The organism is Arthrobacter sp. FX8 (assembly GCF_026723805.1).
Taxonomy (GTDB): Bacteria; Actinomycetota; Actinomycetes; order Actinomycetales; family Micrococcaceae; genus Arthrobacter.
In genome coordinates this window covers 1,032,646-1,090,316 of the sequence record NZ_CP113505.1, presented here as the reverse complement: position 1 = coordinate 1,090,316, position 57,671 = coordinate 1,032,646, and the positions used below count along the sequence as shown (strand labels likewise).

The following is a 57,671-nucleotide window of genomic DNA, read 5'->3' as shown; positions in this document are numbered from 1 at the left end:
GCCGTCTCATCTGCCAGCACTATCGCGTGCTGCCACGACAGGGTCCCGGACTGCAACGCCTCCAAAGTCCGCGGCAAGCTGCTGGTCAGGGCATGTGAGGTAGCCAGGAACGACCCGGCGGCCCGCGGACCCAACGCCAGCACGCACCCAATCTCCGCCGCGACCGCCATCTCCTGCGCCACCACCGGCACCCCCGGGCCCGCCACAGCATGCGCAGCCTCCGCGTACCCCACCGCAGCCTTCGCCTTCACCCCCGCAACCCGCGCCTCCACCTCCCGGGCCCCGGCAAGAATATCCAGGCAGCCATCCGCCAGACCGGCCAGCGGATCAGGAACCGAGAAAGGCTCAGCATCCAAAACCGCATCAGCATCCGCGAACGCCTCCAGACCCGCCCCGTCCACCTCAGCCTGAAGCACAGCAAGGGCAGCACGGATCTCCTCGAACGCCCTCACCACCGCCGCCTTCCCCATAAACCCATCATGGCAAGGGGGTCCGACAAACAGAGCTGGCCACCTCAGTTTCAAGGGCAGCCCCGCTTCAGGGGTTTCTTTGACGAAGAGGGTGGGGCTAAGCCCCTCGGCTCCCGCCGGGTCCGCCGGAACCGCGCCAGAGGCAGGCGTCGACGTCGAACGGCAGCAACTGGTCCTGCTGGGCCATCAGGTTGGCGCCGTGGGCCGTCACCCGCCGCATGAAGTGGCGCCGGCACAGCGTTTCGTAGCCCACTACGGGTACATGCCCGGCGTCCGGGGCGGCGGCAGCCTCAACCACCATGTCCACGTCACCCACCACCACCTGCGCGCCCTCGGTGACCATGACGCCGTCGACCGTCCTGGCGTTGTGCGTTGCACGCCGCCCGCACCAGCAGAGCGCCTCCACCTGCAGCACCTGAACCCGATCGGCAAGCTCGATGAGCCGCTGCGAACCCGGGAACAGCCTGGTGCGGAAGTCGGCCGTGATGCCGAAGGCAAAGACGTCGACGTCGATTTCGTCCACCACCTTGGCCAGCTGCTCCACCTGCTCCGGGGAGTAGAACTGGGCCTCGTCGCAGATCAGGTAATCCACACGCTGGCCCTGGGTGCGGCGAAGCATGACTTCTTCCCAGAAGTCGGTGCTGTCCAGCACCTCCACGGCGTCCGTCTCCAGGCCCAGGCGGCTGGAGATCCGGGACTCTCCGGCGCGGTCGTTGCGGCTGAAGCGGACGCCGCCGCGGCCGCGGGCCCGGTGGTTGTAGTCCATCTGCAGCGCCAGCGTCGATTTGCCGCAGTCCATGGTGCCGGAGAAGAAGATGAGTTCAGCCACGCCGGCGGTTCCTTCCTTCGGCGGTGAAGCAGAGCAGCGGGACCTCCCGCTCCGCCTTCGTCAGCGAGCCGTGCTGGCCCACCACTTCCATGGCGGTGGGCCGCATCCGCCGGCCGTCATAAAGTGCGACGGCGTCACGCGCCGCGATCATCACGTCACCGATCCTGCCCGCAACAGCGGGACGGACGTCACCAAATAGTCCCCCGGCAACGGCTTCCTGGCGCGTAAAGGCCCATACCCGGTCGCCGAACCGCGCCTTCCAGGCGGCAAGCAGCCGTTCCGCTGCTCCAGCACCGGCTTCCAGGTCCGCCTCCTCCAGGTACAGGTGCACCATCCGCGGTTCACCGGCCGTATGGCGCACCCCGTCCACCAACCCGGGGTCGGTGGAGAAATCAATCCGCTGGGATTCCGGGACGTCCAACATGCCGTGGTCTGCGGTGAGCACAATGGTGGTGCCGGCGGGAAGGTTGGAGTTGAGCCGTTTGACGGTGGAATCGAGCTCCTCCAGCTGGTGTTCCCACTGCTCGGAACGGCAGCCGTGGCGGTGGCCCGCCTTGTCCAGTTCGTTGACGTAGAAGTACATGAGGGACGGGCCGGAGGCCGCCATGGCCTCGGCCGCGGCCGCGGTCCGCGCATGCGCGGTTATCCCGGAGATGAACCTGCCGCCCCGCAGCGCGGCGCGGGTCATGGGCGAGCCGTCGAACTGGGAGAGGCTGACGGTGCTGACGTCCACCTGTTCGGCGATCTGTTCAAACACCGTGGGGAAAGGCTGCCAGGTGGACGGGTCAACGCCCGGATCCCAGTTCCCCAGCAGATTGACCACCTTGTCCTGGTCAGGGTCCAGGACGTCGTAGCCCACCATGCCGTGCTGGCCCGGGGGAAGTCCGGTTCCAAAGCTGGACAGCGCTGCCGCCGTGGTGGAAGGGAAGGCGGAATCCAGCCACACGGGGACCTCGCCCTGCCCCGCCTGCATCACGGACCGCAGGAAGGGCGTGTGGGCCGCTTTTTGCTTCAGCAGGTTCCTGCCCAGGCCATCAGCCAGTACAACGCAGACCCGGGACGCGTCCGGTAGCCCAAGGGTATTGGTAAAGCCCACCACGCCGAGGCTTGCCGCGGCGCTGGTGAGGACTTCAGCCACGGAACGCTGTCCGTAGGCGGGAGGGGCTGGAAGGTCGGGCGTGCGGCCGATGGTTGGGGTTTCCTGGATGGCGCGGTGGCGGTCTTCCGGCATCTCAGCGCTGCTGGTGCCCGCGGCTGAGCCGGTTGCCGAACACCCCGGACCGCGTCCGCGGACCCATGGACTGGGCGTGGGTTACGGGAGCCGCGGAACCGGTGTTGACCGCCCGCAGGGCCCTGGCGAAGAGCTTGGCGTCCTGCACTGCCTGCAGCCCGTCTGCCTCCGCGCTGATGCGGAGCACGATGTCTTCCTGGGCGATGGTTCCGGTGTAGCCGTGGTCAGCTTCGCACTGCGGATCGCCGCAGCTGGCCGGACCCATGTCCAGTCGCTGGCCACCGGACCATGCAATGGACAACGTGAGTTCCCGGACGGGGTCGGAGGGCTTGTAGTTCTGCGGTTGGGCGTACATGTAGCTCAGGACCACGGACCGGATCTGGGCCACGGGAACGGACTCGGTGGAGATCTGGGCGACGATCTGCTCCCCCGCCTCGTCCAGTTGCTGGTCGTCCACGTGGGTGATCACCAGCATGTCCGCGGTGAGGACCAGCACGGTGATGTGGCGGCGCACCTCTGCCCGGTCGAAGTGGGTTTCGAGGTGCACCAGGTGGGCCACGCAGTCCCGGCCGTCCAGTGCGTCGTCGACGACGTCGGAGACCAGGCGGGGGTAGAAGCCTGCCTTCTGCAGCGCGTCTTCCAGGCTCTGGCCCTGTGTTCCGTGGTTGTGTGAGCTGTGCTGGCGGAGTGCCTGGTTTTCATTGCCGGGCGTTTCGGGCGCCGAAGCGGGAGGCTGGAAGCTCATGCCCCCATTTTCACAGATCGTCCGGTCACTTGCTAACCGCGTCAGCCCAGCATGGCGCGGCGGGCACTGTCCGTGCGCTGCGCGGCGTTGCCGATGCGTACATCAGCGGCGAGGATGGTGGCCCCGGCGGTGCCGCACAAAACCGGGTTGAATTCCACCAGCGCGATCTCCGGGTGGTTGTCCTTCATCCAGGCCAGCCTGGCGGCCAGGTCCTCCAGCGCAGGGACGTCGACAGCCGGCAGGCCCTGGTAGCCGAAGAGCTTCCGGGACGCCCGCGGAGCTCGGATGAAGTCGTGCACGTCCGCCGCGGAGAGCGGCGGAACCCGGTGTGACCAGTCGTCCAGGAGGTTGACGGCGTCGCCGGCGAGGCCGAAGGAAATGACCGGGCCCAGCAACGGATCCTCGATGGCACGGAAGGTGCAGGCCTGTCCCACCGGCGCCATCGCCTGTACTTCCAGGGCGGGATCACCGTAGGCCGCGAGCGCGCGCCGCATCTGCACCACGTTTTGGCGCAGTGATTCGGCGTCCTCAATGCCAAGCCTGACCCCGCCAAGGTCAAGCCGGTGCCGCAGCGCGGGGTCGGTGGTTTTCAGCACCACCGGCCAGCCCAGCGCATCTGCCGCTGCCACGGCCTCGTCCGGTGTGGTGAATCCTGCAGAGGGCAGGACTGAGATGCCGTAATGCTTCAGCAGCGAAGCAGCCGCGGCCGGGTCCAGCTGCTTGAGCTGGTCGCCCGTGACGTCCCCGAGCAGGGCGTCCAGCTCGGCCTCCGCCTTGCGGGGGTCGCAGCCGGCGGGTTCGACGAAATGCCCTTGGTCGCGGCCGGCCCACTCCGCATAACGGACCACGGCAGCGAGCGCGGCCACGGCAGCCCCGGGGTTGGAAAAGCAGGGGACGGTACAGCCCTCCGCTCCCACCAGGCCCTCCACGTTGATGGCGGGGTCCAGGATGCCGGTGAAGGCGGCCACCACCGGCTTCCCGGCAGTGGCTGAACATTCGGCCAGGACCTGCGCCACCGCGTCGGCAGTCAGCCCGCGGGCAGGCAGCAGCGCGGCGACGGCGGCGTGCACGGCATCGGAGGCCAGGGCGTCAAGGAGGGCGGTCCGCAGTGCGGGCAGGGCCACCGACTGGCCGGCATCAAGGTCCAGTCCCGAAACCACCCGGGCAACGCCCAGCCCGTGCGCGGCGGCACTGTCCGCCACCACGTTGCCCAGCGCCTGGGAATTGCTGAAGATGGCGACGTCGGCTCCGGCGGGCAGTGGCTGCCCGGACACCACCTGCGCCACATCCACCAGCTGTTCCACGGTTTCCACGCGGATCACGCCCGACTGGCGCAGCATGGCATCCAGCGCCCCGGCCGGCGCCTGGGTGGTCCGGACGGCATGTCCGGGCGGCAGACGGAGCCCCATGGTGTCCGACTTGGCCACGATGACCGGCTTGGTGCGGGCCAGGCGCCGTGCGATCCGGGAGAACTTGCGCGGGTTGCCGATTGACTCCAGGTAGAGGCCTACGGCGGAGGTGTCGGCATCGTCTTCCCAGTACTGCATCATGTCGTTGCCGGAGACATCCGCCCTGTTGCCTGCCGAGAGCAGGCTGGACAGTCCCAGCCGGCGCCGGGCCGAGGCGGCGTAGAGCGAGACGCCGATGGCGGCCGACTGGCTGAACAGGCCCAGGCCGCCGCGCAGCGGCATGGTGGGCGCCATCGACGCGTTCAGCGACACGTCCGGGTGAGTGTTGGCGATGCCCAGCGACGCCGGGCCGATCACCCGCATCCCGCTGGCCCGGGCCTGGCGCACCAGGGCGCGCTGCCGCAGCAGGCCCCGCTCGCCGTCGTCGGCAAAACCTGCCGAGGCGATCACAACGCCCTTGACGCCCGCTGCCGCGCACTCCGCCACGACGCCGGCCACTTCCTCGTAGGGAACGGCGATGATTGCCAGCTGGACGGGCTCGGGGACTTCGGAGAGCTTGCCGTAGGACATCATCCCGGCCAGTTCCAGCGCCTCCGGGTTGATGGCGTACACGGACCCGTGGAAGCCGCCCTCGATGATGTGCTCCAGCAGTTGGTACCCCACGGTGCCCCATTTGCGGCTGGCACCGATGACGGCAACGGACGACGGCGCCAGCAGGTCCCGGACGCTCCTCGCCTCGGCGCGGTGCTCGCGGGATTCCATGACGGCGCGCGATTTTTCGGTGGGGTCGATGTTGAACTCGAGGCTGACGACGCCGTCGTCGAAATGGCGCTTGACGTCGTAGCCGGCGTCGGAGAAGACCATCAGCATCTTGCGGTTTGCCGGCAGCACCTCGGCGGTGAACTTCCGGATCCCGTTTTCATGCGCGGCGGCGGCAAGGTGCTCCAGCAGGATGGAGCCGATTCCCCGGCCCTGGTGGGCGTCGGAGATGTTGAAAGCAACTTCGGCCTCCGTGGGATCGGCAAGCCGGTCGTAGCGGCCGATGCCGACGATTTCGCCGCGGATGGTGATGACGAACGCCACCCGGTCCTTGTAGTCCACTTCGGTGAAGCGCTTGAGCTCCTTGGCCGACAACCTGGCCTTGAACGCAAAGAAGCGCATGTAGATTGAATTCTGCGACTGTCCGGTGTGGAAGGCCTGCACGGCGTCCGCGTCCGACGGATGGATGGGCCGGAGATGCGCTGTCCCGCCGTCACGCAGGACGACATCGGCTTCCCAATGTTCCGGATATTCGCCGTCCCCGGGCTGATCCACCATAGGCTTAGCCTAGCCAAAAACTAACGCAGCACACCCCCAAGGCTGCACAGTAACCCCAGAAGGATTCACCAAACCCCATGGCCCGCCGCCAAAGTTCCAAGCCCATCGTGGAGAGCGACTACACGGAAAACATCGTCGATATCGATGTCACGTCCGAAATGCAGGGCTCCTTCCTGGAGTACGCGTACTCGGTGATCTACTCCCGGGCCCTCCCGGATGCCCGCGACGGGCTGAAGCCGGTACAGCGCCGCATCCTGTACATGATGAGCGACATGGGGCTGCGCCCGGACCGGGGCCACGTCAAGAGCGCCCGCGTGGTGGGCGAAGTCATGGGAAAGCTGCACCCCCACGGCGACGCCGCCATCTACGACGCCATGGTGCGCATGGCGCAGGATTTCTCGCTGCGACTGCCGCTGATCGACGGGCACGGCAACTTCGGATCGCTCGACGACGGCCCGGCAGCACCCCGCTATACGGAAGCCCGGCTGGCTGCGGCCGCCCTCACCCTCACCAACCACCTCGACGAAGACGTGGTGGACTTCGTCCCCAACTATGACAACCAGCTGACCCAGCCGGACGTCCTTCCCGCCGCCTTCCCCAACCTGCTGGTCAACGGCGCCACCGGCATCGCCGTCGGCATGGCCACCAACATGGCCCCGCACAACCTGGTCGAGGTCATCTCCGCCGCCCGGCACCTCATCGCGCACCCTGACGCAACCCTGGATGACCTCATGCGGTTCGTCCCGGGCCCGGACCTGCCCAGCGGCGGCCGGATCGTCGGCCTGGACGGCATCCGTGACGCCTATGCCACCGGCCGCGGCTCGTTCAAGACCCGGGCCAAGGTGGAGGTGGAACAGCTCTCCGCGCGCCGCACCGGCCTGGTGGTCACCGAACTGCCGTACATGGTGGGCCCGGAAAAGGTGATCGAGAAGATCAAGGATGCCGTCAACGCCAAGAAGCTGACCGGCATCAGCGACATCGTGGACCTGACGGACCGCAAGCACGGCCTGCGGCTGGTCATCGAGCTCAAGAACGGCTTCAACCCGAACGCGGTGCTGCAGCAGCTGTACCGCTACACGCCGATGGAGGACTCCTTCGGCATCAACAACGTCACCCTGGTGGACGGCCAGCCGCAGACGCTGGGCCTGGTGGACCTATTGCGTGTCTACGTCGACCACCGCATCAACGTCGTCCGGCGCCGGACCGCCTTCCGGCTCGGGAAGAAGAAGGACCGCCTGCACCTGGTGGAGGGCCTCCTCATCGCCATCGTGGACATTGACGAGGTCATCCAGATCATCCGGTCCTCGGACGAGGCCGCCGCGGCCCGCGAGCGGCTGATGTCCATCTACGACCTCACCGAAATCCAGGCCAACTACATCCTGGAACTGCGCCTCCGGCAGCTGACCAAGTATTCCCGGATCGAGCTGGAGAAGGAGCAGGACGAGCTTCGCCGTGAGATCGCGGAGCTGGAGGCGATCCTGGGCTCGGAGGAACGGCTGCGCACCGTGGTTTCCGACGAACTGGGTGCCATTGCCGAAGACCACGGCACCCCGCGCCGCACCGTGCTGCTGGAGTCCGAGGCCGTGTCCCCCACCGTTGCGTCCGCCGAACTTGCCGGGGCCAACGGGAAGAAGGGCAAGGCCGTGCCGCTGGCACTGGAGATCGCGGACGACCCCTGCTGGGCCATCCTCACCGCGTCCGGCCAGATAGCCCGCACCGGCAACCAGGAGCCACTGGCCGAGGCAGGGCCACGGAGCAAGCATGATGTGTACACCTCAGTGGTTAAGACGTCGGCCCGCGGCGAAATCGCCGCCGTCACGTCGCTGGGCCGCATGCTCCGGCTGCAGGTCATGGACATGCCGGTCCTGGCGCCGGTGGCCGGACTGCCCAACCTGGCGGGCGGCGTCCCCGCAAAGGATTTCCTCACGCTGGTGAAGGGCGAAACCCTGGTGGCGTTCGTGCGCCTGGATGAGGTCCTGGCCATCGGCACCGCCCAAGGCGTGGTGAAACGCGTCCAGCCGGACTACCCGCTGAACCGGGAAGACTGGGAAGTCATCACCCTCAAGGACAAGGACACCGTGGTGGGCGTGGCTCCTGCCGGTGACGATGCCACCGAACTGGTGTTCCTCACCAGGGAGGCCCAGCTGCTGAAGTTCCCCGCCGCCGCCGTCCGCCCGCAGGGGCGTACCGCCGGCGGGATGGCGGGCATCAAGCTCGCCGCAGGTGACCAGGTGATCTTCTTCGGCGCCGTCCAGCCCAAGGACGAGGCCGCCGTCGTGGTCACCATCGCCGGGACCAACGGCGCCCTGCCGGGCACGGCCCCTGGCACCGCCAAGGTCACAGCCTTCTCCGAGTATCCGGCCAAGGGCCGTGCCACCGCCGGAGTCCGGTCGCACCGGTTCCTGAAGGGTGAGGACATGCTGCTGCTGGCCTGGGCAGGGCACGGCCCGGCCAAGGCTTCATCCGCTGCCGGGGTGGCCCGGTCGCTGCCGCAGGAGCATGGCCGCCGCGACGGCTCCGGCGTCCCGCTCTCACAGGCCGTCGAAGCAGTGGGCCCGGCGATGGCATGGACGGACGGACCGGCAGCCGGGGAATAGCCGGGCGCCACGGGCGATGCCGCGCGTCCGGCGCTCAGCCCGCTATGTCCCTGCGCCGGAAGCCGGCGACGGCAAGCCCCAGCAGCACGGCAACGGTGGCAGCGGACACCAGCACGCTGTCCCAAGCCACGCCCTGCCGCAGGGGGTCGTGGGCAACGTACTGGAAGAACGGCGACACCTTCTGGATGCGGTCGAAGGCATCCACCAGCGGCGCGAGGGCGTTGACGATGTAGGCGAGGACGGCCAGCACGGCCGGAACACCGCGGCTGAGGCCGGTCCGTCCGGTCCCTGCTGAAAGGGCAAGGGCAAGGGTACCGAAAACGACGCCCAGCAGCGCTAAATGCAGCATGGCGGCAGCCACCTTGCCGGCCGGAAGCACCAGGTCCACCATGCTGCCCTCCAGCACCAGCGATATTCCCAGCACGGCGGCCAGCAGGAAGGTGCCCAGCACCATGGCCAGGAACTTGTCCACCACCACCCGGCCCCGCCCCACGGGGTTGGAAAGCAGCAGGTCCATCGTGTGCCGGTCCTCTTCCCCGCCGATGGCGCCCGCGCCGGAACTGATGGCATAGATCAGCACCGCAATCGGCCCCATGAAGGACAGCAGCTCCACCTGGATGTATCCGGTGGGAGTGGACATGTCGGCGCTGGAGGTGGCGAAAAGCGAGCGGAACGCCTCCGGCATCTGCTCGATGAAGCTGCTGATGGAGGGCTGTGACTTCACCGCGGGCCAAACTGCCGCGTACGTTGCCACGATGAGTGCCAGGGAGACGGCCCACGCCACCAGCAGCCTGCCCTGGTCCCGGAGCGTCTTCAGCAGGACGTTAGCCAGCATGGCGCGCCGCCGTTCCCGCGCCGGCGAGGCTGGCGCTGTCGGGTCCGTCCATTCCGTAGTAGCTCAGGAACGTCTCTTCCAGCGGCGCTTCAGAGCATTCGAAGTCCACCACCTCCCGGGCGCTGACCAGCTTCAGCAGCGCATCCAGGGCCGCCTGCGGCGCATTGCAGCTCAACGTGGTCCCATCCACCAGCAGGTCCCGCACGCCAGGCACGTCGGCGAACTCCGTCGCGGACACCTCCGCCGCGAAGCGGGCCCGGACCCGGTGCAGTGAACGTGCGGCGAGGTCCTGCAGCCGCTCCACCGCCACCAGCTGTCCCTGGCGCACCACCCCGATGCGGTCTGCCACGCGCTCCACCTCGCCCAGCACGTGGGAGGAAAACAAGGCGGAGCCGCCCTCGGCAGTATGTTCACGCAGGATGGAATGGAAAACCTGCTGCACCAGCGGGTCGATTCCGCTGGTCGGCTCGTCCAGCACCAGCAGCCGCGGCCGCGACATCACCGCCAGGACCACGGCGAGCTTCTGGCGGTTGCCGCGGGACAACGTGCGTGCGGGCCGGCCCAGGTCCAGCTCCAGCCGGGCCGCCACCTCGGCCGCCCGTTTGCCGTCGTCCCGGTGCCGGAGGTGGGCGCAGTAGGCCACGTGCTGGCTGCCGGTGAGGCGGTCGTAAAGCGCCGGCTCACCTGGCACGTAGCCCACCAGGCGGTGGACGTCCCGGGACTGCCGCCAGGCGTCCAGTCCCAGCACCGACGCTGTACCGGACGTGGGCCGCAGCAGCCCCATCAGGAGCCGGATGGTGGTGGTCTTGCCTGCCCCGTTGGGGCCCAGGTAGCCGAACACCTCGCCCGGCCCAATGGTGAGTGTCACGCCGTCGAGCGCAGTGTTGCGGCCGAACCGCTTGGTCAGGCCCGCCAGCCGCACCATGCTTTCGGCACCGCTTTCCGCGCCGCTTTCCGCACCGCTTTCCGCACCCCCGCGCTCTTCCGGGCTCATGCGGCAAGGCTATGCCGGGCGCTGCACGGGTCCCAGAGTCTTTCGGCCCACCGCTTAGACTGCTCCCATGCCTATCGTTCCTGATGAAAAGGACTGGACCTGGGTCCTGTCCCGCCCCTGCCCGGAATGCCATTTCGACGCTTCCAGCGCCACCCCGGCAACGGTACCGGGAAGCATCGAAAGCCTGATCCCCCGGTGGCTCGCCGTCCTGCGCCGGCCGGACGCGGCGCAGCGCCCCGATGACCACACCTGGTCCGCGCTGGAGTACGCGTGCCATGTGCGGGACGTTTTCGCGCTGTTCGACCAGCGGCTGAACCTGATGCTGGCAGAGGATGACGCCCGCTTCGAGGATTGGGACCAGGACCGGACCGCCATCGAGAAGGACTACGCCAACGCCGATCCGGCCGAGGTGGGCCGCGAACTGGCGGCGGAAGGACACCAGGCCGCCGAGTCCTTCGCCGGAGTCCATGAGGACGACTGGGGACGCAAGGGGCTGCGCAGCAACGGCTCGCAGTTCACCGTCCTCACGTTGTCCCAGTACTTCCTGCACGACGTCGTCCACCACCTTCACGACGTCAGCGGCTAAAGGCGCAGGCACGCCGGGGACCGTCCCGCCTTAGTGGGAAGCGGCCAACGATTCCCGGGGTTGTCCGGCGAAGGCCGAAAGATCCAGCCTGGCGTCGCCGGCCTTGATGTCAGCGGGATTGTGGGTAACCAGCACCACGGTGCGGTCCCGGAGTCCCGTGCGAAGGTCCGCCAGCATGGCTGCCGCCGATTCGGCGTCCAGGTGGGCAGTGGGCTCATCCAGCAGGATCACCTCCGCACCGGTCAGCAGGGTCCTCGCCACGGCCAGCCGCTGGCGCTCGCCGCCGCTCAGGAAGGCACCGCCGGGACCGATCCGGGTGTCCAGGCCCGCCGGCAGCCGGGCCACCAGGCCGGCAAGTCCGACGGCGGCCAGGACAGACTCCAGCTCGTCGTCCGCCAGGGTTGGTGCACCCTTCCCGGACGGCCGGCCCAGCATGAGGTTGCCGCGGATGGTGGAGTCGAACAGGTGTGCCTCCTGCGGACACCACGCCGCCCGGCCGGTGACCAGCGCCCGTCCCGCGGCCGGCGGCAGGAAGCCAAGCAGCACCGAGAGCAGGGTGGACTTTCCCGACCCCGATGGTCCGGTGACCGCCAGCCAGCGCCCGGGACCCGCCACCGCGAACACGCCGGAGAAGACCGGGACGTCTCCGGGCCAGGCCGCGGCCAGGTCCACCAGTTCAAGGCCCGGAGTGCCGCCGGCGCGGCCGGGAACGGACTGCATCCCAGCAGACACGTCGAGGCGGCCGTCAAGGGCGCCCGACTCCCCCACCCGGCGCATCACGGCACGGAGCGCGGGGAACTGGCGGACCGCCGTCGTCATCGCTGCGTAGGGTTCCACCAGTGCCAGCAGCAGGAGGACCACCACGGCTGCCGTGGCCGGGGCAACCTGGGCCGCAAGGACCCCGGGAGCCGCCAGCCATGCGGCGGCCAGTGCGGCGGTGCCGCAGGCGGCGGTGGCAACAGCGTGTCCCAGCCCGTCGGCCCAGGCTGAGCGCTGGGATGCGCGCGTGGCGTCGCGGTCCTCCGCCAGCAGCGCCTCAAGCACACGGGCTGCCACGCCGTTTGCGTGCAGTTCCGCCCTGGCGTCCAGGGCTGCCGTCACGCGGCGCAGGACCCCGGAGCGCAGGGACTGCTCGGCGTTGGCGGATTTGCGGTCTCCCCACAGGGCGGCCGCGGGTGCCAGCAGCAGGCCGCTGATGGCCGCGCCGGCCACTGCGGGAAGGGCCGCCGGCACCAGCACGCCGGTGGCAGCCACGGCCAGGACGGAAACCGCGAGCGCCGTGAGGGGTGGCAGGACCACGCGTGGAAGGAGGTCGCGGACCGTGTCCACATCGTCGATGACCGTCCCCAGCACGTTGCCGCCCTGCAGGAGCCGGCGCAGCGACAGCGCCCTGCGGCTCAGAGATTCCCAGAGCCGGCCGCGCAGGCGGGTGAGCGCGGCGAAGACGGCATCATGCAGCAGCAGCCGCTCCCAGTAGCGGAAAACGGCCCGGCCGATGCCGAAGAACCGGACGCCGACGATCGCCGTCAGCAGGTAGAGAATGGGCGGCTGCTCGCTGGCCCGGATGATGAGCCAGCCGGAAAGGCCGGAAAGCGCGACGGCGAAGACGGCCGCCAGGGTGCCCACGACAGCAGCGGCGGCGAACCTGCCCCGCACCGGCGCCAGGAGGGCCGCCAGGAGGCGGGCCGCGCCTCGGGCAGCGCGAACGCTTGGGGCAGCCTGGACGTTTGCGGCAGGCTGGACGCTTGCGGCACTCCTGACGGACCCGCTGGTGCCGGCTTCCGCCGCGTCGTCAACGCATGCGCTGTCATTGCCGGTGGAAGCGGGGTCTGCGGAGCCGGGTTGGGTGGAGCCGCTTCCGCCGGGGCCGGGCAGGATGCCGGTTGCGCCGCCGCCGTGGTGCGGTGCTGCGGCAGCCCGGACCGCCGGCACGACGGGCACCAGCAGGTCTGCGAGCCGGCGGGTGCGCTGGTTGTGGGCCACCAGGATCACGGTGGCCTGGCCGCGGAGCCGCCGGATGGCCTCCTCCACAATGAGTGCGGAGGCGTCATCCAGGTGTGCCGTGGGCTCGTCCAGCAGCAGGAGGGTGGCACCGGCCTCGATCCTGGCCAGTCCGCGGGCCAGTGCCACGCGGCGCAGCTCGCCCGGGCTCAGCTCCGCCTGGTGCTTCGCTGCCAGGTGGGCGGCTCCGGCCCTCTCCAGGCAGCGGCGGGCAGTCTCTTCGCCGGTAAAGCGGTCGGGGCCATGGGTGGGGTCCGGCGAGAGGTACAGCAGCACCTCCTCCAGCACGGTTCCGGCCACCATGACGGGATGCTGCGGCACCCAGGCTACGGAACTGCGGTCCAGGCCGCTGATGGATCCGGTAATGCCCGTCCCGTCACCGGCGCCGATGGTTCCGGCCAGTACGCCCAGGACAGTGCTCTTGCCGGCACCGCTGGGTCCGTCCAGGGCGGTGATCCGATCCTGGGGGGCGGTGAAGGTGAGGGGGCCGACGGCGGCTCCTGACCGTCCGGCGTAGGTTACCGTGAGTCCGGTGACCTCGAGTGGAGCGCCGGGCCTGCCGGCCCTGGCCGCCGGCAGGGGTGTTGCCTCGGCTGCGCCGGTCACGGCGGCTGTTTCCGCGAGTGCCACCCTGCCGTCGTCGCTGGCGTGGTGGGCGGTGCCCAGTTCCCGCAGCGGAAGGTAGCAGTCCGGTGCCAGGAGCAGCGCCAGCAGCCCGGCTTCCAGCGGCATGTCGCCGTGGACCAGCCGGACGCCGATGAAGACCGCCACCACGGCGACCGAAATGGTGGCGATGAGTTCCAGTGCCAGGGCGGAAAGGAACGCCGTCCGCAGGGTGCCCATGGTGCGGGAGCGGTACTCTTCGGAGATTTCCTCCAGGGCCTTGCGCTGCGCGGTGGCCCTGCCCAGTCCCACCAGGACCGGCAGGCCCTTGGCGAGTTCCAGCATGTGTGCGGACAGCCGGCCCAGCGACGCCTGGGCCTGGCGGACACTGTCCTCGGTGTACCGTCCGATCAGCACCATGAACAGCGGGATCAGGGGCACGGTGAGTACAATGACCAGCGCGCTCACCCAGTCTGCGAACAGGATCCGCGCCCCCAGCAGCAGCGGCACGGCGGCGCAGTTGACCAGCGCGGGAAGGAACTGGGTGTAGTAGCTGTCCAGGGCGTCCAGGCCGCGGGTGGCCAGCACCGCCAGGCCGCCGTCACCCGGGCCGGTGGACCGGACGCCCGTGCGCAGGGCACGCTCCAGCAGTTCTCCCCGGAGTTCTTCCTTGACCCCCAGCGCTGCGCGGCGGGCCGCGACGGCCTGGCCCCAGACGGTCAGGGAGCGGAGGACGACGCCGGCGAGCCCGGCAGCGAGCTGGGTTGCCCAGGCGGGGTTCCCGGCGGCGAGTCCGGCCAGGATGGAGGCCACGGCCTGGCCAATCAGCACCAGTGACAGTGCCTTGAGCGCGGCCAGCAGCCCCAGCCAGTAGATCGCTGAACGGGTGGCCGGGCCGGCAGGGAAGGTTGGCCGCACGTCAGCCCTTGGTGGTGAACGCCCTGGCGGCCACCGCCGGGAGGAAGCTGTGGGCTTCGGGGATGTGGGCTGCGCTGACGCGGCGGCGGAAGACCCAGTAGGTCCAGGCCTGGTAGGCGATCACCAGGGGAAGGCCAAAGGCTGCCACAATGCTCATCAGACCCAGGGTGTAGTCGGAGGAAGAGGCGTTGGAGATGGTGAGGTCAAACGCGCTGTCCAGCGTGGAGGGCAGCACCACCGGGAACACGGCCCCGAAGATGGAAGCCGTCCCCAGAACGAGGAAGGCGCCCAGGGCCAGGAACGACCGGCCTTCGGAGCCTTTCCGGGCCAGCAGCCAGGCAGTGACGGCGGCAGCAACTGCCAGGACGACGGCGGCCCAGGTCCACGGTTTGCCGTCCATGAACTGGATGGCGAGGGCCCACGCCGCGATGGGCAGGAGCAGGACCGGCAGGAGCCGCACGAACCACTGGCGGGCGCGGTGCCGCACCTCCCCGTCGGTCTTGAGGGCAAGGAATGCCAGCGCGTGGAGCAGCGCGAACCCCACCACGGCGATACCGCCCAGCAGGGCGTATCCGCTGAACCAGGCCATGGGCCCACCTTCGCGGTCGCCGTTGGCGTTCAACGGAAGGCCGGTTGTAGTGAGGGCCAGGGCAGCCCCCACGCCGAAGGCGGCGAAAAAGGAACCCAGCGCGATGGCCCAGTCCCACCGGTTCCGCCAGCTGTCCGTGTCCACCTTGCCGCGGTATTCGAACGCCACCGCCCGGAAGATCAGTGCCAGGAGGACGACCAGCAGCGGGAGATAGAGCGCGGAGAACAGCGACGCGTACCAGAGCGGGAAGGCTGCGAAGGTGGCGCCGCCGGCGGTCAGCAGCCACACCTCATTGCCGTCCCAGACAGGTCCGATGGTGTTCAGCAGCACCCTGCGCTCGGTATTGTCGCGGGCGAAGAGCTTCATCAGCATCCCCACGCCCAGGTCGAAGCCCTCCAGGAAGAGGTATCCGGTCCACAGCACCGCGATGGCGATGAACCACATGGTGGGAAGCAGTTCCATTGTTTGTTTCCTCTGCTTGGTTTCGGGCTAGTAGGCGAAGGCCAGGACGTCGTCTGCGTGTTTCGCGTCCCCGGGGCCGCCGGGTCCCGGGGTGGCGTCCTCGTTCTCGTCCACCGGCGCGTGGACCAGTTCGGGCATTGCGGAGACCACGCCGCCGCGGATGTACTTGACCAGCAGCTTCACCTCCACCACCAGCAGGACTGCGTAGACGGCCGTCAGGGCCACCAGCGAGGCGATCAGTTCCCCTGCGGAGACACCCGGCGATACGGCGGCGGCGGTAAACATGAACACCTGGTCGATGCCGCTGGGATCCGGGTTGGGCGCCACGACGAACGGCTGGCGGCCCATCTCGGTGAAGATCCAGCCGGCGGCATTGGCGCCGAAGGGGGCCAGGATGCCAAAGACTGCCAGCCGCATCATCCAGTGCGACTCCGGCACGGTCCCCTTGCGGGTGAGCCACAGCGCCACAAATGCTGCCAGGGCGGCGAGTCCGCCAAATCCGATCATCATCCGGAATCCCCAGTAGGTGACTTCCATGACGGGCACGTATTCGATTTCCTGGCCGGCCCGCTCACCGTAGATGGGGTTGTCCGGCAGGTTGGTCCCGTAGTTGGCCTTGTACTCGGGCAGCAGGCTGTTGACGCCCTTGACCTCGGTGGTGAAGTCGCCCTTGGCAAGGAAGGACAGGATGCCCGGAACCTCGATGACGGCCACGACGTCGTCGCAGTTCCTGGACCCCACGTTTCCGACGCTCAGGACGGAGAAACCGGTGCCGTCGTGGCAGGCCGCCTCCGCGGCGGCCATCTTCATGGGCTGCTGCTGGAACATCAGCTTGCCCTGCAGGTCGCCGGTGACCGCGGTGCCGGCGAAGGAGATCATGGCCACCACGGCGCCGATCCGCAAGGACCGGATCCATACGCTGTGGTCTGTACGGTCACGGCCGGGGATGCGGACGTCTTCACCGGGGATGACCTTGCCGTCGGCACCCACCGTGTCAACGCCGTCGTGCCGCCTCCGCCACAGGTGGTACCAGGCGATGCCCAGGAGGAAGCCGCCGGCCACGGCCAGGGCGCCGAACAGGGTGTGCGGGACGGCCACGAGCGCGGTGTTGTTGGTGAAGACGGCCCACGCGTCGGTCATGACGGGCCGGCCGTTGATCATTTCCACCCCTACTGGGTGCTGCATCCAGCTGTTGGCCACGATGATGAAGTAGGCGGAGAGGGCCGATCCAATAACGGCCACCCAGAGGCAGGCAAGGTGGATGGCGGGCTTTAGCTGCTTCCAGCCAAAGATCCACAGTCCCAGGAAGGTGGACTCGACGAAGAAGGCAAGGAGGGCCTCGAGGGCCAGCGGGGCTCCGAAGACGTCACCCACGAACCGGCTGTACTCGCTCCAGGCCATGCCGAACTGGAATTCCTGCACGATTCCGGTGGCCACGCCCATGATGAAGTTGATGAGGAACAGCTTTCCCCAGAACTTGGTCATGCGCAGGTACTCGGGTTTGCCGGTGCGGTACCAGGCGGTCTGGATGACGGCCACCACCAGGCCCAGGCCAATGGTCAGCGGCACCATCATGAAGTGGTAGACGGTGGTGATGCCGAATTGCCAGCGTGCGATTTCCAAGGCGTCCATGGCAGTCCCTACTGTTTAGCCAATGTAGTTTTCTACGCTTTGTAGAACTGTAACTTCTACAAAGTGTAGAACATTGGCAGTGGCGGGCGAAAACCAATCGCCCTCCCCTAGCATGGCGCGGCAGGGGCCGGCGCGCCACATGTTCTACCCGATGTAGAACCCGGGCGGTTTTCGGGGTAGATTTGGTTATGTAGTTGAACAACCGCGCGACGTCACCGGGCGCCTTAGAATGCGCGGTGCGGGGAAACAAAAGGAAAAGTGAAATGGCTAGTCTTGGTGAACTGGAACGGGCAGTCATGGACCTGCTCTGGGCGGGCCAGGAAGCGGCTACGGCCAATACCCTGAGGGATCAGCTGGCGCGCACGTCCGCGGCGCAGGGCGGACCGGGCCACGAAGGCAAGGAACTGGCCGTCACCACGGTGCTCACCGTACTCTCCCGCCTGGAAAAGAAGGGGCTGGTGGAACGCGAACGCGGAACCCGCCCGCACCGGTACCAGGCCGTGTCCAGCCGCGCGGACCACACCGCCGAACTCATGCATGAGGTCCTCGGATCAGCCCCGGACCGCGAGGCCGTCCTGGCCCGCTTCATCGGGTCCGTTTCCGAAGGTGAAGCCGAGACGCTGCGTAAACTGCTGGGCCACCTCTAGCACACCATGTTCTGGGCCTCATACCTGCTGGCGGTCCTGGCGATAATCCTGGCCTGGCCGGTGCCAATTCTCCTGTCACGGGCCCAATGGCCGGCAAGGTCGCCGTTCACGGCCATGCTGCTGTGGCAGGCGATCGCGCTCGCGGGTGGACTCTCCATGATCGGCGCCATGCTGGTCTATGGCCTGGAACCAATCGGTGACAACCTCATCGCAGGGCTTCGCGCGCTGGCGGGAATGGTGCTGTTCAATGCCCCCACCACGGCGTTGGGCTTTTGGCATATCTTCGCACTGTCCACTGCTGCCCTGCTGACGGCCCACCTGGTGTTCACGCTGCTGCTGACGTACTACAAGATCCAGCGGCAGCGGCGCCGGCACCGTGAACTGCTCGCACTGTTGGCCTCCCCATCGGCCCAGGATGCCGGGACGCTGGTGATCAGCCACGACTCCCCCGTCGCGTACTGCCTCCCGGGGGCGCCCGCTCCGTGACCGTGCTGTCGGACGGCCTAATGGCCGCCCTCGAACCGGACGAGCTGCGGGCCGTCCTGATTCACGAGAACGCGCACCTCAGCCAGCGGCACCACCTGCTGCTCTGGGCCTTTGCCGCCTGGCGGCAGGCCCTCCCGTGGCTGCCCACCACCCGGCTTGCACAGGAATCGGTCAACTCCCTGATCGAGATGCTGGCCGACGACGTCGCACTGCGGACGGAGAGCAAGGCCACCCTCATCAAGGCGATAGCCATCGTTGCCAGCGGGTCGACCGGAAACGCGGGCGCCGGCGACATCCGCCCGTCCTCGCCCTCGTTGGCCCTGTCCGGGCTGGAGTCGGCGTCGGGCGGACCGGGCTCGGACGCGGTCAGGACCGCGGCCTCCCGGGTCAGCCGCCTCCTGACCCCCCAGCCCCAGCTTCCTGCGGCCGTCCGCAGCGCCGTGTTGGCCGGGTCCGTCCTGCTGCTGGCGCTGCCCACGGCACTGCTGGTGGTTCCGGGGCTGCTGGGCTGACGCCGCCGTCGCGCTTCAACCCGGCGGGTGGGCTTGTCAAAGCCCCGGGATCGCCGAACCCATCCCAGCGCCCGGCGACCCTGCGCCCGGTCAGGCGTCGATGCGCTCCCGGTCCAGGCTGGACGCGCCGGCGATGATGAAGTCCTTGCGCGGGGAGACGTCGGAGCCCATCAGCAGGTCGAAGATCTCCTCTGCCTGCTGCGCGTTTTCGATCCCCACCTTGCGCAGGGTGCGGTGCCGCGGGTCCATAGTGGTCTCCGCCAGCTGCTCGGCGTCCATCTCCCCAAGGCCCTTGTACCGCTGGATCGGCTCCTTGTACCGCTTGCCCTCCTTGGCCAGGCGGGCCAGCAGGACGTGCAGTTCGGCCTCGGAGTAGGTGTAGATCATCTCGTTGGCCTTCTGGCCGGCGTTGATGACCTCCACCCGGTGCAGCGGCGGAACCGCGGCAAACACCCTTCCCTCCACGATCATGGGCCGCATGTAGCGGAAGAACAGGGTCAGCAGCAGGGTCCGGATGTGGGCGCCGTCAACGTCGGCGTCAGTCATGAGGATCACCTTGCCGTACCGGGCGGCATTGATGTCGAAGCTGCGGCCGGACCCCGCGCCCACCACCTGGATGAGCGCTGCACATTCGGCATTGGAGAGCATGTCCCCCACCGATGCCTTCTGCACGTTGAGGATCTTGCCGCGGATGGGCAGCAGGGCCTGGAAGTCGGAGGACCGGGCCAGCTTGGCGGTGCCCAGCGCGGAGTCGCCTTCCACGATGAACAGTTCGGAACGTTCGACGTCGTCCGTCCGGCAGTCAGCGAGCTTGGTGGGCATCGAGGACGTTTCCAGCGCGTTCTTGCGCCGTTGGGTCTCCTTGTGCACGCGGGCCGAGATGCGGGACTTCATCTCGTTGACGATTTTTTCCAGCAGCAGGGCCGACTGGGCCTTGTCGTTCCGGTTGCTGGAGGACAGTTTGGCGGAGATCTCCCGCTCCACCACCCGGGCCACGATGGCGCGCACGGCGCTGGTGCCCAGGATCTCCTTGGTTTGGCCCTCGAACTGTGGTTCGGCGAGCCGTACGGTCAGGACCGCGGTCAAGCCGGCGAAGATGTCGTCCTTTTCGATCTTGTCGTTGCCGGCCTTGAGTTTGCGGGCATTGGTTTCCACGGCTTTCCGGAAAGTCTTGACCAGCGCCTGCTCAAACCCTGACTGGTGCGTGCCGCCCTTGGGGGTGGCGATGATGTTGACGAAGCTTCGCACGGTGCTGTCGTAGCCGATGCCCCAGCGCAGTGCAACGTCCACTTCACAGTCACGTTCGACCTCGGCCAGCTGGCTGTGCCCCCGTTCGTCAAGGACCGGGACGGTCTCCTTGAACTTCCCGGATCCATGCAGCCGCCACACGTCGGTCACGGCCGGGTCCGCGGCCAGGAACTCGGCGAATTCGGAGATGCCGCCGTCGTGGTGGAAGACCTCCTCGTGCGGGCCGGCTTCCCCCGGGGTTCCGGGGAGCTTGCGCTCATCCCGCACGGTGAGCTTGAGGCCGGGCACCAGGAAGGAGGTCTGGCGTGCGCGGGCAGCAAGGTCCTCGTAGGAGAACTTGGCATCCGGGGTAAAGATCTGCCGGTCCGCCCAGTAGCGGATCCGGGTCCCGGTGACTCCGCGCTTGGCCTTGCCCACAATGTCCAGTACCGAGTCATCGACGAACGGAGTGAACGGCGCTGCGGGGTCCGGGCGGGACCCGGTGTCCTTGAAGCGTCCGGGCTCGCCGCGCCGGAAGGACATCCGGTAGGTCTTGCCGCCGCGGTCCACCTCGACGTCCAGGCGCGACGAGAGGGCGTTGACCACTGACGCTCCAACGCCGTGCAGGCCGCCGGAGGCGGTATAGGAGCCGCCGCCGAACTTGCCGCCGGCGTGCAGCTTGGTGAACACCACTTCGACACCGGTGAGCCCCGTCTTGGGTTCCTTGTCGATGGGGATGCCGCGGCCGTCGTCGTGGATCTCCACGGAGTTGTCCGCGTGGAGGATGATGCGGATGTCGTGGCCGAACCCGGCAAGCGCCTCATCCACGGAGTTGTCGATGATCTCCCAGAGGCAGTGCATGAGGCCGCGCGAGTCCGTTGAGCCGATGTACATGCCCGGACGCTTGCGGACGGCTTCGAGGCCCTCCAGTACGGAAAGGTGCCGGGCGGTGTACTCAGAGCTTGGTGCCACTGGTGATGAACTCCTTCAGGGACGTGGAAGCGGCGCTGGGACCGCACCTTCTAGGGTAGTCGGCGGCAGCGGCGACAGCCGTCTGCCACACCCGCAGCGCCTTGTGCGCCGCGCCACCAGCCTCCGTGATCCGCGGAACTGGGCAATTCTTGACCTAACCTTGCGGATACGCGGACAGCGAACTTGCCCCATCCTTGCGATGGATCGGATACGAATACTGGTTATATAGATGTACTGATCTACTAAGGAGGCCGACATGACAACAGCAGTGGCAGACCGCACACTAAACGCACTCGACCGGTGCGACCGTTGCGGAGCTCAGGCATATGTCCGGGTTGTACTCGAGTCCTCCGGCGGTGAGCTGTTGTTCTGCGGCCACCACGCCCGTGCAGTGGAGGCGACGCTCAAGCCGTTGAGCTCCGGCTGGCACGACGAGACGGGAAAGCTTCACGAGAAAGCTGCCGTGGAAATCGACTAGATGAGGCATCGGTAACAACGAACCCTGCGGGGCCTTTCCACTACGGAAAGGCCCCGCAGGCGTCTAACGGGCCCCGCAGGCCTTTAGCCGCACGGAGGGCGCTCATAAACAAACAGGGGCCGTTCCGGAACCCACCGTGCAGTGGGTTCCCGAACGGCCCCTGTTTTGTCGTGCGGAAGAGGTTAGTCCAGGTAGTCCCGCAGCACCTGCGACCGGGAGGGGTGCCGGAGCTTGGACATGGTCTTCGACTCGATCTGGCGGATCCGCTCGCGGGTGACGCCGTAGACCTTTCCGATTTCGTCTAAAGTCTTCGGCTGTCCGTCAGTCAGGCCAAAGCGCATGGCAACCACGCCGGCCTCGCGTTCGGAAAGGGTGTCCAGGACGGAGTGCAGCTGTTCCTGCAGGAGGGTGAAGCTCACGGCGTCAGCCGGAACAACGGCTTCCGAGTCCTCGATCAGGTCGCCGAATTCGGAATCACCGTCCTCACCCAGGGGGTGTGCAGCGAAATCGGCTCGCGGCCGTATTTCTGGACCTCGACCACCTTTTCCGGCGTCATGTCCAGTTCCAGTGCCAGTTCTTCGGGCGTGGGTTCGCGGCCCAGGTCCTGCAGCATCTGGCGCTGTACACGTGCCAGCTTGTTGATGACCTCGACCATGTGCACCGGGATACGGATGGTGCGGGCCTGGTCGGCCATGGCGCGGGTGATGGCCTGGCGGATCCACCAGGTGGCGTAGGTGGAGAACTTGAAGCCCTTGGTGTAATCGAACTTCTCCACGGCGCGGATCAGGCCAAGGTTGCCTTCCTGGATCAGGTCCAGGAACAGCATGCCGCGGCCGGTGTAGCGCTTGGCCAGCGAGACCACCAGGCGGAGGTTGGCTTCCAGCAGGTGGTTCTTGGCGCGCTTGCCGTCGTGGATGATGAATTCGAGTTCACGCTTGTACTTCGGATCCATGGAGCCGTCGTCCGCGGCGATCTTTTCCTCGGCGAACAGCCCGGCCTCGATCCGCAGCGCAAGGTCGACTTCCTGCTCCGCATTGAGCAGCGCCACCTTACCGATCTGCTTCAGGTAGTCCTTGACGGGGTCGGCCGTGGCGCCGGCAGACATAACCTGCTGCACGGGCGCGTCGTCGTCGTCTGCATCGGAGTAGACGAAGCCCTTGCCGCTGCCGGCGGCACCCTTGACGGGGTCGGCGTCGACGTCCTCTGCTGCGTCCGGACCTTCGAGGACGATGTCGTCGAGGTCTTCCTCGACGTCTTCGACCTCGTCCGGGTCAACGTCACCGGCGGCGGACTTTCCCGCAGCCTCGGCTGCGGCCTTGGCGCCGGGCTTGGGCCCACGCTTCTTGGGCTCGCGCTTGCTGTCGCCTGCAGCCTCGCCGGCCGAAGCCTTGTTGGCTGCCCGCGTAGCTGCCCGCTTGGCATTGGTCGCGGCCTGCTTCTCCTCAGGGGACAAGACATCCTGGGCGGCGGAATCCTTCTTCGTGGAAGACGGGGTCACAGAAAACCTTTCTAGCGGTGGTCTGTGGAATCACCATACGGGCAACACCACTATGACCCTGTCAAGTCCGTGGTGGAAACCAAGCACCACCACGGCCGGCAGAGTCACTTAAGACAACTCCCGGAGTGGCTGTAATGTTCCCTTGCGGGGACGCTTACAAGCACTCGATACACGGACCCAACCGGGTCTCGGCATCCATTGTCTCACGATTTGCCCGGATCCAACCTCCCCTGCCGCCATCCGTTACGGCTGCCCCGGCGGGCCCGGCCCGGCCGGGGCATGTCCGGCCGGCTTCACGACGCTCGGGTCCGGCTCACAGCTTCTCCTTCTCCCCAGCAGGATCCTTCGGGAACTTTTGCCAGGCCGCCTCCTTCCGGGCGGCCCAGCCACAAAGCGTCCCCCTGCCCACGATATCCAGCAGGAGCTCGGCAAGCCGGCACTCCGGTTCAAGCTCAAGCGCCCGGCCCAAGTGGGCAGCCGCGTAGGAGCCGCGTCCCCGGGACCAGGCCACCCATCCTCGGAGCGTGAGCGCTGCTGCGGCCGGGTGTCCGCCCAACACTGCCAGGTGCCCCAGAATCCGGTCCAGCGCGTCCAGTCCGGCCCAGTCCGGCGCGGCCGGCGCCAGGCCCATGAGGACCTCGCCATAGCCGGCAGGAACAGCGCCGGAAGCGGCACCGCCCGCCCGGCGCTGCTGCCGGCCGGCGAATCCCGGCGGAGGCAGCAACGGCAGCGCCACTGCGGAAACGTCGCCCCCGTCCTCGGAAAGGACGCCGAACTGTTCTGCGCCTGCCTCCGCGGCGGCCCGTCCCGCCGCAGCCATCACGAGCAGGGCGTCGCGCCAGGTGGGAACGAGCAGCGTGGCGCGCAGGAAGGCGTCCCGTTCAACGTCCGGAATCCACTGCCCGTCATGGCTCCGCTCCAGCAGCAACTCCCAGAAGTCAAGCACCGCGTTGAACTGTGCCCTGCTGCGGGACTGCCCGCCGAGCTCGTCCTCCCAGCCGGCCTGTGCCTCAAGGACGGCCGCCAGGTGCATGGCGGGGACCGGGGCTTCCGGCTGGCTCCCCGCTCGTGGCGCGGGTCCAATGCTGCTGCCCCGGTACACCATCTCCGTATTCAGCATGCTGTCCCTGATCTCCTGCACGGGACGTCCCGGAAGCGGGCAGCAGGAGGCGTCGCTGCACAGGGCGTCCCGCCAGTACTCATCGCCCACCAACCAGGCATCGCGGACAGGCATCCCGGCCTGGTCCAGGGCACGTCGCACCGTGTCGACCAGGAGGTCGTAGGCGGATGGCGGTCCCATTCCGGCGTCGCTGGTGAAGACAGCCAGCAAAGAGCCGTCAGCGTCCTGGTCTGATTCAAGGTAGCGCCGGACGGCACGGCCAAACGCGGCGGGGTCGGCCTGGTTCGCCGGGCCCGGAAGGTCAAGCCGGAGTGTGGCTCCGAGCGTGGTGCCGTGCAGCGTCATGGCCACCAGGCTGGCAGCTGGCCAGTACCCGAGCGAATGCGGAATGAAGCCAAGGATGTCTTCCGGGCCGCGCACTATTAATCGTTCTGAACCTGTCATAGCTCCAGCATTCGCCGCCGGCGGGGGCGCGGGCAGTGGCCAGTCCGGCTATGTGGGTAACCGGGACCGTGGAGGAAGAGTGCGGGGAACCCGCGAACGGGAGTGGCTCAGTCGTCCGTGGGCGTCGGCTGGCGGCGGCGGGCCAGGCTTTCACGGCGCTGCCGGGCGATGGCGCTGCGCAGTGGCGGAACCACGATGCCCTGGGCGGCCATTTGCCGGCGGACCTTCCGGCGGGAGGCCAGGATGGCTGCGGCACCGATGCCCAGGAGCAGGAACTGGACGCTCAAAGCCAGCCGGAAGGGTGCCAGGCCGTAGAGCACCCCCTGTGAAAAGCCGGTGGCGTTCAGGACGTCGAGCACAAGGCCAATCAGGAAGATGGAGACCAGGGCAGCGATGAAGCCACCAACGTTGACAATGCCGGTGGCAGTGCCAATCCGGTGCGCGGGGTTGAAGGTCCGCGCGAAGTCGAAGCCGATCATGGAACCGGGGCCGCCGATTGCGAGCACCACCACCAGGCCTGCCAGCAGCCACAGCGGAGCGCGCCCGGGCAGCAGCAGCACCGCGGCCCATGCCGTGGCGGTGGCGCCGGCGATCAGCAGCACCATGGTGGAACGGCGCAGTGGATGGCGCGAAACGAAGCGCCCGATGAACGGGCCCACTGCCATGGCTGCGGCAACGTACAGGGCCATCAGCGCTGCGACGGTGGCTGCGTCCAGGCCCTGGCCCGAGATCAGGAACGGGTAGCCCCACGTCATGGCAAAGACAGTGCCACTGAACTGGATGGTGAAGTGGCTCCACATTCCCAGCCGGGTTCCGGGCTGGCTCCAGGCACGGGCCAGTGAGGCGCCGGTGGCCTTGAGCCCCTGCCGGGCGTGCGGCCGTTCGGTCCCCGGTGGGACATCCTGCAGGAGCAGGAGTACCAGCACGACGGCGAGTGCGGACATTCCTGCCAGCATCAGGAAAGCGGGGGTCCAGCCGGACAGGTGCAGGACCAGCGCGAAGGGCAGGACACTGAACAGCTGACCCAACTGGCCGGACATGCCGGTCAACTGCGTGACCAGGGGGACGCGGGCGGGGGCGAACCACAGCGGGATGAGCCTGATCACCGAGATAAAGGTCATGGCGTCGCCGGCGCCCACCAGGACACGGCCAAGGACTCCCCGGGGATGCTTTCGGCGAAGGCCAGCTGCACCTGTCCGAGTCCCATCAGGACAGCGCCGCCTGCGATCATGGCACGGGAGCCGAACCTGTCCACCAGCAGGCCCACCGGGATCTGGAGCCCGGCGTACACCAGCAGCTGCAGGACGGTGAAGAAGGAGATGGCGGACGCCGTGGCGTGGAACCGCTCCGTGGCCTCGAGCCCCACCACGCCGAAGGAGGTCCGCTGCGCCACGGCCACCAGGTACCCGAAAATTCCAATTGTCCAGATAAGCCAGGCGCGGGGAGCAGTCACCAGTTCATTATGCCCGGCGCGCGCCCGCAGCCCGGAAGCCGTGACGTCCCGCTACTGCCCCGGGTTCTCCCTGGCCAGGTAGGCCTCCACGGCGGCACCCAGGTCGTCGGCGTCGGGAAGCTCGTCGTTCTCGTTGGCCAGGAGCGACCGGCGGACGATGCCGTCGGCCTTCTCGTCGTAGCGTGTCTCGAGGCGGGAGACCACCTGCTGGACCTCCTCGGACGCCTCGATCTGCTGGGCAATCTGCCGGCTGACCTCGCGCCCGGACTCACGGAGCCGGTCGGTGGGCAGCATCAGGGACGTTGCGGCGCCAAGGTATTCCAGGCCGGCGACGGCGGCGGTGGGGTACTCGGCCTCGGCGAGGTAGTGCGGGACGTGGATGACGTAGCCGGCAACATTGCGGCCCGCCTCCACGAGGCGCAGCTCCAGGATGTGGCCAACAGCGGCGGGAACTTCAACGGTGGGCTTCCACACGGAGATGCCCTCGATCAGCTCAGGCCGGTTCCCGTGTACCGTCACGCCCACGGGCCGGGTGTGCGGCACGGGCATGGGGATGGAGTGGATCCATGTGACCAGGTTGACGTCCAGCTTTTCCACGATATTCACCACGGCACGGGCAAACCGTTCCCATTGCAGGTCAGGTTCGAAGCCGGCCAGGAGGAGGAATGGCTTCCCCAGCCCGTCCACCAGCCGGTAGAGGGCCAGCCGGGGCTCCTGGTAGTCCTGGATGTGGTCTTCCACGAAACTCAGGTGCGGCCGGCGGGACCTGTAGTCAATCAACTGGTCCGCATCGAAGACCGCCACGGGCTGGGCGTCGAGGGTGTCCAGCAGTTCGGCGTTGATCTGCTTCACCACATGGCCGGCGTCGGCGAACCCGGTGAAACCCATGACCAGGTTCAGCCCCTGCAGCTCCGGGCTGTGGAACAGCTCGATGTTGCTGGCATAGAGCGCGTCGGGGTCCAGCAGGGAGCCGGAAATCCGTTCAAGCACGGCGTGTTCCTTTCAGGGGTACGGGTGGACATCATTCATAACGCCGCAGGGGCACCCGGCATTCCGGGCCGCGGTGTGGCGCACATCTCAGGAAATTCTGTCGCTCCGCAGGGGAACGGCTACGATCGGAACTGGCCTGCCAGGCGGGCTTGCAACCACCCGGGCACCGTCCAGAACGGCCGGATCCGGGCCACCATGGCAGAGCGCCCAACATGCATCCCTGCCCGATCGTTTCGAGAATTGAGGACTCATCCCTGTGGTCAAGAATACTGAAGTCAACCTTAGTACCGTCTCGCGGGACCTTAAGAGGAACCCCAGCGATGCCGTGGTGATCGGGGTAGGGCAGGGAAGCGACGGGCCCGTCCTGCTGGACAACCCGCTGACGGCGAAGTCCGCGGAGGCCCTGGCTGACTCCCTCAAGGCACTCGGAGTTACCGGCGCGGCGGACCAGCTGGTCCGCCTCCCGGGACTGCCCGAAACCGGCGCCGGCATCCTGGTCCTCGCCGGAGTGGGAAAGGTGCCGGAAGGCACACCGCTCACCGGTGAGGCACTCCGCCGGGCAGCGGGATCCGCGGTCCGGCAGCTGGCCGGCCTCGCCACCGTAACCCTGGCGTTCCCGACGGCGACGGTGCAGGATGTCTCGGCCGTCGCCGAGGGTGCCGCGCTGGGCGCCTACGCCTTCACCGAGTTCCGGTCTTCCACGGACGGGCTCAAGGAGCCCGTCCGCAATGCCGTCATCTTCACGGAACTGGCAGGCAGCACGGACCTGGGCGCCGCACTGAAGCGGGCAGGACTGGTGGCCAAGGCCGTCAACGCGACCCGCTCACTGGTCAACACGCCGCCGAGCCACCTTTACCCGGAGTCCTTCGCCGAGGCCGCCAAGGACCTTGCCAAGGGCCTCCCCGTCAAGGTCACCGTCTGGGACGAGAAGCGGCTTGAAAAGGAAGGCTTCGGCGGCATCATGGGCGTGGGCAAGGGCTCCACCCGCCAGCCGCGGCTGGTTAAGGTGGAGTACTCCCCCGCCAAGGCCACCGCCAAGGTTGCGCTGGTCGGCAAGGGGATCACGTTCGACACCGGCGGCATCTCCCTCAAGCCGGCCCTGAACATGGGCGACATGAAGAGCGACATGGCGGGCGCCGCCGTCGTACTTAATACTGTTTTGGCCCTTGCCGGCCTGGGCCTGCCCGTGAAGGCGACCGCCTGGCTGTGCATCGCGGAGAACATGCCGGGCGGCGGCGCGTCGCGCCCGGCCGATGTGCTGACCATGTTCGGCGGCAAGACGGTTGAAGTCCTCAACACCGACGCCGAAGGCCGCCTGGTCATGGCGGACGGCATCGTTGCAGCCAGCCGCGAATACCCGGACGCCATCATCGACGTGGCCACGCTGACCGGCGCGCAGCTCATCGCCCTCGGCAACCGCACTGCCGGTGTCATGGGCTCGGAAAGCGTCACGGGCGCCCTCAAGGCGGCGGCCGACCGTGCCGGCGAACTGGTCTGGCCCATGCCCCTGCCGGAGGAGCTGCGCCCCAGCCTGGATTCCCAGGTGGCGGACCTGGCCAACATTGGCGAACGCCACGGCGGCATGATGACCGCTGCTGTGTTCCTTCGCGAATTCGTGGGTAAGGACAAAGCGGGCGAACAGATCCCCTGGGCGCACATCGATATTGCGGGGCCGTCCTTTAATAACGGCAGCCCCTACGGCTACACCCACAAGCAGGGCACCGGATGCACTGTCCGTACCCTGGTTGCCTACGTGGAGGACATCCTGGCCGCGGCCTGAGCAAACTGCCTGGGTCACGGGCTCCAGGCCCCGTGCCGCGCGGCCCTGCGGTGCAGTGATTGCTGTGCCACAGGGCCGCGTGACACTGGACACAAGCGCTCCACAAACGCAGCGCCAAGGTGGAGCATGGATAGGTGGTTCGCTAAGGTGAACCACGGTAGTCACAAATGCAAGAGAGTTGCCCTGCTGACATAATCACGGCAGTGCAAGTTCCAAGACCAGATGATGCGCGCAGAACGCGTCATCGTTCACGCGAGGGAGCGTTTTAGTGGCCGATCAGGCAACTGCGCAAGAATTCGACATCCTGGTACTCGGTGGCGGCAGCGGCGGATACGCTGCGGCGCTGCGTGCGGTACAGCTCGGCCTCACCGTCGGCCTCGTGGAGAAGGGCAAGCTGGGCGGCACCTGCCTCCACAACGGCTGCATTCCCACCAAGGCCCTGCTGCACTCCGCAGAGCTGGCCGACCACGCCCGTGACTCCGCCAAGTACGGCGTGAACGTCACCCTGGACGGCATCGACATCAACGCCGTCAACGCGTACAAGGACGGCATCATCGCCGGCAAGTTCAAGGGACTGCAGGGACTCATCAAGTCCAAGGGCATCACCGTCATCGAGGGTGAAGGCAAGCTGCAGGGCACCGACACCGTCGTGGTGAACGGCACCGCGTACAAGGGCAAGAACATCGTCCTGGCCACCGGTTCCTACTCGCGCACCCTTCCCGGCCTGGAAATCGGCGGCAAGGTCATCACCTCCGACCAGGCCTTGACCATGGACTTCATCCCCAAGAGCGCCATCATCCTGGGCGGCGGCGTCATCGGCGTCGAGTTCGCCTCGGTCTGGAAGTCGTTCGGCGTGGACGTCACCATCGTCGAAGGCCTGCCCTCACTCGTTCCCAACGAGGACGCAACGATCGTCAAGAACTTCGAGCGCGCCTTCAAGAAGCGCGGCATCAAGTTCTCCACCGGCGTCTTCTTCCAGGGCGTTGAGCAGAATGACGACGGCGTCAAGGTCACCCTGGTGGACGGCAAGACCTTCGAAGCCGACCTGCTGCTGGTCGCCGTCGGCCGCGGCCCCGTCACCGCCAACCTGGGCTACGAGGAAGCCGGCGTCACCATCGACCGCGGCTTCGTCATCACCAACGAGCGCCTGCACACCGGCGTCGGCAACATCTACGCCGTAGGCGACATCGTCCCCGGCGTGCAGCTGGCCCACCGCGGCTACCAGCAGGGCATTTTTGTGGCCGAGGAAATTGCCGGCCTGAAGCCCGTGGTGGTCGAGGACATCAACATCCCCAAGGTCACCTACTCCGACCCCGAAATCGCCACCGTTGGTTACACCGAAAAGGCTGCCAAGGAAAAGTTCGGCGAAGACCAGGTGCAGACCCAGGAATACAACCTGGCCGGCAACGGCAAGAGCTCCATCCTGGGTACCTCCGGCCTGGTCAAGCTGGTCCGCCAGAAGGACGGCCCCGTGGTGGGCGTCCACATGATCGGCGCACGCATGGGCGAGCAGGTTGGCGAGGCCCAGCTGATCGTGAACTGGGAAGCCTACCCGGAGGACGTGGCCCAGCTGGTGCACGCCCACCCCACCCAGAACGAAGCCCTCGGCGAAGCGCACCTGGCACTGGCCGGCAAGCCGCTGCACGGCTAGTTTTCCGCAGCATTACCAGGCCCGGTGCACCCGGTCGTCCAGACCGGGTGCACTAGGCTTCCAACAAGGCAGCAATCATTCGCACTAAAGATCAATAAGGAGAACGGGGACGACATGTCTGAATCCGTTAACTTGCCCGCCCTCGGTGAGAGTGTCACCGAAGGAACCGTCACCCGCTGGCTCAAGCAGGTAGGTGACCGGGTAGAGGTGGACGAGCCGCTGCTCGAAGTCTCCACCGACAAAGTAGACACTGAAATCCCCTCTCCTGTAGCTGGCGTGATTGAAGAAATCCTGGTCGCTGAAGACGAGACCGCCGAGGTAGGCGCACCCCTGGTACGCATTGGTGACGGCTCCGGCGGCGGTTCCGCCCCAGCCGGGGAAGCTCCCGCTGCCGCACCGGCCCAGGAAGCTCCCGCTCCTGCGGAGGCACCTTCCACCGAGGCACCCGCTCCTGAAGCCCCGGCCCAGGCACCTTCCGCACCGGAGGCACCGGCCGCAGGCGGCGGCGAAAGCCATGAAGTAACCCTCCCCGCACTGGGCGAAAGCGTCACCGAAGGCACTGTCACCCGCTGGCTCAAGGCCGTTGGCGACCAGGTGGAGGTCGACGAGCCCCTGCTGGAAGTCTCCACGGACAAGGTGGACACCGAGATCCCGTCCCCGGTTGCCGGCACGCTGCAGGAAATCCGGGTCAATGAAGACGAGACCGCTGAAGTCGGTTCCGTACTGGCCGTCATCGGCTCCGGTGCTGCCGCTGCTCCGGCTCCCCAGGCTGCACCGGCACCCGCCGAGGCTCCCCGGCAGGAAGCCCCCAGCAGGAAGCTCCGGCTGCCGCCCCGGCCCCCGCTGCTCCGGCACCCGCCCAGGAAGCGCCCAAGGCAGCCCCCGCTCCCGCTGCAGCCCCTGCAGCCCCTGCAGCCCAGGAGGCCGCACCGGCCAACGGGTCCGAATCCGGCTACGTCACTCCCCTGGTCCGCAAGCTGGCCAACCAGCACGGGGTGGACATCACTTCACTGTCCGGCACCGGCGTCGGCGGCCGCATCCGCAAGCAGGATGTCATCGCCGCCGCTGAAGCCAAGGCGGCTCCCGCTGCCGCACCGGCCGCAACCCCTGCCGCATCCGCACCGGCCGCATCGGCTGGAGCTGCCTCCTCGCTTCGCGGCACCACCCAGAAGGCTCCCCGCATCCGCCAGGTCATTGCCCGGCGCATGCGCGAGTCCCTGGAGATCTCCACCCAGCTCACCCAGGTCCACGAGGTGGACATGACCAAGGTCGCCAAGCTGCGCGCCAGGGCCAAGAACTCTTTCCAGGCCCAGAACGGCACCAAGCTGACGTTCCTGCCCTTCATCGCCAAGGCCGTGGCCGAGGCCCTCAAGCAGCACCCCAAGCTCAACGCTGCCTACGACGAGGACAAGCAGGAAATCACCTACCACAACGCCGAACACCTGGCGATCGCCGTCGACACTGACAAGGGCCTGCTGGTTCCGGTCATCGCAGACGCCGGCAACCTGAACCTTGCCGGCCTCGCCGGCAAGATCGCCGACGTTGCCTCCCGCACCCGCGACGGCAAGATCGGCCCGGACGAACTGTCCGGCGGCACGTTCAGCATCACCAACATCGGCTCGGTGGGCGCGCTGTTCGACACCCCGATCATCAACCAGCCGCAGGTGGGCATCCTGGGCACCGGCGCCATCGTCAAGCGGCCCGTCGTGGTTGCTGACGAAAACGGTGACGACTCGATCGCCATCCGCTCCATGATGTACCTGTCCCTGACGTACGACCACCGCCTGGTGGACGGTGCCGACGCCGGCCGGTTCCTCCAGACCCTGAAGGCACGCCTCGAAGAAGGCGCCTTCGAAGCGGACCTGGGGCTCTAGCCTCCGCAGCAATACGACAACGGCGGTGCCGGCATGGGTGGGAAACCTCCCGCAGCCGGCACCGCCGTCGCGGTTTAACCAACGCAGCCGCCTGCGCCCGGAGCCCCCGTGCGCGTGGCTTTGCTACGGGCCGTAGAACTGACTGGCTAAGCTGGAGCCATGAATATTCTCTTCAACATCCTGGTTTTCCTGCACGTGGTGGGAGCCGCCATGATCGTGGGCTACTGGATCGCCACGATGCGGACGCCCACCGTGCACCCCCGCCAGCGTGACGGCGCCTTCCTGCAACTGCTGACCGGCATCGCCATGATGGGCATCCTGCCGTTCCTGCCGGACAAGGATCCCAACTACGCCAAGCTGGGCATCAAGTTCGTCATCGCCGTCGTGGTCGCCGTCCTGGCTGTCATTGGGACACGCAAGGCCAAGAACGGCCTGCCCGTCTCCACCGGGCTCGCCCATGGCGTGGGCGGGCTGGCCCTGGTCAACATCGCCATCGCCACCATCTGGCAGTAACCGCTCCACCCCGGGGACCCCGGTCATAATCCTCTGAGAGCGGACAATCCGTGCACCGGAGGTGCCTGGTCCCTAGGATGGAAAACGGTGGGTCCGGCCGCGGGTGCCGGGCCCGGATCGAATCGACGCTGAGGAGAGACATGGCTACAACACGCAACGCCCACACGGTATGGACCGGAAGCCTTACCGAGGGCTCTGGCAACACCACCCTGGACAGCTCCGGCCTGGGCACCTTCGATGTCACCTGGAAGGCGCGCACGGAGGCTGCCGGCGGAAAGACCAGCCCCGAAGAGCTGATCGCTGCAGCCCACTCCGCCTGCTTCTCCATGGCCTTCAGCCACGAACTCAGCCAGGCGGGATTCACGCCGGAGGAGGTCAACACCAAGTCCGAGGTTGGCTTCCAGCCCGGCACCGGCATCACCGGCAGCCACCTGACCCTGGAGGCCCGCATCCCCGGCATCTCGCAGGAAGACTTCCAGCGCATTGCCGAAGCCGCCAAGAAGGGTTGCCCCGTGTCCCAGGCCCTGGCCGGCATCGAGATCACCCTGGACGCCACCCTGCAGTCCTAGGCCACGCCGGTCTTGAGCGCATGATCTGAGCGCCACCGTCTGCACAACGCAAAGGCCCTGCCTTCCGGGCAATCCCGGAAAGGCAGGGCCTTTGCTGTTGCCAGTGAAGGCTAGCTCTCCTGCCGGCGGTCGGGCAGCGGAGCGGGCTTCAACCGGCGGTAGCCGGAACGCGCCGGCGGCCGGTCGGTGGGCAGTTCCTGGATCATTTCCTTCAGCGCCCCAATGCCGTACTCCAATTGGGGATCGCGCCCCGCGGCGTAGGCGTGCGGCGGGAAGGTCACTTCGATGTCCGGATCAACGCCGTAGTTCTCCACGCTCCACCCCACGCCGCCGCTGAACCAGTTGGCATAGCGGGGCTGGGTGACGCCGGTGCCGTCCGCCAGCGCGAACCGGTTGTCGATGCCCACCACACCGCCCCACGTACGTGTTCCGATGACCGGGCCGATGCCACGCAGCTTCGAGACCTGGGTGATGATGTCGCCGTCGGACCCGGCAAACTCGTCCGCGAGGATGATCACGGGCCCCCTGGGTGCGTGGTGGGGGTAGGTCCGCGGCTTTTCCCCGCGCGGCATGCTCCATCCGGTGACCTTGCGGCCTATCAGTTCCGCGACGAGCTGCGATGTGTGTCCCCCACGGTTGCGGCGGACATCGACGATCAGGCCGTCAAGTGCTGTTTCCGTATCGAGGTCGCGGTGCAGCTGCGCCCAGCCGTTGGCCATCATGTCCGGGATATGCAGGTAGCCAAAGGTTCCGTTGGACGCTTCCCGGACGGTGCGCCGGTTGCCGGCAACCCATTCCTGGTAGCGCAGCCGCTCCTCATCCTTGATGGGCACGACGGCGACCCGGCGCTGGGTGCCTTGGGCACCGCCGTGCCCCGGGCCGTTGAGGAGGGTCAGCTCCACGGCACGGCCGGCCGCTCCCACCAACTGCATGGCCGGGGTGACGGCTCCGGACAACGGGACGCCGTCAATGGCCAGCAGGATGTCTCCCGCCTTGGCCCCAACCCCGGGCCTGGTCAGCGGGGAGATGGCAAGCGGGTCGGAGGACTCACCGGCCAGGATGCGGCTGATTTCCCAGCCGTGGGCGGTGTGCGCCAGGTCTGCGCCCAGCCTGCCCTGTCCCCGGCTGCCGCGTTCGGTAACCGGAGCGGGGCGCACGTACGCGTGCGATGTCCCCAGCTCGCCGTGCAGTTCCCACAGCAGGTCCACCAGGTCATCGTGGGAGCCCAGCCGCCCGACCAGGGGCCGGTAGCGGGCGTGGATGGATTCCCAGTCCTGCCCCGCCATGTCCTCCGTCCAGAAAAAGTCCCGCTGCAGGCGCCAGGCTTCATCGAACGCCTGTCCCCAGACGCTGAGCGGGTCCATCAGGACGCGGATGCGGCCCAGGTCCACTTTGACTGCCTTGCCGGAGTCCTCGTCCGCCTTGGCGTCAGAAGGCACCACGGTGACCTGTTTGTCGGAAACCAGTACCACCTTGCTGCGGTCGCCGGAGAGCCGGTAGCTGTCCACGGCGTCCACCAGGGTGGTCTGCCTGCGCCGTCCGATGTCGTACCGGACCAGGCTGGGGCTGGCGTCCTTGTCCTCCTGGCTGGCCTTTCCGTCGCCGGTCACGCCGGCCAGGGCTGAGTCGAGCCAGAGGAGGGCGCCGTCAACGGCCTTCAGCGAGCTGTAGTTGCCCTGCGGCACGGGAACGCTGATGACGCGGTGCGCCAGGCCCTCCGCGTCCACGTGCACGGCAGGCACGGCATCATCCCGTGCTTCGGCGCCGGCTGTGGCATCCGCGTCCGTTGTGGTTTCCGGCCCGGCGCCCGCGGGATCAACGGAAGGGCCAAAGGGCGACGGCGTCTCCGCGGCGAGTGCCACGAGGTACGGCTTGATGGGGCTGGGGAAGGAGAGGTCGAACGAATGTCCGTCGTACACGGGATCGAAGCTGCGGTTGGACAGGAAGGCGAGGAACTTTCCGTCCGGGGTGAAGGCGGGCGAGGCGTCGCGGAAGCGTCCGTCGGTCACGTCCACCGGTTCGGCATCGAGCTGGTCAACGGTGGCCAGGCGCAGCCGGCTGCGCGAGCCAAAGGACGTGACCGGTTCAGACCAGGCCAGCCAGCGGGAGTCCGCCGACCATGCCAGCTCGGAGATGCTGCCTTCGCCAATGCTGGCCACCCGCGAGAGATCTCCGCTGCGGGTGTCCAGGACGTGCACGTCGCCAAACGAGGTACCCAGGGCAACCCAGCGGCCGTCGGGGCTTGCTTCCAGCGAACTGGCGCGTGACGGCGTGGGGACGGTGATGCCTGGTTCTGCCGCGGGTTCCTGGGCGTCGGCCGCGGGGGCCGGGGCCTGCGGTGCAACATCTGCCTGCTGTTCGTCGTCCGCGGGCACGTGGACGGCCCCACCGGAAAGCACTGCCGCGCCGGACGCGGGAACAGGCTGCGGCAGGCTGACCGTTTCCGGCCCTGCCGCGCCGTCCTGTGCCGTATCGGCGGGAGCGGGATTTTCGGAATCGGGAGTTTCAGAAATTGCGCCGGCCTTGCCGCCGCTTGCCGGCGCGTGCCCGGCGCCGTGCGGTACTGGAGCGGCAATGTCCTTGATATGCAGTGCCTCCACGCCGTCGTGGTCCGCGATGTAGGCGATGCGGCCATCCCCCAAGGGCCGGGGAAGCCGGGCCCGCACTCCCGGGGTGGCCTCGATGATGCGGGACGGCCCGTCCTTGTGCCGCAGCCAGTGGATGGTTCCGTGCGACTCCACCGCGCTGGCGGCCCCCGCCGCATCCGGCGCCACCGCGCCCAGGTGCTTGACGGCATCAAGGAGGGCGGGACGCCTGGTCTGCGATGCCGAGCCAAGGGTGATGTCCAGCTTTACAGCCTCCGAGCCAAGATCATTCAGGACCCAGAGTTCGCCGGCTGATTCGAAAATGACGCGCTTGCCGTCCGAGGCGGCGTGCCGGACGTAAAAGTCCTGGTGGTCGGTGTGGCGCCGCAGGTCCTGTCCGTTGGGAAGGACCGAGTACAGGTTGCCGTAGCCTTCGTGGTCGGACAGGAAGGCAATCCGGCCGTCCACCCACAGGGGATCGGTGAGGTTGCCGTCAACGTCCGGCAGCAGCCGCTCGAACTCCCCGTTGCCGTCGCGGTCGATCCACAGTTTTCCCGCCGTCCCGCCACGGTACCGCTTCCACCAGGCCGGTTCGCGGGACAGCACGCTGGCCAGCACCACGGGACGTTCGTCGCCCACCTCGGGGCCAAATGCAACGGATTCCACCGGCCCGTAGGGGAGCTCCTGCGCCCAGCCGCCCTCCAAAGGGACACTGTATGCGTGGGTGTGCCGGCTTTCGGCCTGGCGGAAGGCGCTGGTGACCACCACCGAACCGCCGGCAGTGAATCCCTTGACCTTCGTGGTGCTGTGGCCAAAGTAGGTGAGCTGGCGGTACCCGCCGCCGTCGACCCGTGCCGACACAACTTCCGGCGCCGTTCCCTGCACAACCGTCCAGACCAGGCGCTTGCCGTCCGGGGTGAAACGCGGGTTGCGGGCAGGAAGCTGGAGCGACGAGACGCGCCACGCGCGGCCGCCGTCCAGGGGCGCAATCCACACGTCGTCCTCGGCCACGAAAGTGACCAGATCGCCGTGCAAATGCGGGAAACGGAAGTAGCTCGAAGAGGTCATCGTTCGATCATAGTCAACCCCTCCCCTGCGCCGCGGGAGGTACACAGCCCTTGCTGCCGTGGTGAGATGGACCATGCATATCGTCATGGCCGGCGCCTCCGGGCTCATCGGCAGCTCCATGTCCGCAGCCTTCCGCAGTGCCGGCCATTCGGTGGTGTCCCTGGTCCGCCGGCCGCCTGCCGGTGCCACCGAAATCCGCTGGGATCCGGCGGCCGGTGTCCTGGACCCCGGCGTCCTTGCCGGGGCAGACGCCGTCGTCAACCTCGCAGGTGCCGGAATCGGCGACAGACCCTGGACGCGGAAGCGGGTGGCGGAGCTGTTCAGTTCCCGGCTGGGGCCCACCAGGACACTGGTGCAGGCCATGGCACAGCTGGATGCCCCGCCGGCAACCTTCATCAGCCAGTCGGCGTCCGGCTTCTACGGCGACGCCGGCAATACTGTCCTGCGTGAAGACGCACCCGCCGGTTCCGGGACTTTGGCGCAGATCTGCGTTGAGTGGGAGCAGGCTGCGCTGATGGCGCCGGCAGGGGTACGCGTGGTGACGCCCCGCACCGGGGTGGTGTTCAGCCGTTCCGGTGGCGCGCTGGGAAAGCTGCTTCCACTGCTGCGCCTGGGAGTTGGTGGTCCGTTCGGCAACGGCCGCCAGTTCTGGCCCTGGGTAACGCTTCCGGACGTTACGGCCGCCTTCCTCTTCCTCCTCGAAACACCGGTCTCCGGCGCGGTGAATGTGAACGCGCCGGAGCAGGCGAACGTCAACACGATCGTCGCGGCGCTGGCCCACGCCCTGCACCGGCCCGCCATACTCAGGGTCCCGGCCCCCGTGCTGCGCACGGTGATGCCGGGCCTCGGCGAGGAATTGCTGCTGCACAGCCAGCGGATGGAACCGGCAGTCCTGTCCTCGGCCGGATTCCAATGGCAGCACGGGCGCCTGGAAGACGCCGCCCGCTGGGTGGCCGGCCAGGACCCCGCCGCCTAGCCCGGCCCTTCCCCGGACGCGCGGACCGCCAGAATGTCGCTGACCCGCCATTGGCCGTCCACGAACACCAGGACCAGCCGAAGCCGCCGTTCCGGGCTGGGAGCCCCCGCTGCCAGCACAGCACCCGCCGCATCGAGTGTTTGGTACCCGGAGGTGGCCGATGTCACCGCCAGCACCGCCCGGTCCGGGGTCCCGCCGTCTTCGGCCGCCACCCCGGACAGCGTGCTGGTAAATCCGGCGAGGCGGTGCCCGGAAGGGTGGAGTTGGCCGGCGATGCGCTCGTCGGCGGCAGCTGCAGGTGACCCGGCGGCGTTCACGTCCCCCAGCAGCTCCAACCTGCCTGCTCTGAAGGCATAATCCCGCAGTGCCGCCAGCCCCTGCACGGCAACCACGGGATCAGTAGCCCTTGCCCGCTGCCGGGCCTCGTCAACGGAACCAACCGCTTCCGTCCCGCCGGCAACAGTCCCGGATGCGGCTGCGGACACCGGCGGCCGACCGGCTGCGGGACCATCCGGCCCCGCCCCTTGGCCCGCCCCTGGCCGGCGGCCGCGGACAACCACCATATTCCGGCTGCCAACGCAGCAACTACCGGCATGACTGCACTCACCACCACCCGAGTGCCCCGGCCGGCAACAGTCCCATCCGCGTGCCTTCCGCGCGGCGCAGGCGCCGCGTTTGACGGCGGCAGGGCGCTTGACTTCGGCAGGGCGGTGTTCGGCGCCGGCACCGGCCGCGCTGGCCAGCGCCAGGTTTCCATCCGGCGGCGCATGCCCTGGAGTTTCATGCGAAGGCTGCCGCCCTTGGACGGACCGGGAACGTGCCGCCGTGTCAGCAGCTCTGGCAGGACGGTGGGATGGACGGCATCGGAGAGGTCCACCGGCTGGGGTTCGGCGCTGCGGTAAACGGCCGCGGCCAGCGACACCGCGTCAGGGCGCAGCCTCCGGTCCTCGTTCAGTCCTGCTTCCAGGGCAGCCGCCAGATCCTTGGGGACACCTGGAACCAGGAGGGACAACGGCGGACGATCGGCAGTGCGGCCGGGCGCCTCACCCGTGAGGCAGAACCAGCCCAGGGCCGCCGCGGAGAACACATCGCGTCCTGGCTGGAGGCCGGCGCGGACGGCGTCCACGGGGGAAGGATCCAGGAATCCGCCAGTTCCAAAGGTCGCCGCGCTGCCCGGGTCGCCGAGCATCCTGGCGACGCCGAGGTCAGAGAGCATGGGCTTGCCCTGCCCGGTGAACAGCACGTTCCCGGGCGAGACATCCGAGTGCGTGAAGCCTTTTCCATGCAGGTAGCCCAGGGCCTGGAAGATGGGAGTCAGGACGGTAACCGTCTCGCCTACGGTGAGCCTGCCACGGGCAGACACCAACTGGGCCAGCGAGCCGCCGGCGGCATAATCCATGGTCAAGGCCGTACCGCCGCCGGGCCCTGCCACCCGGACCACGTCGTGCGCCGTGATGAGGTGCTGGTGGTCCAGGACCGACAGGATCCGGATCTCCCGCCGCACATCCTCTTCGCTGACGGCCGTGCTGCCCAGGGACCGGCGGCCTGCGCCGCGGAAGCATTTGAGCGCGCAATCCCTGCCGGTCCTTTGTTCCCTGGCCAGCCACACGTCGGCACTGCCGCCCCGGCCCAGCAACCTGCCGACGTCATAACCGGGAACCTCCGGCGCCTGTGCATCGTCCATACTGCATGTCTAGTCGAGTTTCGGCCCTGCTGCAGAAGTTATCCACAGGCGTGGCCGCCGCGGTCACAAAGCGGGGCGCCGGTGAGCTTGGACACTAAACCGGGCCGGTGCGGCTGCGGGGTCTAAGCTGGATGCCATGACTCTTGAGTTTTCACAGCTGGGTCTTGCCCCTGACTTCGTTGACTACATGGAAGGCTGGGATGCCCAGCGCGAACTCCATGACAAGGTTGTCTCCGGAGCTGCACCCAGCACAGTCCTGCTTCTGGAGCACGCCGCCGTCTACACGGCCGGCAAGCTGACCGAGGACCATGAGCGGCCGTTTGACGGTACGCCGGTGGTTGCGGTGGACCGTGGCGGCAAACTCACCTGGCACGGGCCGGGCCAGCTGATTGCCTACCCCATCCTGAAGCTTAGGAACCGCGCAGGCATCCGGGATTACGTGGAGCGGCTGGAAGACATCATGATCACGGTCATGGCGGACTATGGCATCAAGGCCGAACGCATCAAGGGCCGGGCCGGCGTGTGGATCAAGGCTGACGCCAAGGGCCCCGACCGCAAGATCGCCGCGATCGGCATCCGGGTCCTGAACGGCGTCACCATGCACGGCATTGCCATCAACTGCAGCAACGACCTGGCACCCTACGGCCAGATCATCGCCTGCGGCATCACCGACGCCGGCGTGACCACCATGTCCCTGGAAACAGGCCGGGACATTCGGCCCGCGGATATCGTGGACCGGTTCGTGGAGGAATTCCACAAGCATGAAGAAGCATTGGTTTCGAGCCCTGAAGGAGCTCTACTGTGACATTGGCACCTGAAGGCCGGAAGATGCTGCGGATTGAGCAGCGCAACGCTGCGGTCCCGGTGGAACGCAAACCGGAGTGGATCAAGGCCAAGGTCCAGATGGGCCCGGAATTCGTCCAACTCAAGAACCTGGTGAAAAAGGAAGGCCTGCACACCGTCTGCGAAGAGGCCGGCTGCCCCAACATCTTCGAGTGCTGGGAAGACAAGGAAGCCACCTTCCTGATCGGCGGCTCCGAATGCACCCGCCGCTGCGACTTCTGCCAGATCGACACCGGCAAACCCTCACCCCTGGACCGGTTCGAACCCACCAAGGTGGCCCGCTCCGTCCAATCCATGCAGCTGCGCTACGCCACCGTCACCGGCGTCGCCCGCGACGACCTGGAAGACGAAGGCGTCTGGCTCTACGCCGAAACCGTCCGCAAAATCCACGAGCTGAACCCCGGCACCGGCGTGGAACTGCTCATCCCGGACTTCTCCGGCAAACCCGAGCACATCAAGGCCATCTGCGACTCCGCCCCCGAGGTCTTCGCGCACAACGTCGAAACCGTGCCCCGGATCTTCAAGCGGATCCGCCCCGCGTTCCGCTACGACCGCTCCCTGGACGTCATCACCCAGGGCCGGAACCTGGGCATGGTCACCAAGTCCAACCTCATCCTGGGCATGGGCGAAACCCGCGAAGAAATCAGCGAAGCACTCCGCGACCTTCACGCCGCCGGCTGCGACCTGATCACCATCACCCAGTACCTGCGCCCCTCCGAACGGCACCTGCCCGTGGACCGCTGGGTCAAACCCCAGGAATTCGTGGACCTCCAGCACGAAGCCCAGGAAATCGGCTTCCTCGGCGTCATGTCCGGCCCCCTGGTCCGCTCCTCCTACCGCGCCGGCCGGCTCTGGGCCACCGCCATGCGCAAAAAAGGCCGCGACATCCCCGCCGAACTCGCCCACATCGCCGACGGCATCCAGGACTCCGGCACCACCCGCCAGGAAGCCGCCACCCTCCTGGCAGCACATTCCTGACCTCCTGCCATGAACTGGCCAAGGGCCGGACGCCGGAAGATTCCAGCGTCCGGCCCTTGGCTTTTGTCACGTAGAATTGAGGCACTATGGCGAAATCCCCTGACTCCAGCAACTCCACCCCGTCTGGCTCGAGCGCGGTGAAGCGCGGCCTCTTCACGCGCAAGCCGAAGGAAGCAAAGGCCAAGAAGCCCAGCAGGCTTAAGCAGATCGGCGAGGTCTTCACCATGACCCGCCGCCACGACCCCATGGTTCCGTGGCTGATGCTGCTGGCGTTCCTGGGCGTTGTGGCGGTGAGCTTCCTGGTGGGCTTCTGGTTGGACAACTGGATTACCGGCCTGATCATCGGCATTCCGCTGGGCCTGCTGGCGGCCACCTTCATCCTGTCCCGCCGCGCCGAACGCGCCGCCTTTGCACAGATCGAAAACCAGCCCGGCGCCTCCGGCGCTGCCCTGGGCACGCTTCGCCGTGGCTGGATCACCGAGGAACAGCCCGTGGCGGTCAATCCGCGCACGCAGGATGCCGTGTTCCGCGCCGTGGGCCGGCCCGGCGTCGTCCTTGTCAGTGAAGGCCCCGCCCACCGCGTGAAGCCGCTGCTCGATGCTGAGCGCAAGCGCCTGGCGCGCATCCTGCCCAACGTTCCTGTGCACACCATCCAGACCGGGCACGGCGAAGGCCAGGTGCCGCTGAGCCAGGTGGCCAAGCACATGGGCAAGATGAAGAATGAACTGACCAAGCTGGAAGTCAGCACCGTGTCCAAGCGCATCGCCTCGATGGGTACCCGGCTTCCCATTCCCAAGGGCATCGATCCCTACAAGGCCCGTCCCAACCGCGGACGCTAGCTGGTGGGAACGCCCCGGTACCGGCACTGCTGGCCGGGGCGTTTTTCTTGCGCCCCAACCGCTTGCCCGAACCGCTAGCCTAAACCGCCTGCGCGCCTTAACGGCGCACCCCTTCCCCCACTGCCGGACCCAGACATCCACCCATGACAGGACGTGACCATGAACCCGAGGACAACCGTCATCCGCGCCTTCCGTATCCTCGCAGTGGCCGAGGCCTGCAGTTGGGCCGCGCTCCTGGCCGGGATGTACTTCAAATGGATCGCCGGAACCACTGAGCTTGGCGTCCAGGTGGCGGGACCTGTGCACGGCGCGCTGTTTGTCGGCTATGGGGTTGCCGCGCTGATGCTGTGGCGGGTGCAGCGCTGGCCCTTCATGGTGGCTCTGCTGGCGGGCGTCTCCGCCGTCTTCCCGTTCGCCACCCTCCTTTTTGAGCGCTGGGCCGGACGGCGCGGTTTCCTCAGCGCCCCGGGGGCGGAAGCGCCTGCCGCTGAACTTGCGTCCAGCCGGGCGTAGGCGGACGCATCACTGACCGTGGACTCCTCTGATGCAGGACTGCAGGCACAGCCGTCAGCCAAGGGAGGGCCGTCCTGCCCACGCGCCCAGGGCCGTAAGCGAATGGTCGCGGTCCTCTCCCTCCTGGGGGCGACGCTGTTCTGGGCCGGCAACTATGTGGTGGGTGCGGGCGCCGTCCAAAGCATTGAACCCCTGAGCCTGGTTCTCCTGCGCTGGGCCATCGCACTGGTGCCGCTGCTGGTGATAGCCCGGCTTGTGGAGCGGCCAGACTGGCGGTCGGTCCTGGCCGCCTGGCCGTGGCTTCTCGCGCTCAGCGTGTGCGGGCTGCTCGGCTACAACCTCCTGCTGTATGTCGCCCTGCAGCACACCGATGCGTTCAACGCCTCGCTGATCAACGCCTTCAATCCCGCTCTCATCACGCTGGCTGCCGCCGTTTTCCTGCGCGAACGGCTGACACCGTTGTCGGTCGCCGGCGTCCTGATGGCCATGGCCGGCGTCCTGATCGTGATCAGCGGAGGGGATGCCGGCAGGCTGCTCTCCGCCGGTTTCGGGACCGGCGAAGTCCTGATGGTGGGCGCCGTGGTTGTCTGGACGGCGTACACAGTCATCGGCCGCCTGGCCCCCAAAATCCCGCCGATCACGGCCACAGCTGTCCAGGCAGCGGCAGCGGTGGCCCTGCTGGCCCCGGTCCGCTTCCTGACAGGCGGACTGGCCCTCCCCTCAACCGGCAGCGCGCTGGCGTCCCTGCTGTTTATCGCCGTCTTCCCGTCGGTGCTGTCCTACCTGCTCTGGAACCGCGCCCTGACGGTCCTGCCCGCCGGTGGCGCAGGGGTGTTCCTCAACCTCATCACGGTCTTCACAGCAGTCCTCACCATCCTCGCCGGGCACGTCCATACAGCGGCGCAACTGGTGGGCGGCGCCATCGTGATCGGCGGCGTGGTCATCACCAACGCGCCGGCCTTCCGCCGGCAGCGCAAGGACCGGAAAGTGAACGGCTAAGGAAATCGGCGGACGCGCAGAAGGGGCACGCGGTGCTCAGCGGCGGATGAGGAGCGTGTTCATTGCCTTGTCGTGAAGGCCGCGCTGATCCGGATCGAAGATCACGGCGGGGATGACCAGGCAGAGCAGCACGGCCCTCACCAGGGCCGCAAGGGGTCCGGGGTGCCGCCTCCCGGCTTCACCACGGCGATGCCCATAACCCGGTGCCCGATGCTGTATCCGAGTGTTCCCACCAGCAGGATCTGCTCAATCGCGAAGACCGCCAGGGTGGCCCAGGAGTCACCGGCAAAGGCAAAGTTGCTGATCAGCAGGGCGATCCCCCAGTCGATGCAGATTGCTGCGATCCTGCGGCCCGCCCGGGCAATGGAGCCCGGACCGGACTCCGGAAGGCCCAGCCGCTCCCCCGGATATTTGGAAATACCGGAGGTGTCCGGTCCGCTGAGCCAGGACCCAATGTCTTTGCGATCTACCACCGTCCAAGCTTACCGATCCCCGGCACGGCGGCGCGCCCACAGTGTGGATAGGACTCGACCACAGTGTGGACGGAAGATAGCGTGGTCATAGCAGGGCATTCTGTAACCTGCCCGAAACAAAGCGGACACGGACGGGAAATGCCGCATCCATAGTCTGTTAGCAGTTTCAAGCAATCCCCCGGCAGGTACGCAGCAGGGAAAACCCCGCGTTCTCCCTGCTTTTGGATTGCGCTGGATCATGTGGCTTGCATGCCAGATATTTACATATGCGTTAGGAGCATAGATGTTCAAGACTGCGGACGAAGTCCTCAAGTTCATCAAGGACGAAGATGTAAAGTTCGTCGATATCCGCTTCACCGATCTTCCGGGCGTCCAGCAGCACTTCAACGTCCCCGCCAAGAGTGTTGACGCTGATTTCTTCGTCAACGGCCAGCTCTTCGACGGTTCCTCCATCCGTGGCTTCCAGGGCATCGCCGAATCTGACATGCAGCTGATCCCGGACGTCACCACCGCGTTCCTGGACACCTTCCGCATGGAGAAGACCCTCGCGCTGAACTTCTCGATCGTCAACCCGCGCACCGGAGACCCGTACCACCGCGATCCCCGCGGCGTAGCCGAGAAGGCTGAGGCCTACCTGGCTTCCACCGGCATCGCCGACACCGCGTTCTTCGCCCCCGAAGCCGAGTTCTTCGTGTTCGACAACGTCCAGTACCAGTCCTCCCCGCAGGGCAGCTTCTACAAGATCGATTCCGAGGAAGCCTACTGGAACACCGGCCGCGAGGAAGAAGGCGGCAACCTCGGCTACAAGACGGCCGTCAAGGGCGGTTACTTCCCGGTTGCTCCCCAGGACAAGCAGGCTGACCTGCGCGACGCCATGTGTGTTGCACTGGACGAAGCCGGCCTCGAGGTCGAGCGCAGCCACCACGAAGTTGGCTCCGCCGGCCAGGCTGAGATCAACTACAAGTTCACCACCCTGACCCACGCTGCTGATGACCTGCAGAAGTTCAAGTACGTCATCAAGAACACCGCAGACGCCTGGGGCAAGTCCGTAACCTTCATGCCCAAGCCGGTCTTCGGCGACAACGGATCCGGCATGCACTGCCACCAGTCGCTCTGGAACGGTGGCGAGCCGCTGTTCTACGACGAGAAGGGCTACGCCGGCCTGTCCGACACCGCCCGCTGGTACATCGGTGGCCTGCTCAAGCACGCCTCCGCCGTCCTGGCCTTCACCAACCCCACGGTGAACTCCTACCGCCGCCTGGTCAAGGGCTTCGAGGCTCCGGTCAACATGGTGTACTCCCAGGGCAACCGCTCTGCCGGTATCCGTATCCCCATCACCGGTTCCAACCCGAAGGCCAAGCGCATCGAGTTCCGCGCTCCGGACCCCTCCTCCAACCCGTACCTGGCGTTCGCTGCGCAGCTGATGGCCGGCATTGACGGCATCCGCAACCGCATCGAGCCGCCGGCTCCGATCGACAAGGACCTCTACGAGCTCCCTGCCGAGGAAGCCAAGGACATCCCCAAGGCTCCGGGCACCCTGGAGGAAGCACTGGAGGCCCTGCGCGAGGACAACGAGTTCCTGCAGGCCGGTGGCGTCTTCACCCAGGACCTGATTGACACCTGGATCGAGTACAAGTACGAAAACGAGATCCGCCCGCTGTCCCTGCGCCCGAACCCCTACGAGTTCGAGCTCTACTACGGCGTCTAGTTCCAGCCCTGCCCAGCAGGAATCCTGAACAGTAAAAGGCGGCCACCGGTGATGAACCGGTGGCCGCCTTTGCGTTGCCCGTTCCTTCAGTGGCACGGGCGGCAGCTGTTGGGTGGGGGCCCGGCTCCAGACGTGCTGAGACCGGGAGCCGGCCCCCCTGACGAATGCCCCCGGAACGAAGACTGTCCAGCCTTCCCCCAACAAGGTTGGAGAACACCGCCAATCCACATGATCGGGCAAACGCTTGCTAAGCGCAATGCCGGTACGGAGAGTTACGCCGGTACCGTTGCCGAAAAGCTGCGGAACATGGTTCGTTGGGGCCCTGCCGGCCCGCCGGTATACGGTCCCGAGTCGACGAAGCCGGCGCGGCGGTAGGCGGACAGGCCCGCAGGGTTTTCCTGGTTGACGGACAGTACGACGCCGGACTCGCCAGTTTGGTGCCGCGCGGTGAGCTTGCGTCCGGCCTCCACAGCGGCGGCGGCAGCGAGCGTGCCCATGCCCCTGCCCTGGTGGGGCCGGTCGATGAGGAACCCGCGCAGCAGCCATGCTGAGTGGTCGTCAGGCCAGCCTGCAAGCGTTGCCGCCCCGGACTGCAGGGTCAACAGGCCGACGGCGCTGCCTCCGGCCTCGACCACGTACGGCCGTCGTGATTCTTCCGCCAGTCCCGCAAGGGCCATCCGCAGCGGGTCGCCGACGAAGCGGTCCTGGCCCGGCACCAGCGACATTTCCGCGATGGCGCCCAACTGGATGGCGCGGGCGTCCGAATCAAGGTCCCGCAGCGGGACCAGCCAGACCCACGGCGCTGGTTCAGTGCCCATAGAAGAGGCGTTCAAAGACTGCCCTGGCCCGGCGGCTCACCCTCAGGTAGTCCTCCTCCAGCGCGGCGGCGCGGCCCGGTTCATAGCCGCACCAGCGGGCCACAGCCTCGAGATCGCGGCGCGAGGAGGGCAGGACGTCCGAGGCCTTGCCGCTCCAGATGACATTGGCTGACCGGATACGGCTGGCAAGCCGCCAGGCCTCGGCGAGGAGCCGGGCATCGGCGCCGTCCAACAGGCCCAGTTCCGCCGCGGCTGCCAGGGCCTCCAGGGTGGAGGTGGTCCGGAGCTCCGGATGCTTCCCGGCGTGCTGGAGCTGCAGCAGCTGCACCAGCCACTCGACGTCGCTGAGGCCGCCGCGGCCCAGTTTGAGGTGGCGTGCGGGGTCGGCGCCGCGCGGCAGCCGTTCGGACTCCACCCGCGCCTTGACGCGCCTGATTTCGCGCACGTCCTGCTCCGAGACGGACTCCGGGTACCGGATGGGATCGATGAGCCTGATGAAGTCAGCGGCCAGGGCGTCGTCGCCGGCCATGGGGCGTGCCCGCAGCAGGGCCTGCGCTTCCCAGATCAGGGACCAGCGGCGGTAGTACTCGGCGAACGAGTCCAGGGAGCGCACCATGGCCCCGTTCTTGCCCTCGGGCCTGAGGTCGGCGTCCATCTGCAGGACACGTTCCGCCATGATGGCAGGCTTCAGCGGCTGCGTGAGCAGGCTGGATACCTTGGCAACGATGCGGGCGGCCTGTTCCTGCGCCTCCGCTTCGGAGAAGCCCGGCAGTGCGCGGTGGACGTACATGACGTCGGCGTCGGACCCGTAGCCGATCTCGCGGCCGCCCTGGCGGCCCATGGCCACCACCAGCACCGTGGTCTTGAGCGGGCCGCCGGCGGAGACAATGCCTTCTGCCACCCGCAGGGCACCCAGGACGGCGGCGCGGTCCGTGTCGGCCAACGCCCCGCCTACCCGTTCCTGGTCCAGGAGGCCGGCGGAATCAGCGATGGCGATGCGCAGGATTTCGCGCCGCCGGATCAGGCGGATCAGGCGCATGGCGCTTTCCGGGTCCGCGTGCCGTGCCATCTTCGCGGTGATTTCCTGCCACTGGGCCTCGAAGCCCAGCGGCACCAGGTCCTTGTCCTGTCCCAGCCAGGCGACGGATTCCGGCGAAACTTCCAGGAGGTCTGCGATCAGCCGCGAATTGGAGAGCATGTGGCACAGGCGCTCGGCCGCGGCGTTGGAGTCCCGGAGCATGCCCAGGTACCAGTGCGTGGTGCCCAGGGCCTCGCTGACGCGGCGGAAGGCAAGAAGGCCGGCATCCGGGTCCACGCCTTCCGCGAGCCAGTCCAGCAGGATGGGCAGGAGCTGGCGCTGCAGGGCGGCCCGGCGGCTTACCCCGGCCGTCAACGCCTCAATGTGGCGCATTGCCCCCTGGGGGTCCCGGTAGCCGAGGGCAGCCAGCCGTCCCTGCGCTGCCTCGGGCGTGAGCCTGGCGTCCTCGCTGCTGAGCTTGGCCGCGGTGTTCAGCAGCGGCCGGTAGAAGATGCGCTCGTGCAGTTCACGGACGGAACGCTTGGTGCGCTGCCATGCGGACAGCAGGGAGTCCGGGCTGGGCCGCTCGTTGGAGAAGGGGCCCAGCACGGCTTTGGCCAGTGAGCGCAGCGCAGGCTCCGCCACGGGCATCAGGTGGGTGCGGCGCAGCTGGAACAGCTGGATGCGGTGTTCCAGCAGCCGGAGGTAGCGGTAGGCGTTGTCGAAGGCGGCAGCGTCGGAACGGCCGATGTACCCTCCGGCTGACAGCGCGGCGATCGCGGAGGTGGTGTCCCGCCGTCGTAATGTCTCATCCGCCTTGCCGTGCACCAGCTGGAGCAGCTGGACGGTGAATTCGACGTCACGCAGGCCGCCCCGCCCCAGCTTGATCTGGCGCTGCTCCTCGGCGGCCGGGATGTGCTCGGTGACCCGGCGGCGCATCGCCTGGACGGACTCGACAAAGCCCTCGCGGCCGGCCGAGCTCCAGATCAGCGGCGCCACGGCGTCCTCGTAGGCGCGGCCCAGGGCGGCATCACCGGCGATGGCACGGGCTTTGAGGAGCGCCTGGAATTCCCAGCTTTCCGCCCACCTGGCGTAGTACGTCTCGTGGGAGGCGAGGGTGCGGACCAGCGGCCCCGATTTGCCTTCGGGCCGCAGGTTCGCGTCCACCTCCCAAAGTCCCGGCTCCCTGGCCACTGATGAAATGGCCCGCGAGATCCCGCTCGCCAGTGCCGTGCCGATGGTGTTGGCGTGGGCGTCCTCCAGGCTGCCGGCGTCCACCACGTAGATGACGTCGACGTCGGAGATGTAGTTCAGCTCCCGGGCGCCGCACTTGCCCATACCGATCACCGCAAGGCCGACGTCGGCCACATCGGCAGCGCTGTGCTGCTCCGCGGCCTCGGCCCGGGAGACGGCGAGGGCAGCCTCGATGGCGGCAGCAGCAAGGTCCGCCAGTTCACCGCCCACCGATGGCAGGAAGTCAAGCGGATCCGCGGCGCACAGGTCCTTGACGGCGAGATCGACAAGTCCCCGCCGGTAGGCGGTGCGCAGGGCGGCATAGGCGTCCACGCCGGTAACGGCGGCCACGGGACGGGCAGCCCGGGGGTCGGCCCCCACGGATTGCAGGAGCGTGGCGCGCAACAGCCCCGGGTTGGCCGGCAGTGGCTCGGGACTGGCGCGGACCTCGAAGGCCTCCAGGTGCTCGGGGTGCCGGATGAGGAACTCCCCCAAAGCCTCCGAGGCCCCCAGGACCCGGTACATCGGTTCGCTGGCCTCCGGCTCGGCGTCCGCCAGCTCCCGCAGCTGCGGGTGCTTTTCGATCAGCCGGACCAGGGACTGCAGCGCGGTATCCGGACTGGCCGCAAGGTGCAGCCCGGCAAAGAGCCTGTCCTGGTCCAGGCCCTCGAGTTCGCGCGCGGAAAGGAACCGTTCGCCCTTCTCCAGGTCGCTGAATCCGGCCGCGATCAGGCGGCGTGCCAGGCTCACGCCTGGCACCTAGAGGATGCCGAGGTTGCGCTGCAGCTCGTAGGGCGTCACCTGCAGCCGGTAATCCTGCCATTCGGCGCGCTTGTTGCGCAGGAAGTGCTCGTAGACCTGCTCGCCCAGGATCTGCGGCATCAGCTCCGAGTCCTCCATGGAGCGGATGGCGTCGTGCAGGCTTGCCGGCAGCGGATCGTGGCCCATGGCGCGGCGCTCGGCCGAGCTGAGCGACCAGACGTCGTCCTCAGCGGCTGCCGGCAGCTCGTAGCCTTCCTCAATGCCCTTCAGCCCTGCACCGAGCAGGACGGCATAGGCAAGGTAGGGGTTGGCCGCGGAATCGATGCCGCGGTACTCGATGCGGGCGGACTGGCCCTTGCCCGGCTTGTACAGCGGCACGCGGACCAGGGCGGAACGGTTGTTATGCCCCCAGCTCAGGTAGCTGGGAGCCTCGCCGCCGCCCCACAGGCGCTTGTAGGAGTTGACGAACTGGTTGGTGACTGCCGTGAACTCGGGGGCGTGCTTGAGGATGCCGGCAATGAACTGGCGGGCCGTCTTGGACAGCTGGAACTCGGCACCTGCCTCGAAGAACGCATTGCTGTCCCCCTCGAACAGCGAGAAGTGCGTATGCATTCCGGAACCGGGGTGGTCGGTGAACGGCTTGGGCATGAAGGTGGCGTAGGTTCCCTGCTGCAGGGCCACCTCCTTGATGACCGTGCGGAACGTCATGATGTTGTCCGCGGTCTGCAGTGCGTCGGCGTAGCGAAGGTCGATCTCGTTCTGGCCGGGACCGCCTTCGTGATGGCTGAACTCCACCGAGATTCCCACCGATTCCAGCATGGTGACGGCGGTGCGGCGGAAGTCCTGGGCCACGCCGCCGGGAACGTGGTCGAAGTAGCCGCCCTCATCCACCGGCACGGGTGCGCCGTCCGGACCCGGCTCCTGGGACTTGAGGAGGTAGAACTCGATCTCGGGATGCGTGTAGCAGGTGAAGCCCATGTCCGCGGCCTTGGCAAGGGTCCGCTTGAGGACGTTGCGCGGATCAGCGGTGGAGGGCTCGCCGTCGGGAGTCAGGATGTCGCAGAACATGCGTGAGGTCTGCTCCGTCTCGCCGCGCCACGGCAGGATCTGGAAGGTTGCCGGGTCCGGCTGCAGCAGCATGTCCGATTCGAAGACGCGGGCCAGGCCCTCAATGGAGGAACCGTCGAAGCCGAGGCCTTCCTCGAACGCTCCCTCGACTTCCGCCGGCGCCAGCGCCACGGACTTCAGCGAACCCACGACGTCGGTGAACCACAGCCGCACGAAACGTACGTCGCGCTCTTCGATCGTGCGCAGGACAAATTCTTGCTGGCGGTCCATGATGGCCTCTTCTCCGGTCAACGTTCATGCTCCGGGGCCCGCGCAAAGGGGAAAGCCGGCAGCAGTTCATCATCACTGTACTAATCATTCGGCGCCGATGCTTGAGCCTGCGCCGTGCGTAACACAGCATTAACCTGTTCGGCCGCCCAGGCCGTCCGCCGCCCGGGTCTCCAGCGCCCTTTGGCGCCTGTCCAAAGCGCCGCTATGACGCTAATCACCTTTGACCGGCGCCGCCCGCGGTAGCTAGGACGCCGGGTACCGCACTACGCTCATCCCATGGCCTCCAGCAACAGCTCCGACTCCAGCGCGTCCGCAGAAGTACCCGCACCCTACGGAAGTGGCCCGGGCACAGCGGCCGCGGCTGCGGCTGCGGCTGCGGCCCCGGCCCCGGCGGAACGGAAGCCGGCAAAGGTCCGCATCCACCACCTGCAGCAGGCCAAGAACGACGGCACCAAGTTCGCCATGCTTACCGCGTACGAGCAATACACGGCCGAGATCTTTGACGCAGCCGGCATCGAGGTGCTCCTGGTTGGCGATTCGGCGTCGAACAACGTGTTCGGCAACGAGACCAGCCTTCCGGTGACCGTGGACGAACTGCTCCCCCTGTGCCGGGCCGTCGCCAGGACCGCCAAACGCGCCCTGGTGGTGGCGGACCTTCCGTTCGGCAGCTACGAGGTCAGCGCCGAACAGGCCGTGGCCGCCGGTGTCCGTTTCCTGAAGGAAGGGCTGGCCCACGCCGTGAAGATCGAGGGCGGGAAGTACTACGCTCCAACGGTCCGGGCCATGGTGCAGGCAGGCATTCCGGTCATGGCCCATATCGGCTTCACCCCCAAAGCGAACACGCCCTGGGCGGGTACCGTGTCCAGGGCCGCGGCGACGATGCCCGGCGCCTGATTGACGACGCCGTCGCGCTGGCGGACGCCGGGGCGTTCTGCGTGCTGATGGAGATGGTGCCTGCCGAAACAGCGGCGGCGGTCGACGCGGCAGTGAGCGTTCCCACGGTTGGCATCGGTGCCGGCAAGGCGACGACCGGCCAGGTGCTCGTGTGGCAGGACATGGCCGGCCTGCGGGGCGGCCGGATGGCCAAGTTCGTCAAGCAATACGCGGACCTGCGCAGCACATTGCTCGACGCCGCCACCGCCTATGGCGAGGACGTCCGGTCAGGCCAGTTCCCCGGCCCGGAGCACTCGTTCTAAACCCGCCCGGGTAAGCCGGCTGCAGCGAGGCCGGACGCACCCAACGGGTCAGTCGTCGTCGCCCTTTTCCCAGGCCTCGTTGCGCGCTTTGACCTTTTCCAGGGCGTGTTCGGCTTCCGCCCGGGTCTGGTAGGGCCCAATGAGCTGGCTCCAGTCCGACATCCGGTCCTCTTCCACCTCGTGGGTCTTGATGTTGAACCAGTACTCAGTCATCGTTGCTCCTCGTTCCGGCGACAGGGAAAGCCGGGGGTGATCCACGTAACACAAACACTTACGCGTGCCCTCCGCCGCTTGTCGGTTGTTAGGCGTTCTGTGGTGCCTTATATGATCAATCTATGCCTTCCCTTGCCTCGACTGCACCCATTGGCACCCTGACCCCGGGTACCGTGAGTCCGCAGCGTCCCGTCCCGGCGTCCATCCCCCGTCCGGAGTATGTCGGCAAGACCGCCCCGGCCAAGTTCACCGGTTCCGAGGTCAAATCCGCGGAGACCATCGAGAAGATCCGGATTGCCAGCAGGATCGCGGCCCAGGCCATCGTTGAAGTGGGCAGGCACATCCAGCCGGGCGTCACCACGGATGAGCTGGACAAGGTGGGCCATGAGTTCCTGCTGGACCACAACGCCTACCCGTCCACGCTCGGTTACCGCGGATTCCCCAAATCGCTCTGCTCGTCCTTGAACGAGGTCATTTGCCATGGCATTCCGGACAGCACGGTGGTCCAGGACGGCGACATCCTGAACATCGACATCACTGCCTACATCAACGGCGTCCACGGCGACACGAACTTCACCTTCCTGGTGGGGGACGTTGACGAGGAATCACGGCTGCTGGTGGAGCGCACCAGGGAGTCGCTGAACCGCGCCATCAAGGCCGTGGCGCCCGGACGCGAGATCAACGTCATTGGCCGTGCCATCCAGTCCTACGCCAAGCGGTTCGGCTACGGCGTGGTGCGCGACTTCACCGGCCACGGGGTTGGCGAGGCATTCCACACCGGGCTGATCATTCCGCACTATGATGCCGCGCCTGCGTACAACACGGTGATCGAGGCCGGCATGGTGTTCACCATCGAACCGATGCTCACCCTGGGCACCGTCGAGTGGGACATGTGGAGCGACGACTGGACCGTGGTCACCCGGGACCGTCGGCGCACCGCACAGTTCGAGCACACCCTGCTGGTCACCGAGACCGGCGCCGAAATCCTCACCCTCCCGTAACCCGGCCATGCCCGCACGGGCATGCTGCCGGCGCAGACCGGACACCTGTTACCGGCCGCGCAAGCGGCCCCTTTTCCTGCCCGCCCCTGTCACACGAACGGAATCCCATTGGCCAAGAAGGACGAAAAACCGCACAAGAACGCACCGCTGATCGGCATCGACATCGGTGGCACGGGCATCAAGGGCGGCATTGTCGACCTGAAGAAGGGCAAGCTCCTGGGTGAGCGCTTCCGTGTGCCCACGCCCCAGCCCGCCACCCCGGAGGCTGTGGCCGAGGCCGTGGCCCTGGTGGTGGCCGAGCTTTCTGCGCGCCCCGAGGCTCCTGAAGCCGGCTCTCCCGTGGGCGTGACGTTCCCGGGGATCATCCAGCACGGCGTGGTCCATTCGGCCGCCAACGTGGACAAGAGCTGGCTGGACACCGACATCGATGCCCTCCTTACCGCGCGGCTGGGCCGTCCCGTGGAGGTCATCAACGACGCCGACGCCGCCGGCCTGGCCGAAGCACGCTACGGTGCCGGCGCCGGCGTGTCCGGCACGGTCCTGGTCATCACCCTCGGTACAGGCATCGGTTCGGCCTTCATCTTCGACGGCAAACTGGTCCCCAACGCCGAGCTGGGCCACCTTGAAATTGACGGCTTCGACGCCGAATCCAAGGCATCCGCTGTGGCCCGGGAACGGGACGGGCTGTCATGGGACGAGTACAGTGTGCTGCTTCAGCGCTACTTCTCCCACGTGGAGTTCCTGTTCTCGCCGGAACTGTTCATCGTGGGCGGCGGAATCTCGAAGCGCGCGGACGAGTACCTTCCCAACCTCAAGCTCCGCACCCCGATTGTCCCGGCTGTCCTGCGCAACGAGGCAGGCATCGTGGGCGCCGCCCTGGAAATCGCCCTGAAGCACAAGCTGGCCAAGTAGGAGTGGTGCCGGTGGCGGCTGCGGCTTCCCCTCCGCTGCCGCCACCGGAGTCTAGAGGGGCTCTTCTCGGAGCTCTTGGCGTTGCCGGCCGGGCCTTTGGCGTCCTCTTCGGCCTCGTGGCGGAGCAGGGCGATAGCAGTTTCGAAATCCTCAAGGGACTCGAACGCCTGGTACACGCTGGCAAAGCGCAGGTACGCCACCTTGTCGAGTTTCTGCAGTGGTCCAAGGATCACCAGGCCCACCTCGTGGGCATCAATTTCGGCTGCACCGGACGCCCGGATTTGTTCTTCGACTTCCTGGGCCAGCATGGCGAGGTCATCCTCGCTCACGGGGCGGCCCTGGCAGGCCTTGCGGACTCCGTTGATGACCTTGCTGCGGCTGAAGGGTTCGCCCACCCCGGACCGCTTGATCACGGAGAGGCTGGTTGTTTCCACGGTGGTGAACCGGCGGCCGCATTCGGGGCACTGCCGGCGCCGGCGGATGGCTGAACCGTCATCCGCCATCCGACTGTCCACCACGCGGGAATCGGGGTTGCGGCAGAACGGGCAGTACATGTCGTTCCCCCTTTTCGCTTGTGGTGTGCAAGATTCCTTGGAAGCCATCAGCACCGCCGGGGGCAATGCTGTGGCGCCTCCCAGTTTACGGGCACATGTGGGGTAATAACAATCCTGTAATTACTACATGTAGTGGTGTCACCCCTGGCCGGGGAACCGCACCGTGACGGCGTCTCCGTGGGCCGGAAGGTCCTCGGCCCGGGACAGGCTCACGATGTGCCCGCTGACCTCTGCCAGGGCTTCCCGGCTGTAGTTGACCACCTGGATGGCGCGCAGGAAGGTGGTGACGTTAAGGCCCGACGAAAAGGCAGCGGTGCCGCTGGTGGGCAGCACGTGGTTGGAGCCTGCGCAGTAGTCGCCCAGGCTCACCGGGCTGTAGTCGCCGACGAAGATTGCCCCCGCATTGCGGATCCGTGCAGCCACGGCTGCGGCATCGCGGGTCATGATTTCCAGGTGCTCGGCGGCGTAGGCGTCGCAGGCAGCGATCCCCTGCTCCAGTCCGTCCACCAGCACGACGCCGGACTGCGGGCCGGACAGCGCCTCCCGGACCCTCGCCGAGTGTTTGGTTGCAGCGGCCTGAAGCTCCAGTTCAGCGCGCACGGCCGCGGCCACCTCTTCCGAATCGGTGATCAGGACCGATGCGGCCTTGGGATCGTGCTCGGCCTGGCTGAGCAGGTCTGCGGCAACCAGCGCCGGCTGGGCGGAGTCGTCGGCCAGGATGGCGATTTCCGTGGTTCCCGCCTCGGAGTCGATTCCAACAACGCCCTTGACCAGCCGTTTGGCCGTGGCGACGAAGATGTTCCCGGGCCCTGTCACCACATCGACGGGCTCCAGCGCGGGACCGGCCGGTGAGGCTTCGACGCCGTACGCGAAGGCGGCGATGGCCTGCGCACCGCCGATGGCATAGACCTCGGTGACGCCCAGCAGCGCCGCTGCGGCCAGGATGGTGGGGTGCGGCAGGCCGCCGAACTCCTTCTGCGGCGGTGAGGCCAGGGCAACGGATTCCACGCCTGCCGCGAGTGCGGGCACGACGTTCATGATCACCGATGAGGGGTACACGGCAAGGCCGCCGGGAACGTACAGCCCCACCCGCGCCACGGGGACCCAGTTCTGGCTGACCACGGCGCCGTCGCCAAGTTCGACGTCCACGTTGCGGGGGCGCTGGGCGTCAGCGAATTTCCGTGCCCGGCTGATCGATTCCTCCAGCGCGGCCCGCACCTCCGGTTCCAACTGGGCCAGCGCTGCGTCAATCGCCTCCCTGGGGACCAGCGGGTGGTCCTGGGCCACGCCGTCGAACCTTTCCGCCAAGTCCGCCAGCGCCGCAAAGCCGCGCTGCCGGACGGCGGAGATGATCTCCAGGACCTTTTCTTCGGCATCCGCCACGGTCTGGCCCTTGGCCCGGGGAACGGCGGCGCGCAGGGCTGCGAGCGTCAGGTTGCGGCCGCGAAGGTCGACGGTGCGGAAATCAACGGCGGCTGCCGCGGGGGCGGGAAACTCCGGGAAAGTGGTCACCGGACTATTTTACGGGGCTGTTCGCGCCTGCCTGTTCCGTCCCCTTCTCCCGGGGCTTCCTGCCCGCCCCGCCGAACAGTTCCAGCACGAAGACCGACATTGCCGTGGCGGCAGGCCACAGCAGCAGCACCGGCCACGCCCGGAGGGAAAAGGCGATGCTGGCGTTCGCCGACGCGTCAACAGCAGGTTCCAAGAGCCGGCCTGCAAAAACCCCGGTCCCCCAGGCGAGTACACTGCCTGCCAGCGCTCCGGCAAGGCCGGTCAGCAGGGCCGCCTGCGGGTCCGCACGCCTGCCATCCGCCAGGAACACGGCCAGGAGGCAACCGGCCAGCACCAGGATCCCTGCCAGGGTGAGGTCGCGCGGAAGCCACACCAGGGGAACCGTGCCCGACGCCAGGGCGGGATCCCGTGTAACCAGGTTCAATCCGCCCGGCGCCAGGAGCCACCACAGGATGCCTGCCGGAATTCCGGCCGCCGCCGGAACCAGCAGCAGGGACCAGGGCAGCCGCCGTGCGGAGTTTGTCATGCATCACACCTTAACAAAGGTTCCTGCCGGGTGATCCGGCCACGCAGTGCGTGCGGCTGTTCTCCGCCCCGGCCGCGGGCCAATAGGCTTGGAGGAAGAGTTACACCACTTAGTGCAGGAGTTCCGGTGACCGACAGCAGCGAGCCGTTCGAGCAGACGTTCAGGGAGATGTTCCGCCGCCACGCCGCGGGCGTTGCCATCATCACCGTGAACTACCAGGACGAGCCCTACGGCTTCACCGCCACCTCGGTGGCGTCGCTGTCCGCCAAGCCGCCCCGGTTCACGTTCAACATGGCACGCAGTTCAAGGTCCTGGCCGGCCGTGGCCAACACCCAGTACCTGGGTGTGCACATGCTGGGGCTGGAGAACCAGGAACTGGCCGCCCGCTTTGCCCGCCCGGGCAACCGCTTCGAGGGCAACCACTGGGAGATCGGTCCGCACGGTGTGCCCATCCTGAAGGACGTCGCAGGGTGGCTGATCGGCGAGGTGC

General features: G+C 67.4%; 40 protein-coding genes and 7 pseudogenes (2 of these 47 only partly in view). 21 read left to right on the top strand and 26 right to left on the bottom strand.

The genetic code is table 11. The features are described from left to right. From OUO20_RS04960 to OUO20_RS04940, 5 genes are all read right to left on the bottom strand, one after another. Positions 1-470, bottom strand: partial view of an HNH endonuclease signature motif containing protein gene (locus OUO20_RS04960; RefSeq protein ID WP_268002941.1) — the 5' end (the start) only. The gene continues 1,006 nt to the left of window position 1, outside the view; only the first 470 of its 1,476 coding nucleotides appear in the window; the start codon lies at positions 468-470; its stop codon lies off the left edge, out of view. Between the two features lie 97 nt (positions 471-567). Next, complete coding sequence (locus OUO20_RS04955) at positions 568-1,299, bottom strand: thymidine kinase (RefSeq protein WP_018769693.1); 732 nt, start codon at positions 1,297-1,299, stop codon at positions 568-570. Continuing rightward, entirely contained in the window at positions 1,292-2,530 is a 1,239-nt protein-coding gene (locus OUO20_RS04950) for an alkaline phosphatase family protein (RefSeq protein ID WP_268002940.1), read from the bottom strand. The genes OUO20_RS04955 and OUO20_RS04950 overlap by 8 nt, the downstream gene beginning before the upstream one ends. Before the next feature lies 1 nt (position 2,531). Further along, positions 2,532-3,275, bottom strand: a complete 744-nt coding sequence (locus OUO20_RS04945; protein WP_018769691.1) for a DUF5998 family protein — start codon at positions 3,273-3,275, stop codon at positions 2,532-2,534. 41 nt (positions 3,276-3,316) lie between these two features. Beyond that, complete coding sequence (locus tag OUO20_RS04940) at positions 3,317-6,001, bottom strand: bifunctional acetate--CoA ligase family protein/GNAT family N-acetyltransferase (RefSeq protein WP_268002939.1); 2,685 nt, start codon at positions 5,999-6,001, stop codon at positions 3,317-3,319. Positions 6,002-6,078: 77 nt separating this feature from the next. Here OUO20_RS04940 and OUO20_RS04935 point away from each other — a divergent pair, with 77 nt between their 5' ends. Then, positions 6,079-8,598 (top strand): DNA gyrase/topoisomerase IV subunit A, encoded by a 2,520-nt coding sequence (locus OUO20_RS04935; RefSeq protein WP_268002938.1) that lies wholly within the window; start codon positions 6,079-6,081, stop codon positions 8,596-8,598. 34 nt (positions 8,599-8,632) lie between these two features. Here the strand turns inward: OUO20_RS04935 and OUO20_RS04930 are convergent, their stop codons facing one another. Further along, complete coding sequence (locus OUO20_RS04930; protein ID WP_134164378.1) at positions 8,633-9,433, bottom strand: ABC transporter permease subunit; 801 nt, start codon at positions 9,431-9,433, stop codon at positions 8,633-8,635. Then, positions 9,423-10,427 (bottom strand): ABC transporter ATP-binding protein, encoded by a 1,005-nt coding sequence (locus tag OUO20_RS04925; RefSeq protein ID WP_223994790.1) that lies wholly within the window; start codon positions 10,425-10,427, stop codon positions 9,423-9,425. Before OUO20_RS04925 ends, OUO20_RS04930 begins: the two co-directional genes overlap by 11 nt. 67 nt (positions 10,428-10,494) lie before the next feature. Between OUO20_RS04925 and OUO20_RS04920 the strand changes: the two genes are divergently transcribed. Continuing rightward, positions 10,495-11,013, top strand: a complete 519-nt coding sequence (locus tag OUO20_RS04920; protein ID WP_018769686.1) for a DinB family protein — start codon at positions 10,495-10,497, stop codon at positions 11,011-11,013. A gap of 30 nt (positions 11,014-11,043) precedes the next feature. Here OUO20_RS04920 and cydD read toward each other — a convergent pair whose 3' ends face one another. The 3 genes from cydD to OUO20_RS04905 are packed head-to-tail and all read right to left on the bottom strand — an operon-like array spanning position 11,044 to position 17,218. After that, positions 11,044-14,535, bottom strand: a complete 3,492-nt coding sequence (gene cydD, locus OUO20_RS04915) for a thiol reductant ABC exporter subunit CydD (protein ID WP_268002936.1) — start codon at positions 14,533-14,535, stop codon at positions 11,044-11,046. Position 14,536: 1 nt separating this feature from the next. Continuing rightward, positions 14,537-15,586: a cytochrome d ubiquinol oxidase subunit II gene (gene cydB / locus OUO20_RS04910; protein WP_144599623.1), complete on the bottom strand. Its 1,050-nt coding sequence runs from the start codon at positions 15,584-15,586 to the stop codon at positions 14,537-14,539. A gap of 27 nt (positions 15,587-15,613) precedes the next feature. After that, positions 15,614-17,218 (bottom strand): cytochrome ubiquinol oxidase subunit I, encoded by a 1,605-nt coding sequence (locus OUO20_RS04905; RefSeq protein WP_144599621.1) that lies wholly within the window; start codon positions 17,216-17,218, stop codon positions 15,614-15,616. 263 nt (positions 17,219-17,481) lie between these two features. On the opposite strand from OUO20_RS04905, the gene OUO20_RS04900 reads away from it, so the two are divergent. Both OUO20_RS04900 and OUO20_RS04895 read left to right on the top strand, forming a co-directional pair. Next, positions 17,482-17,865, top strand: coding sequence for a BlaI/MecI/CopY family transcriptional regulator (locus OUO20_RS04900; RefSeq protein ID WP_018769682.1), 384 nt, complete (start codon positions 17,482-17,484; stop codon positions 17,863-17,865). A gap of 6 nt (positions 17,866-17,871) precedes the next feature. Beyond that, positions 17,872-18,863 (top strand): annotated as a pseudogene (locus OUO20_RS04895) (M56 family metallopeptidase). 90 nt (positions 18,864-18,953) lie between these two features. On the opposite strand, the gene OUO20_RS04890 reads toward OUO20_RS04895, so the two are convergent. Continuing rightward, entirely contained in the window at positions 18,954-21,062 is a 2,109-nt protein-coding gene (locus OUO20_RS04890) for a DNA gyrase/topoisomerase IV subunit B (protein WP_056389822.1), read from the bottom strand. A 256-nt stretch (positions 21,063-21,318) separates the two neighbouring features. Between OUO20_RS04890 and OUO20_RS04885 the strand changes: the two genes are divergently transcribed. Next, positions 21,319-21,540 carry a DUF7455 domain-containing protein gene (locus OUO20_RS04885; RefSeq protein WP_018769678.1) on the top strand — a complete coding sequence of 74 codons (222 nt, stop codon included), beginning with the start codon at positions 21,319-21,321 and terminating at the stop codon, positions 21,538-21,540. Between the two features lie 182 nt (positions 21,541-21,722). Here the strand turns inward: OUO20_RS04885 and OUO20_RS04880 are convergent. The 4 genes and pseudogenes from OUO20_RS04880 to OUO20_RS04865 form a co-directional block, all read right to left on the bottom strand. Then, positions 21,723-23,038: pseudogene (locus OUO20_RS04880) on the bottom strand (RNA polymerase sigma factor). A gap of 313 nt (positions 23,039-23,351) precedes the next feature. Further along, complete coding sequence (locus OUO20_RS04875) at positions 23,352-24,602, bottom strand: DUF4192 domain-containing protein (protein WP_268002935.1); 1,251 nt, start codon at positions 24,600-24,602, stop codon at positions 23,352-23,354. Positions 24,603-24,709: 107 nt separating this feature from the next. Continuing rightward, a pseudogene (locus OUO20_RS04870) lies at positions 24,710-26,055 on the bottom strand (MFS transporter). Positions 26,056-26,106: 51 nt separating this feature from the next. Further along, positions 26,107-27,045: a proteasome assembly chaperone family protein gene (locus tag OUO20_RS04865; protein WP_018769674.1), complete on the bottom strand. Its 939-nt coding sequence runs from the start codon at positions 27,043-27,045 to the stop codon at positions 26,107-26,109. 256 nt (positions 27,046-27,301) lie between these two features. Between OUO20_RS04865 and OUO20_RS04860 the strand changes: the two genes are divergently transcribed. The 5 genes and pseudogenes from OUO20_RS04860 to OUO20_RS04840 all read left to right on the top strand — a co-directional run bounded on the left by OUO20_RS04860 (position 27,302) and on the right by OUO20_RS04840 (position 33,432). After that, the gene (locus OUO20_RS04860) at positions 27,302-28,825 is read left to right on the top strand and encodes a leucyl aminopeptidase (RefSeq protein ID WP_268002934.1); all 1,524 of its coding nucleotides are present in this window, start codon (positions 27,302-27,304) and stop codon (positions 28,823-28,825) included. 268 nt (positions 28,826-29,093) lie between these two features. After that, complete coding sequence (gene lpdA / locus OUO20_RS04855; protein WP_018769672.1) at positions 29,094-30,476, top strand: dihydrolipoyl dehydrogenase; 1,383 nt, start codon at positions 29,094-29,096, stop codon at positions 30,474-30,476. A 114-nt stretch (positions 30,477-30,590) separates the two neighbouring features. After that, positions 30,591-32,350: pseudogene (gene sucB, locus OUO20_RS04850) on the top strand (2-oxoglutarate dehydrogenase, E2 component, dihydrolipoamide succinyltransferase). 159 nt (positions 32,351-32,509) lie between these two features. Beyond that, the gene (locus OUO20_RS04845) at positions 32,510-32,863 is read left to right on the top strand and encodes a hypothetical protein (protein ID WP_056389810.1); all 354 of its coding nucleotides are present in this window, start codon (positions 32,510-32,512) and stop codon (positions 32,861-32,863) included. A gap of 140 nt (positions 32,864-33,003) precedes the next feature. Next, positions 33,004-33,432, top strand: a complete 429-nt coding sequence (locus OUO20_RS04840; RefSeq protein WP_268002933.1) for an OsmC family protein — start codon at positions 33,004-33,006, stop codon at positions 33,430-33,432. A 110-nt stretch (positions 33,433-33,542) separates the two neighbouring features. Here OUO20_RS04840 and OUO20_RS04835 read toward each other — a convergent pair whose 3' ends face one another. Then, positions 33,543-37,085, bottom strand: a complete 3,543-nt coding sequence (locus OUO20_RS04835; RefSeq protein WP_268002932.1) for a S41 family peptidase — start codon at positions 37,083-37,085, stop codon at positions 33,543-33,545. 73 nt (positions 37,086-37,158) lie between these two features. Here OUO20_RS04835 and OUO20_RS04830 point away from each other — a divergent pair, with 73 nt between their 5' ends. Next, a complete protein-coding gene (locus tag OUO20_RS04830) occupies positions 37,159-38,061 on the top strand; it encodes a TIGR01777 family oxidoreductase (protein ID WP_018769667.1) in 903 nt (300 codons plus the stop codon). Here OUO20_RS04830 and OUO20_RS04825 read toward each other — a convergent pair. Both OUO20_RS04825 and OUO20_RS04820 read right to left on the bottom strand, forming a co-directional pair. Then, positions 38,058-38,396, bottom strand: a complete 339-nt coding sequence (locus OUO20_RS04825) for a hypothetical protein (protein ID WP_268002931.1) — start codon at positions 38,394-38,396, stop codon at positions 38,058-38,060. The two genes, OUO20_RS04830 and OUO20_RS04825, sit on opposite strands and share 4 nt — an antisense overlap. Next, positions 38,375-39,745, bottom strand: coding sequence for a serine/threonine-protein kinase (locus OUO20_RS04820; protein WP_268002930.1), 1,371 nt, complete (start codon positions 39,743-39,745; stop codon positions 38,375-38,377). Before OUO20_RS04820 ends, OUO20_RS04825 begins: the two co-directional genes overlap by 22 nt. A 127-nt stretch (positions 39,746-39,872) precedes the next feature. Here OUO20_RS04820 and lipB point away from each other — a divergent pair, with 127 nt between their 5' ends. The 5 genes from lipB to OUO20_RS04795 all read left to right on the top strand — a co-directional run bounded on the left by lipB (position 39,873) and on the right by OUO20_RS04795 (position 43,917). Next, on the top strand, positions 39,873-40,550 hold the full coding sequence (lipB, locus tag OUO20_RS04815) for a lipoyl(octanoyl) transferase LipB (RefSeq protein ID WP_268760735.1): 678 nt from the start codon (positions 39,873-39,875) through the stop codon (positions 40,548-40,550). Further along, a complete protein-coding gene (gene lipA / locus OUO20_RS04810) occupies positions 40,547-41,566 on the top strand; it encodes a lipoyl synthase (protein WP_224084417.1) in 1,020 nt (339 codons plus the stop codon). Before lipB ends, lipA begins: the two co-directional genes overlap by 4 nt. 86 nt (positions 41,567-41,652) lie before the next feature. Continuing rightward, a complete protein-coding gene (locus OUO20_RS04805; RefSeq protein WP_018771547.1) occupies positions 41,653-42,405 on the top strand; it encodes a DUF4191 domain-containing protein in 753 nt (250 codons plus the stop codon). A gap of 159 nt (positions 42,406-42,564) precedes the next feature. After that, on the top strand, positions 42,565-42,918 hold the full coding sequence (locus tag OUO20_RS04800) for a DUF3817 domain-containing protein (RefSeq protein WP_018771546.1): 354 nt from the start codon (positions 42,565-42,567) through the stop codon (positions 42,916-42,918). Positions 42,919-43,020: 102 nt separating this feature from the next. Then, positions 43,021-43,917, top strand: coding sequence for a DMT family transporter (locus OUO20_RS04795; protein WP_018771545.1), 897 nt, complete (start codon positions 43,021-43,023; stop codon positions 43,915-43,917). Positions 43,918-43,953: 36 nt separating this feature from the next. On the opposite strand, the pseudogene OUO20_RS04790 reads toward OUO20_RS04795, so the two are convergent. Beyond that, a pseudogene (locus tag OUO20_RS04790) lies at positions 43,954-44,390 on the bottom strand (RDD family protein). A gap of 283 nt (positions 44,391-44,673) precedes the next feature. Between OUO20_RS04790 and glnA (OUO20_RS04785) the strand changes: the two are divergent. Beyond that, positions 44,674-46,098: a type I glutamate--ammonia ligase gene (gene glnA, locus OUO20_RS04785; RefSeq protein ID WP_018771543.1), complete on the top strand. Its 1,425-nt coding sequence runs from the start codon at positions 44,674-44,676 to the stop codon at positions 46,096-46,098. Between the two features lie 272 nt (positions 46,099-46,370). Here the strand turns inward: glnA (OUO20_RS04785) and OUO20_RS04780 are convergent, their stop codons facing one another. The 3 genes from OUO20_RS04780 to glnA (OUO20_RS04770) are packed head-to-tail and all read right to left on the bottom strand — an operon-like array spanning position 46,371 to position 51,267. Then, complete coding sequence (locus OUO20_RS04780) at positions 46,371-46,916, bottom strand: GNAT family N-acetyltransferase (protein ID WP_268002929.1); 546 nt, start codon at positions 46,914-46,916, stop codon at positions 46,371-46,373. Further along, positions 46,906-49,917 (bottom strand): bifunctional [glutamine synthetase] adenylyltransferase/[glutamine synthetase]-adenylyl-L-tyrosine phosphorylase, encoded by a 3,012-nt coding sequence (locus OUO20_RS04775; RefSeq protein WP_018771541.1) that lies wholly within the window; start codon positions 49,915-49,917, stop codon positions 46,906-46,908. The genes OUO20_RS04780 and OUO20_RS04775 overlap by 11 nt, the downstream gene beginning before the upstream one ends. Before the next feature lie 9 nt (positions 49,918-49,926). Beyond that, positions 49,927-51,267 carry a type I glutamate--ammonia ligase gene (gene glnA, locus OUO20_RS04770; protein WP_026266112.1) on the bottom strand — a complete coding sequence of 447 codons (1,341 nt, stop codon included), beginning with the start codon at positions 51,265-51,267 and terminating at the stop codon, positions 49,927-49,929. 276 nt (positions 51,268-51,543) lie between these two features. Between glnA (OUO20_RS04770) and panB the strand changes: the two are divergent. Further along, a pseudogene (gene panB, locus OUO20_RS04765) lies at positions 51,544-52,463 on the top strand (3-methyl-2-oxobutanoate hydroxymethyltransferase). A 48-nt stretch (positions 52,464-52,511) separates the two neighbouring features. Here the strand turns inward: panB and OUO20_RS04760 are convergent. Continuing rightward, entirely contained in the window at positions 52,512-52,676 is a 165-nt protein-coding gene (locus OUO20_RS04760; protein ID WP_018771538.1) for a hypothetical protein, read from the bottom strand. A 122-nt stretch (positions 52,677-52,798) separates the two neighbouring features. On the opposite strand from OUO20_RS04760, the gene map reads away from it, so the two are divergent. Continuing rightward, a complete protein-coding gene (gene map / locus OUO20_RS04755; protein WP_268002928.1) occupies positions 52,799-53,677 on the top strand; it encodes a type I methionyl aminopeptidase in 879 nt (292 codons plus the stop codon). Between the two features lie 108 nt (positions 53,678-53,785). Next, positions 53,786-54,589, top strand: coding sequence for a polyphosphate--glucose phosphotransferase (gene ppgK / locus OUO20_RS04750; RefSeq protein ID WP_018771536.1), 804 nt, complete (start codon positions 53,786-53,788; stop codon positions 54,587-54,589). Positions 54,590-54,645: 56 nt separating this feature from the next. Here ppgK and nrdR read toward each other — a convergent pair. From nrdR to OUO20_RS04735, 3 genes and pseudogenes are all read right to left on the bottom strand, one after another. Further along, positions 54,646-55,143 (bottom strand): annotated as a pseudogene (gene nrdR, locus OUO20_RS04745) (transcriptional regulator NrdR); the annotation flags it as partial. A 138-nt stretch (positions 55,144-55,281) separates the two neighbouring features. Further along, a complete protein-coding gene (gene hisD / locus OUO20_RS04740) occupies positions 55,282-56,655 on the bottom strand; it encodes a histidinol dehydrogenase (protein WP_268002927.1) in 1,374 nt (457 codons plus the stop codon). Between the two features lie 4 nt (positions 56,656-56,659). Further along, on the bottom strand, positions 56,660-57,181 hold the full coding sequence (locus OUO20_RS04735; protein WP_268002926.1) for a hypothetical protein: 522 nt from the start codon (positions 57,179-57,181) through the stop codon (positions 56,660-56,662). Positions 57,182-57,307: 126 nt separating this feature from the next. Here OUO20_RS04735 and OUO20_RS04730 point away from each other — a divergent pair, with 126 nt between their 5' ends. Beyond that, a protein-coding gene (locus OUO20_RS04730; protein ID WP_018771532.1) for a flavin reductase family protein crosses the window boundary here: on the top strand, positions 57,308-57,671 show its 5' portion. The gene runs 137 nt beyond the window's last position; the window shows 364 of its 501 coding nt (coding positions 1-364); its start codon is at positions 57,308-57,310; its stop codon lies off the right edge, out of view.

Coding starts and splice junctions, on each gene's coding strand:
- OUO20_RS04950 (WP_268002940.1), bottom strand. CDS start 2,530: ATGCCGGAAGACCGCCACCGCGCCATCCAGGAAACCCCAACCATCGGC.
- OUO20_RS04945 (WP_018769691.1), bottom strand. CDS start 3,275: ATGAGCTTCCAGCCTCCCGCTTCGGCGCCCGAAACGCCCGGCAATGAA.
- OUO20_RS04940 (WP_268002939.1), bottom strand. CDS start 6,001: ATGGTGGATCAGCCCGGGGACGGCGAATATCCGGAACATTGGGAAGCC.
- OUO20_RS04935 (WP_268002938.1), top strand. CDS start 6,079: ATGGCCCGCCGCCAAAGTTCCAAGCCCATCGTGGAGAGCGACTACACG.
- OUO20_RS04930 (WP_134164378.1), bottom strand. CDS start 9,433: ATGCTGGCTAACGTCCTGCTGAAGACGCTCCGGGACCAGGGCAGGCTG.
- OUO20_RS04925 (WP_223994790.1), bottom strand. CDS start 10,427: ATGAGCCCGGAAGAGCGCGGGGGTGCGGAAAGCGGTGCGGAAAGCGGC.
- OUO20_RS04920 (WP_018769686.1), top strand. CDS start 10,495: ATGCCTATCGTTCCTGATGAAAAGGACTGGACCTGGGTCCTGTCCCGC.
- cydB (WP_144599623.1), bottom strand. CDS start 15,586: ATGGAACTGCTTCCCACCATGTGGTTCATCGCCATCGCGGTGCTGTGG.
- OUO20_RS04905 (WP_144599621.1), bottom strand. CDS start 17,218: ATGGACGCCTTGGAAATCGCACGCTGGCAATTCGGCATCACCACCGTC.
- OUO20_RS04900 (WP_018769682.1), top strand. CDS start 17,482: ATGGCTAGTCTTGGTGAACTGGAACGGGCAGTCATGGACCTGCTCTGG.
- OUO20_RS04885 (WP_018769678.1), top strand. CDS start 21,319: ATGACAACAGCAGTGGCAGACCGCACACTAAACGCACTCGACCGGTGC.
- OUO20_RS04875 (WP_268002935.1), bottom strand. CDS start 24,602: ATGACAGGTTCAGAACGATTAATAGTGCGCGGCCCGGAAGACATCCTT.
- OUO20_RS04845 (WP_056389810.1), top strand. CDS start 32,510: ATGAATATTCTCTTCAACATCCTGGTTTTCCTGCACGTGGTGGGAGCC.
- OUO20_RS04840 (WP_268002933.1), top strand. CDS start 33,004: ATGGCTACAACACGCAACGCCCACACGGTATGGACCGGAAGCCTTACC.
- OUO20_RS04835 (WP_268002932.1), bottom strand. CDS start 37,085: ATGACCTCTTCGAGCTACTTCCGTTTCCCGCATTTGCACGGCGATCTG.
- OUO20_RS04830 (WP_018769667.1), top strand. CDS start 37,159: ATGCATATCGTCATGGCCGGCGCCTCCGGGCTCATCGGCAGCTCCATG.
- OUO20_RS04820 (WP_268002930.1), bottom strand. CDS start 39,745: ATGGACGATGCACAGGCGCCGGAGGTTCCCGGTTATGACGTCGGCAGG.
- OUO20_RS04805 (WP_018771547.1), top strand. CDS start 41,653: ATGGCGAAATCCCCTGACTCCAGCAACTCCACCCCGTCTGGCTCGAGC.
- OUO20_RS04800 (WP_018771546.1), top strand. CDS start 42,565: ATGAACCCGAGGACAACCGTCATCCGCGCCTTCCGTATCCTCGCAGTG.
- OUO20_RS04795 (WP_018771545.1), top strand. CDS start 43,021: ATGGTCGCGGTCCTCTCCCTCCTGGGGGCGACGCTGTTCTGGGCCGGC.
- glnA (WP_018771543.1), top strand. CDS start 44,674: ATGTTCAAGACTGCGGACGAAGTCCTCAAGTTCATCAAGGACGAAGAT.
- OUO20_RS04780 (WP_268002929.1), bottom strand. CDS start 46,916: ATGGGCACTGAACCAGCGCCGTGGGTCTGGCTGGTCCCGCTGCGGGAC.
- glnA (WP_026266112.1), bottom strand. CDS start 51,267: ATGGACCGCCAGCAAGAATTTGTCCTGCGCACGATCGAAGAGCGCGAC.
- OUO20_RS04760 (WP_018771538.1), bottom strand. CDS start 52,676: ATGACTGAGTACTGGTTCAACATCAAGACCCACGAGGTGGAAGAGGAC.
- map (WP_268002928.1), top strand. CDS start 52,799: ATGCCTTCCCTTGCCTCGACTGCACCCATTGGCACCCTGACCCCGGGT.
- OUO20_RS04735 (WP_268002926.1), bottom strand. CDS start 57,181: ATGACAAACTCCGCACGGCGGCTGCCCTGGTCCCTGCTGCTGGTTCCG.